The sequence below is a fragment of the Ectopseudomonas guguanensis genome, from assembly GCF_900104265.1.
In the GTDB taxonomy this organism is placed as follows: Bacteria; Pseudomonadota; Gammaproteobacteria; order Pseudomonadales; family Pseudomonadaceae; genus Aquipseudomonas; species Aquipseudomonas guguanensis.
The window spans coordinates 1-56694 of record NZ_FNJJ01000018.1 but is presented as its reverse complement, the minus strand read 5'-3'; the positions used below and the strand labels follow the sequence as shown (position 1 = coordinate 56694).

Below are 56694 nucleotides of genomic sequence, written 5' to 3'. Positions count from 1 at the left end.
CTGCTTGGTCTCGCTGATGTCGATCATCAGGCCGCGCACCACCTGCTGGTCGCCACGCTGCAGCAGGGTGACGGTATCGCGCACCCACACCACGCGGCCGTCGGCCGCCAGCAGGCGATACTCCAGCGTGTGATCTTCGCCCGCGGTGCATTGCTCCAGGCAGCGCCGCAGCGCGCGCTGTTGATCATCCGGATGCAGATGGCGCTGCCAGAAACCGGGTTCGAGCCATTTCTCCAGGGGATAACCGAGCAGCTTCTCGGCGTGCGGCGATACGTAGGTGTAGGTCAGCCCGCTGGATTCGGCCTCCCAGGTGATGGCCGAGAGGTTTTCCACCAGGTCGCGAAAGTGCTGCTCGCGGCTGCGCAGTGCCTGCTCCAGTGCTTCGCGGTTGCGCATCTCGCTTTTCAGTCGGCGATTGATGCGCAGGATGATGGCGATGATGGCCAGCAGGCCGAGCAGTGCGGGCAGGCCGTAGAGCAGTGTTTCGCGCCAGGCGCTGCGCTTGTCCAGCACGCTGCCGATCCAGGGGGCCTGTAGTGCGGCGATTTCGGCGGGGCCGAGCTCGGCGAAGACCTTGTCGAGGATGCCGACCAGTATCGCGTGGTCGCGCGGCGCGGCCATGGCCAGTTGGTAGCGATAGGGCGTTTCGCCGCTGATATACAGGCCGTCGAGCTTTAGCTGGCGCAGGCTCCAGACGCTGGATGCGAGATCGCCTACCAGCGCGTCCGCCTGGCCGGTGGCCAGCGCCTGAAGCGCCGCGGCGACGCTGGGCAGTGGCAGCAGGCTGAGGTCCGGGTGCTGCTGGCGCAGCAGTTCGTGCGGGGCGTAGTCGGCGACCACGGCGATTCTCAGGCCGTACAGGTCGTTGAGCTTTCTTGGCTGCGGCCCGCCGTTGCGAGCCAGGATGACGATGGGGAAATCCAGGTAGGGGCGGGTGAACACCAGATAGCTCTGGCGCTCGGGCGTCGACATCACGCCCGGCAACAGATGCAGCTGGCCGGCGCGGGCCTGTTCCAGCACCTGGCTCCAGCTGCTCGGCTCGACAGGTTGCAGCTTCAGGCCGAGGCGGCTTTCGATCAGCCTGACATAGTCGGCGGTCAGCCCCTGGTAACGGCCCTGGTCGTCGCGGAACTCGAACGGGGGCCAGGAGGTGTCCACACCCAGGCGCAGCTCCGTCTGGGCAGCCAGCCAGGTGCGTTCCTCCTCGCTGAGGGTCAGGGCCAGGGCCGGGGTCGTCCAGTACGCCAGGCACAACAACAAAATGGCCGGCAAGCGCGGCATAACGGCCTCGTTTCGCAACCAGTGTCCGTTGCAGTGTAGCCCTGTGAGCCACAGATGGCAGTTTGACTTCAGTCGTAGCGAGCGCCGTCAGGCGCCCGGGCATTCCTCACAGGCAGGCCTGAAGCAAAACCCCCGGCCTGGGCCGGGGGTTCTGGTATCACTCGTCGAGGAAGGAGCGCAGGTGCTCGCTTCGCGTCGGGTGGCGCAGCTTGCGCAGCGCCTTGGCTTCGATCTGGCGGATACGCTCACGGGTGACATCGAACTGTTTGCCCACTTCCTCGAGGGTGTGGTCGGTGTTCATGTCGATACCGAAGCGCATGCGCAGGACCTTGGCTTCACGGGCGGTGAGGCCGGCCAGCACTTCGCGAGTGGCCTCCTTGAGGCTTTCGACGGTGGCCACGTCGATCGGGGACTGCATGGTGCTGTCCTCGATGAAGTCGCCCAGATGCGAATCTTCGTCGTCGCCAATCGGGGTTTCCATGGAGATCGGCTCTTTGGCGATCTTCAATACCTTGCGGATCTTGTCCTCGGGCATTTCCATGCGCTCACCCAGCTCTTCCGGAGTGGGCTCGCGACCCATTTCCTGGAGCATCTGACGGGAGATGCGGTTGAGCTTGTTGATGGTCTCGATCATGTGCACCGGGATACGGATGGTGCGCGCCTGGTCGGCGATCGAGCGGGTGATCGCCTGGCGGATCCACCAGGTGGCGTAGGTCGAGAACTTGTAGCCGCGACGGTATTCGAACTTGTCCACTGCCTTCATCAGGCCGATGTTGCCTTCCTGGATCAGGTCGAGGAACTGCAGGCCGCGGTTGGTGTACTTCTTGGCGATGGAGATGACCAGACGCAGGTTGGCCTCGACCATTTCCTTCTTGGCGCGGCGAGCTTTCGCTTCACCGATGGACATGCGACGGTTGATGTCCTTGATCTCGGCCAGGCTCAGGCTGCACTCGGCTTCCAGGTCGGCCAGCTTCTGCTGGCAGCGCTGGATGTCGCCCTGCAGGTTGCCCAGGGCTTCGGCGTACTTGGCCTTGCCCTTGGCCAGGTCGGCGGCCCAGTCCATGTCGATTTCGTTGCCCGGGAACAGGCGCAGGAAGTCGGCACGCGGCATGCGCGCATCACGTACGCACAGCTGCATGATGGCGCGCTCTTGCGCACGCAGGCGGTCGAGGGCATCGCGCACCTGGGTAACCAGGGCGTCGTACTGCTTGGGCACCAGCTTGATCGGCATGAACAGCTCGGCCAGTGCGGCCAGCTCTTCGGTGGCCTGCTTGCTGCCGCGACCGTGCTTCTTCAGGGCCTTCTGGACTTTTTCCTGCTGCTCGGCCACGGCGGTGAAGCGGCGAGCCGCTTCTTCCGGGTCCGGGCCGCCATCGCCTTCTTCTTCCTCGTCGTCGCCGCTCTCGTCTTCTTCGTCGTCGTCGCTTTCTTCAGCGGCGGCGCCTTCCTTGACGGGAACGGGGGCGGCGGCTTCGTCGGGCACGCTGCCGTCATCCGGGTCGATGTAGCCACTGAGGACTTCGGCCAGGCGGCCGCCTTCGGTGGTGACGCGGTTGTACTCGGCGAGGATGCCTTCGACGGTGCCGGGGAAGTGAGCGATGGCGCTCATGACTTCGCGGATGCCTTCCTCGATGCGCTTGGCGATTTCGATTTCGCCTTCGCGGGTCAGCAGCTCCACGGTACCCATTTCGCGCATGTACATGCGCACCGGGTCGGTGGTGCGGCCGATATCGGTCTCAACGGCGGCGAGGGCGGCAGCGGCTTCTTCGGCTGCAGCCTCGTCGGTGTCGGCTTCGGCCAACAGCAGGGCGTCCGCATCCGGAGCACTCTCGAATACGTTGATCCCCATGTCGTTGATCATGCGGATGATGTCTTCCACCTGTTCCGGATCGGAAATGTCTTCCGGCAGGTGGTCATTGACCTCCGCGTACGTCAGGTAACCCTGCTCGCGACCACGGCTGATCAATTCTTTCAAACGAGATTGCTGTTGCGCTTTTACGGACATAACACCCTATCCACTGAAGGTCTTGGCGGGCTGAAAACAAGCCGAGGATTATACCTCAGTTTGGGCTTTAGGCGCCAGTTGGGGACTTGCTGCTCGGCGAGGCGGTCAGGCTGTAGTGCTCTCTGAGCAATGTCTTCTCCTCGTCTGTGAGCTCGCTGGGGCTTTTATGAAGGATGCTGCGGAGCGCCTTTTCACGCCGCCTCTGCGATTGACTGTGTGCAAGTGTAGTAATGGTGTCGAAAAACTGCTGTTCAAGGTTGTCGCCCCGGATCAGCCATTCCTTCTCTGCCAGGGCCCGCAGCAGGCGTCCCTGTTCGGTACCGTGCCAGCGGGCGATCAGTTGCAGCGAACGCAGGTTGGGCGTTTTCTGCAGGGCACCGACCAGCGCCACGAGAAGCTGCGCGTAGGTGTCATCTTCGTCGGCGAAATGGCTGACATCTTCGACCTTCTGCGCCAGTTGTGGGTGGTGCAGCAAGGTGCGCAGGGCGATCAGGTGTGGTGATTCGACGCTCACCGCGGTACGCGGGGCACGTGGCGCGAAATCGCCCTTGCCCTTCTTGTTCCACTTGCCGCTGCCGTCTTTTTTCCAGCTGCCTTTGCCGCCTTCGTGGCTGCGTTCGTAGTGTTGCTGCTGGGGCGGGGCGGGCTGCTCGTAACCGCCGACATCCGGCAGGCTGTCGTAGTAGGCGCTGTCGGGGATGTCGCCGTAATCCGGGTAGTCGCTGCTGAACGCGTGGCTGGGCGTGCTGGGCGCATGGCTGCGCGGGGCGCTGGCAACCTGGCTCATGGCTTCGCCGGAAAGACCGGTGATCTCGCTCAGGCGCTGGCGCATCAGGGCACGCAGGTTGTTGCCGGGAATCTTGTCGATCAGCGGCGCTGCCAGGGTCACCAGGTGCGCCTTGCCTTCCAGCGAGCGCGGGTCGGCCTCTTCGCAAAGCTGCTGGAAGAAGTAGTCAGCCAGCGGCTGGGCATGCTGGTTGATGCGTGCGCGGAAGGCATCGGTGCCTTCGGCGCGTACCAGGGTGTCCGGGTCTTCGCCTTCGGGCAGGAACAGAAAGCGCGCGCGGCGACCGTCCTGCAGGCTTGGCAGGGTCGACTCCAGGGCGCGCCAGGCGGCATTGCGCCCGGCGGCGTCGCCATCGAAGCAGAACAGCACGCTGGGCACGATGCGAAACAGACGCTTGAGGTGTTCTTCGCTGGTGGCCGTACCCAGGGTCGCCACGGCATTGCGCAGGCCCTGCTGGGCCAGGGCGATGACGTCCATGTAGCCTTCGACCACCATGATCTCGTCGAGATCACGGTTGTGCTTGCGCGCCTCGTACAGGCCGTAGAGTTCCTGGCCCTTGTGGAATACCGGGGTTTCCGGGGAGTTCAGGTACTTGGGCTTGTCGTCGCCCAGTACACGGCCGCCGAAGGCGATCACCCGGCCGCGGCTGTCGCGGATGGGGAACATGATGCGGTCGCGGAAGCGGTCGTAGCGCCGGCCGTTCTCGGCGTTCTCGATCAGCAGGCCGGCGTCGATCATGACTTTCTGCTGCAGGGCGTCGGTGCCCAGTTGCTTGAGCAGGTTGTCCCAGCCGGGCGGGGCGAAGCCGAGGCCGAAGTCGCGAGCGATTTCACCGGTCAGGCCGCGGCCCTTGAGGTAATCCACGGCGTACTTGCGCTGCGGATGGCTCTTCAGGGCCTGGCGATAGTGCTCGGCGGCGGCATTGAGCAGCGGGTAGAGCGGCGAGTCCACCGGTTGGCGTGGCGTGCGCCCGCGACCGCCTTCCTCGCGCGGCACGTCCATGCCGGCGCGCTTGGCCAGCTCCTCGATCGCCTGGGGAAATTCCAGCTGATCGTGGTCCATGACGAAGCCGAGGGCGTTGCCGCCGGCGCCGCAACCGAAGCAGTAGTAGAACTGCTTGTCCGGGCTGACGGTGAAGGAGGGGGTCTTTTCCTTGTGGAACGGGCAGCAGGCGCTGTAGTTCTTGCCGGTCTTCTTCAGCTGGATGCGCGAACTCACCACATCGACGATGTCGGTGCGGTTGAGCAGGTCATCGATGAAGGACTGTGGAATCAGGCCGGCCATAGACGCTCAGCATAGTCGCCCGCGTGGGCACTCAGAAAGCAGAAAACTCCGCCGTTCACCTGAGGTGAGGCGGAGTTCCTGAAAAAGCAATGCCCGACCAAGGCCGGGCATTCGGGCATCACGCGTACTGATTAGTACAGGCGGACGCTGCGACGCTGCTCGCGCTGCACTTTCTTGGCGTGACGCTTAACAGCGGCAGCGGCCTTGCGCTTACGCTCAGCGGTCGGCTTTTCGTAGAATTCGCGGCTGCGGACTTCAGCCAGTACACCGGCTTTTTCGCAGGAGCGCTTGAAACGACGCAGGGCTACGTCGAAGGGTTCGTTCTCTTTAACTTTGACGGCTGGCATCCAGGTCGTACCTATCTTTAATTACCGGGGTGAACGCGTTCCCGGCAAATGGCTCGGGTTGCGTCGGTTTTTAAGGGTTGCGGATGTTACCGCCTCGGGCCGAGGAATGCAAAGCCCTCTGATCGAAAAGCGCTGGCCGCTCCGCCGGGCGGCGCTTATCATGCGCGCCTTTGTTCCACGCGGCAAACCAAGGTTCAAGCTCCATGCTCGTACTGGGATTGGAAACTTCCTGCGATGAAACCGGCGTCGCGCTCTACGACAGCGAGCGCGGCCTGCTGGCTGACGCCCTGTTCAGCCAGATCGACCTGCACCGTGTGTATGGCGGCGTGGTGCCCGAGTTGGCCTCGCGTGATCACGTCAAGCGCATGTTGCCGCTGATTCGCCAGGTGCTGGATGAAGCCGGCAAGCAGGCCAGCGATATCGATGCACTGGCGTACACGGCCGGCCCTGGCCTGGTCGGGGCGCTGCTGGTGGGCGCCTCCTGCGCGCAGGCGCTGGCATTCGCCTGGGGCGTGCCGGCCGTCGGTGTGCACCATATGGAAGGTCACCTGCTGGCGCCGATGCTGGAAGAGCAGCCGCCGGCCTTTCCCTTCGTCGCCTTGCTGGTGTCCGGTGGCCACACCCAACTGGTGCGGGTCGATGGCATCGGCCAGTACCAGTTGCTCGGCGAGTCGCTGGACGATGCCGCCGGGGAGGCCTTCGACAAGACCGCCAAGCTGATGGGCCTGAATTACCCCGGCGGTCCGGAGATCGCCAAGCTGGCCGAGCAGGGCACGCCGGGGCGCTTCGTCTTCCCGCGACCGATGACCGATCGGCCGGGTCTGGATTTCAGTTTCAGCGGCCTGAAGACCTTCGCTCTGAATACCTGGCAGCAATGCCGCGACAACGGCGACGACCTCGACCAAGCCCGTCGCGACATCGCGCTGGCCTTCCAGCAGGCGGTGGTTGAGACTCTGACCATCAAGTGCAAGCGTGCGCTAAAGCAGAGTGGGCTCAAGAGCCTGGTGATCGCCGGCGGGGTGAGTGCCAACAAGGCGCTGCGCGAGCATCTGGAAGGTATGCTGGGCGAGATGAAGGGCAAGGTGTTCTATGCGCGTCCGCGTTTCTGCACCGACAACGGCGCGATGATCGCCTATGCCGGTTGCCAGCGTTTGCTGGCAGGGCAGCATGAAGATCTGGCGATCAAGGTGCAGGCGCGCTGGCCGATGGAGTCGCTGCCGGCGCTGTGAGCGCCCCAAGGGATTTACGCGTAGGAGCGAGCTCTGCTCGCGAACCGAAAAATTCGCGAGCAGAGCTCGCTCCTACAGTTTTTGTTATCGAATCAAAAACGCCGTTCGCGTCCGGCGAACAGATCGCGCAGGTTGCTGCGGTGGCGCCACACGATCAGCCCGGTCAGTACGCAGGCCGGCAGCAGGGCCGCCGGTTGTTGCCAGGCCAGCAGCGGTAGCGTCAGCGGCGTGGCGATCAGCGAGGCCAGCGAGCTGGTGCGGGTCAGCAGGAATACCAGCGCCCAGGCCGCCAGCGCGAGCAGGGCAGCCGGTGGATAAAGGCCGAGCAGCATGCCGGCGGCAGTGGCGACGCCCTTGCCGCCGCGAAAACGGAAGTACAGCGGGTAGAGGTGGCCGATCACCGCTGCCAGGCCGACCCAGGCCTGCTGATGCAGGCTGAGGCCGAGCAGCTTGGCGATGAGGATCGGCAGCAGGCCCTTGAGCAGGTCGCCGATCAGCGTCATGACGGCCAGTTTCTTGCCTGCCACGCGCAGCATGTTGGTGGCGCCAGGGTTGCCCGAGCCGCTGGCACGCGGGTCCGGCCCGCCAGCGAGTCGGCTGAGCAGGATGGCGAAGGACAACGAACCGAGCAGGTAGGCAAGGACTGCCAGAAGCCAGAACATGGTGGCCATTCCAGGGCATGGGGTGGCCCGATTCTAACGAGGTGCAGCGCCCTTGTCGTGGCGCGGAGAGTGCGGTGGACAGAGTATTTATCGAGGGGCTGGAAGTCGACACGGTGATCGGCGCCTACGATTGGGAGCGCGATATTCGCCAGTGCCTGCGCCTGGACCTGCAGATGGCCTGGGACAACCGCCCGGCCGCAGCCGGTGACGACCTCGAGCTGGCACTCGACTATGCCAGCGTGTCCACGCGTATCCAGGCCTTTGCCGCCGAGTCGCAGTTCATTCTGGTCGAGACCTTCGCCGAGCGTCTGGTGCAGACCCTGATGGAAGAATTCAGCATTCCCTGGATTCGCCTGAAGCTGACCAAGCCCGGCGCAGTACCGGCCGCACGTGGCGGCGTGGGTGTGGAGATCGAGCGCGGATGCCTCTGACTCGGGTCTATCTCGGCCTCGGCAGCAATATCGAGCGCGAGACTCATCTTGTCGCCGGGCTCGATGCACTGGCCGGGTTGCTCGGCGATATGCGCTGCTCGCCGGTCTTCGAAAGCCATGCGGTGGGCATCAAGAGCGGCAACTTCTTCAATCTGGTGGTGGTGGGCGAAACCGATCTGCCTTTGCCGGAGCTGGATCGCCGGCTCAAGTTCATCGAGGCCGATAACGGCCGCTACGCACCGGAGCGCAAGGGTTTGCCTCTGGATATCGATGTGCTGCTGTATGGCGAGCAGGTCGGCAACTTCAACGGCCTGATCCTGCCGCGCGCGGAAATCCTCAAAAATGCCTTTGTACTCTGGCCGCTGGCTTTGCTCGCGCCACAAGTGTGCCACCCGGTCGATGGTCGCTCGTTCGCCGAGCTGTGGGCGTCGGCGCAGATCGATCAGCAGCTATGGCCAGCCGCCTTCCAGTGGCGCGGCGCCGAGTTGACCCCGGCCGAGTTGCTGGTCTCTGCGTAGCCCGGATGCAATCCGGGGGGCTGGCCTCAGCGCGCTCTTCGTAGCCCGGATGCAATCCGGGGCATCGGCAGCACCTGTCTCCCGGATTGCATCCGGGCTACGTGGACTGTTGCAGGTGCTCGACCTGTAGGAGCGGATTCATCCGCGAAAAGGCGGGCCGCGGAGCTGTGATGATCGCGGCTGAAACGGAATGCCGCCCAGCCGCTCCTACGAGGCGTGCTGCTGTCTGTAGGCCTTGAGTGCCTGCAGGCGCTCGCGGTTGAGCGCTTCGCCCAGCTCCGCACCCTTGAAGCCCTTCTCCAGTAGCGGTTTGACCGCCACCTGCCGTGCGGCCTCGGCGGCGCCGAGCAGGTAGGCGGCCTGTGGGTACTGGCGCTGCTCCAGGCCCTTACGACCACGCGCATCCATCTCGCAGGCGGCGACGAACTCGGCGAAGCGTTGCGGGCGGCGGAACACGTCGAAGCGTTGCAGCAACTCCAGCAGCGTCGACGGGCGCAATTCCAGTGCGCGGTGGCCATGGGTATGGAATTCGCCCACCAGCAACGCCAGCTCGGCGCAGTCGCGCGGCGCCTTGCAGCGTTCGTTGATCGCCTGGATCAGGCGCAGCCCCTTGTGTTCATGGGCGATATGGCGCGGCCACTCAGCCTCCGGCGTCAGGCCCTTGCCGACATCGTGCAGCAGGCAGGCCCAGCGTACGTTGAGCGGCTGCTCGTGCTCCGCGCACTGGCGCAGCACGCCCAGCACGTGCACGCCGGTATCGATCTCAGGGTGGTGCGCCTGCGGTTGCGGCACGCCGAACAGCTTGTCCACTTCCGGTAGCAGCGCCGCCAGCGCGCCGCAATCGCGCAGCACCTGGATGAACACATCCGGGCGCGGCTCCATCAGCGCGCGGGAGATTTCCTTCCAGCTGCGCTCGGCTGTGAGGTGGCTGAGCTCGCCGGAGTCGGCCAGTTGGCGCATCAGCTCAAGCGTTTCTGGCGCGACGCTGAAATCGAGCGGGGCATAGCGCGCCGCGAAGCGGGCGACACGCAGTACGCGCAGCGGGTCCTCGGCGAAGGCCGGGGACACGTGTCGCAGGACGCGTGCCTGGAGGTCCTGCAGGCCGCCATAGGGGTCGATCACATTCCCTGCGGCGTCCTCGGCCATGGCGTTGACGCTGAGGTCGCGGCGGATCAGGTCGTCCTCCAGCGTGACGTCCGGGCTGGCATGAAAGGTGAAACCGCCATAGCCGCGGCCACTCTTGCGCTCGGTGCGCGCCAGGGCGTATTCCTCACCGGTCTGCGGGTGCAGGAACACCGGAAAATCGGCGCCCACCGGGCGATAACCGAGCTCCAGCATCTGCTCTGCGCTGGCGCCGACCACGACCCAGTCGTTCTCGGTGACGGGACGGCCGAGCAGGCGATCACGCACTGCCCCGCCGACTTTGTAAATCTGCATGTGTGTTCCTCCGCTGAGCGCAGAGGATACCGAAGATCGCGCAAGGCTGCGTCGTGCTACGGCGTCGCCAGGGAGGTAGCCCGGATGCAATCCGGGACGTTCGCGCGGATATCCCCGGATTGCATCCGGGCTACGGTGTGGCTTGCGGGATCTGATCGGTCAGCACTTGCACGGCGCGCTCCAGCAGCTCGGCACTGTCGCGCGCAGGGCTCAGACCGGTGCTGATCACGCCCTCCCAGAGGATGCGCTGGTCGAGGTCGGTCAGGCGCAGGCGCAGGGTGCCGGTCTCGTCACGCAAGCGATGGATGGCCTGGTAGGGGCCGAGCGGGTCGGGCGGCGGCGTGTCGACCTTGAACAGCAGCGGGCCGTCCTGCACGGCCAGCCAGTAATAGACGCGCAGCTGTGGCTGCTGGCTTTCGTGATAACCGCGGGTGGACAGCCCGTGGCGCAACAGGTGCGGTAACTGGCGATAGCGTTCGGGGAAGGGCGCTTCGCCCTCCAGGCTGGCCTGCGGGTCGATCAGTTCGAAGCCATGACGCCCGGCCAGCGAGGCATCGGCAGGGCTGAGGATGCGCGCCTGGGGCACATGGCTGGAGCAGGTGGCCAGGCCCAGGCATAGCAGAATGACGAGAAATAGGCGCATGCACGGCGTCTCGCGGAGTCTGCCTGCGATGCTGAGGGGCAGGGCCACGGCCGGCAACCGATCAAATGGGTGGAATGATCAGATCCAGCCGCGGGTAGTCGCCTTCTCCTTCCGCGCTGCCCCGTGGCGGCACGTGCTGCGTGGTGATCAGCTGGTCGCCCTGACACACCTCCAGGTGGATGTCGAAGCCCCATAGCCGGTGCAGGTGCTTGAGCACTTCGCCGGTGGAGTCGCCCAGTGGTTTGCGGTCGTGCTGCTGGTGGCGCAGGGTCAGCGAGCGGTCGCCGCGGCGGTCGATGTTCCAGATCTGCACGTTGGGTTCGCGATTGCCCAGGTTGTACTGCGCTGCCAGCAGCTCGCGGATGGTGCGGTAGCCGGGCTCGTCATGGATGGCCGGCACCAGCAGCTCGTCCTTCTGGTCGTCATCGAGGATGCCGAACAGCTTGAAGTCGCGAATCACCTTGGGCGAGAGGAACTGCAGGATGAAGCTCTCGTCCTTGAAGCTGGTCATGGCGAACTTGAGGGTGGTCAGCCAGTCGCTGCCGGCGATGTCGGGGAACCAGCGCTTGTCCTCTTCGGTAGGGTTTTCGCAGATACGGCGAATGTCGCGGTACATGGCGAAACCCAGGGCGTAGGGGTTGATGCCGCTGTAGTAAGGGCTGTCGAACGGCGGCTGGTAGACCACGCTGGTATGCGACTGCAGGAACTCCATCATGAAGCCGTCGGTAACCAGACCCTCGTCGTACAGGTCGTTCATCAGGGTGTAGTGCCAGAAGGTGGCCCAGCCTTCGTTCATCACCTGGGTCTGGCGCTGCGGGTAGAAGTACTGGGCGATCTTGCGCACGATGCGGATCACCTCGCGCTGCCAGGGCTCCAGCAGGGGCGCGTGTTTTTCCAGGAAGTAGAGGATGTTTTCCTGAGGTTCGGCGGGGAAGCGCTTGCTGTCCTTGCCGCCGCCCTTGTCCGCGTTTCTGGGAATGGTGCGCCACAGGTCGTTGATCTGCTTCTGCAGGTGTTCCTCGCGGTCCTTCTGCCGCCGTCGCTCCTCTTCGGCGGAGATGGGGTAGGGGCGTTTGTAGCGGTCGACACCATAGTTCATCAGCGCATGGCAGGAATCGAGCAGCTCCTCCACGGCATCGATGCCATGGCGCTCTTCGCACTGCATGATGTACTGCTTGGCGAACACCAGGTAGTCGATGATCGAGCTGGCGTCGGTCCAGGTGCGGAACAGGTAGTTGCCCTTGAAGAAGCTGTTGTGGCCGTAGCAGGCGTGGGCGATCACCAGGGCCTGCATGCAGATGGTGTTTTCCTCCATCAGGTAGGCGATGCACGGGTCGGAATTGATCACTATCTCGTAGGCCAGGCCCATCTGACCGCGCTTGTAGCCTTTTTCGGTGGCGAGGAAGTGCTTGCCGTAGGACCAGTGGTGATAGCCCAGCGGCATGCCGACCGAGGCGTAGGCATCCATCATCTGCTCGGCGGTGATCACTTCGATCTGGTTCGGGTAGGTATCCAGCGCATAGCGTTCGGCGATGCGCGCGATTTCCTTGTCGTATTGGCGGATCAGATCGAAGGTCCATTCCGAACCGGTGGAGATCGGCTCGCGCTTTCTCGTACTGGCATTCATGGCTTGGCCCTCAACTCACCAGGCGACGCTGGAACAGTTCGCGGAACACCGGGTAGATGTCCGCGGCGGACACCAGTTGCTGCTGGGCGAAGCTGTCGGCGAAGGCTTCGGCTACCTGTTCGTACTCGAACCACAGCGCCTGGTGCTCGCGTGGGGTGATCTCGACGTAGGTGAAGTACTGCACGAACGGCATGATCTGGTTGATCAATATATCCCGGCACACCGGAGAGTCGTCGTTCCAGTTGTCGCCGTCCGACGCCTGGGCGGCATAGATGTTCCATTCGTTGATCGGATAGCGCTCGGCCATGACTTCCTGCATCAGCTTCAACGCGCTGGAAACGATGGTGCCGCCTGTTTCGCGAGAGTAGAAGAATTCCTCTTCGTCCACTTCCTTGGCGCTGGTGTGGTGGCGGATGAACACCACGTCGATCTTGTCGTAGTTACGCTTGAGGAACAGGTACAGGAGGATGAAGAAACGCTTGGCGACGTCCTTGGTGGCCTGGGTCATGGAGCCGGACACGTCCATCAGGCAGAACATCACCGCCTTGGAGCTGGGGTTGGGCTGCTTGGTCAGCAGGTTGTACTTGAGGTCGAAGGTATCGAGGAAGGGCACGCGATGGATACGTGCGCTGAGCCGTTCGATTTCCTCCTGAATGGCCTGGATATCGCCGAAATTGTCCGGCTCCTCACGCCGCAGGCGTTCCAGCTCGGCCTTGGCTTCACGCAGTTTGGTGCGGCTGGAGCCGGACAGGGCGATGCGCCGCGCATGGGCCGAGCGCAGGGTGCGTACGATATTGATGCGTGAGGGGTTGCCTTCGTTGCTGATGCCCGCGCGCACGGTCTTGAAAGTGTCGGCTCCGGTGAGGTGGCGCTTGACCAGGTTGGGCAACTCCAGGTCCTCGAACATGAAGTCGAGAAATTCCTCCTGGGTGATCTGAAAAACGAACTCGTCCATGCCTTCGCCGGAGTTGCTCGCCTTGCCGCTGCCTCGCCCGCCGCCACCGCCTTGCGGGCGTGGAATGCGTTCGCCGGTAGTGAATTCCTTGTTGCCGGGGTGGACGATGGTCTGCTTGCCGCCACGGCCATGGTGCAGCACCGGCTCGTCGATATCGCGGCCGGGAATGCTGATCTGTTCGCCGTGCTCCATGTCGGTGATGGAGCGCCGGCTGACGGCTTCCTCCACCGCCTTCTTGATGTGTTCACGGTAACGCCGCAGAAAGCGCTGGCGATTCACCGTGCTCTTGTTCTTGCCATTCAGGCGCCGGTCGATCACATAACTCATACGAGCCCTCCGGGCGCTGCAGGCCACAGGCTGCAGGCTGCAAGCGCTTTCGCCTGGAGCCTGCAGCCTGTGGCCTGAGGCCGCTTATTGCGATTTACGTACCCGCAGGTACCACTCGGAAAGCAGGCGCACCTGCTTCTCGGTGTAGCCGCGCTCGACCATGCGTTTGACGAAGTCGTTGTGCTTCTGCTGATCCTCCTTGCTGCCCTTGGCGTTGAAGCTGATGACCGGGAGCAGATCCTCGGTGTTGGAGAACATCTTCTTCTCGATCACCACGCGCAGCTTCTCGTAGCTGAGCCAGGTGGGGTTCTTGCCGTTGTTGTTGGCGCGGGCGCGCAGCACGAAGTTGACGATCTCGTTGCGGAAGTCCTTCGGGTTGCTGATGCCGGCCGGCTTCTCGATTTTCTCCAGCTCCTCGTTGAGGGCCATGCGGTTGAGGATTTCACCGGTTTCCGGATCGCGGTATTCCTGATCCTGAATCCAGAAGTCGGCGTACAACACGTAGCGGTCGAAGATGTTCTGCCCGTACTCGCTGTAGGACTCCAGGTAGGCGGTCTGGATTTCCTTGCCGATGAACTCGATGTAGCGCGGCGCCAGGTATTCCTTGATGTAGCGCAGGTAGCGCTCGCGCACCTCGGCGGGGAACTGTTCCTGCTCGATCTGCTGCTCCAGCACGTAGAGCAGGTGCACCGGGTTGGCGGCCACCTCGTGCGGGTCGAAGTTGAACACCTTGGAGAGGATCTTGAAGGCGAAACGGGTCGACAGGCCGTTCATCCCTTCGTCGACGCCGGCGCTGTCGCGGTACTCCTGGATCGACTTGGCTTTCGGGTCGGTATCCTTGAGGTTCTCGCCGTCGTAGACGCGCATCTTCGAGTAGATGTTGGAGTTTTCCGGCTCCTTGAGGCGGCTCAGCACGCTGAACTGGGCGAGCATCTTCAGGGTATCCGGCGCGCAGTGCGCCTTGGCCAGCGAGCTGTTGATCAACAGCTTGTCGTAAATGCGGATTTCGTCGGTGACGCGCAGGCAGTAGGGCACCTTGACGATATAGATACGGTCGATGAAGGCTTCGTTGTTCTTGTTGTTGCGGAAGCTGTGCCATTCCGATTCGTTGGAGTGGGCCAGCAGGATGCCGCTGTAGGGAATCGCGCCAAGGCCCTCGGTGCTGTTGTAGTTGCCTTCCTGGGTTGCGGTCAGCAACGGGTGCAGCACCTTGATCGGCGCCTTGAACATCTCGACGAATTCCATCAGACCCTGGTTGGCCCGGCACAGCGCGCCCGAGTAGCTGTAGGCGTCGGCGTCGTTCTGCGGGAATTCCTCCAGTTTGCGGATATCCACCTTGCCGACCAGGGCGGAGATGTCCTGGTTGTTCTCGTCGCCCGGCTCGGTCTTGGCTACGGCGATCTGGTTAAGGATCGACGGATACAGCTTGACCACGCGGAACTGGCTGATGTCGCCGCCGAACTCCTGCAAGCGCTTGGTGGCCCAGGGCGACATGATCGAGTTGAGGTAGCGCCGTGGGATGCCGTAATCCTCTTCGAGGATGGCGCCATCTTCGGTGGCGTTGAACAGCCCCAGCGGCGATTCGAACACCGGCGAGCCCTTGATGGCGTAGAAGGGCACCTTCTCCATCAGCTGCTTGAGCTTTTCGGCCAGCGAGGATTTACCGCCACCCACCGGACCCAGCAGGTAGAGGATCTGCTTCTTCTCCTCCAGACCCTGAGCGGCGTGGCGGAAGTAGGAGACGATCTGGTCGATGCACTCTTCCATGCCATGGAAGTCGGCGAATGCCGGATAACGGCGGATCACCTTGTTGGAGAAGATGCGTGACAGGCGGGGGTCGCTGGAGGTGTCCAGCAGTTCCGGCTCGCCAATGGCCATCAGCAGGCGCTCGGCCGCAGTGGCGTAGGCGCTGCGATCCTGCTTGCACAGTTCGAGGTACTCCTGCAGCGAGTACTCCTCCTGGCGGGTCGCCTCGAAACGTTGTTGGAAGTGACTGAAAATGCTCATGACTTCACCTCGCTCGATGCTGAAAGCTGGCTCGGGGATCGGTCGTGCATGCAGGTGCTGGGTGGCGCCGGCTCCGCAGAAGCCGGGAACTATCCCCCAAAACCTAAAAGTCGTTACCGATGGCCCGATGCCGGTTGGCCGGCTCTACCTTCAGTGGGATGGCCTGAGTAACAGAATAGTTCGTTCTGCTGTGCGTCAAGGGCGAGACAACGATAACTGGATGTTACCGTGCGTCGGGAAGTGGCGGCAGGCCAGAGCGGGCGCGGCCTGCCGCGTGAAGAAATTTATTCTTCGGAACTTTGCGCCGTCTCGCCTGGGTAGGTGGCGCGCCACAGTTCGAAACCGCCGTCGAGGCTGTACACCTCGGAGAAACCCTGGCCCGCCAGATAGGCGGCGGCGCCCTGGCTGGAGTTGCCGTGGTAGCAGGATACGATCAGCGGCGCGTCGAGGTCGGCGTGGGTGATGAAATCGTGCAGGGAGTGATTGTCCAGGTGTCGTGAGCCGCTGATATGACCGTTGGCGAAGCTCTGCGGGTCGCGGATGTCGACCACCACCGCGCCGTTGCTGCGCAGCTCCTGGGCCTGTTGCGGGGAAATACGCTTGAATTCGCTCATGTTCGGGACCTTCAAGTGATTCTAAGGGCGCTCTTTGGGGCAGGTGCAGCGATGAAGTTCGCCGCTGTCGACGTCCAGCAGGGTCATCGCACCGCCCCAGACGCAGCCGGTATCCAGGGCATGTAGGCCTGGCTCGCTGCAGTTGCCTTCCAGCGCCGCCCAGTGGCCGAAGATGATCTTCTCGCCGCGCATCTTGCGCTGCGGGTGGCTGAACCAGGGGGCGAAGCCGGGCGGCGCGCTGCCAACGCCTTCCTTGCTCTTCAGATCCAGCGTGCCATCGGCGGTGCAGAAGCGCATGCGGGTGAAATAGTTGGTGATGACCCGCAGGCGGGTCACGCCGTGCAGGTCCTTGCTCCACTTGGCCGGCTCGTTACCGTACATGCCATCGAGAAACAGTGGCAGGCGGGCATCGTCGCGCAGCACTTCCTCGACTTCGGCGGCGCGCTTGAGCGCCTTGGCCAGGCTCCATTGCGGCGGGATGCCGGCATGCACCAGGGTCACCTTGCGCTCGGCATCGTGGTGCACCAGCTTCTGCATGCGCAGCCAGTCGAGCAGATCGGCGCGGTCCGGTGCGTCGAGAATTTCGCTCAGGGTGTCGCCCTTCTTCAGGCGCTCGATGTTGTGCGCGACCGCCAGCAGGTGCAGGTCATGGTTGCCCAGCACGCAGATCAGGGCGTGGCGGATGGAATAGAGAAAGCGCAGGGTTTCCAGCGACTGCGGGCCGCGGTTGACCAGATCGCCCACCAGCCACAGCTGGTCCCGTGCGGGGTCGAATGCCACCTGCTCGAGCAGGCATTTGAGCGGATCCAGGCAGCCCTGCAGGTCGCCGACGGCATAGACGGCCATCAGTGAAGGGCTCCCGGTACTGCGAGGCGGAAGGGGGCGATGATCGCGTCGAAGCGTTTGCCGTCCTCGGCGAGCATCTGGTAGCTGCCCTGCATGGTGCCGACCTGAGTGGCCATGACCGTACCGCTGCTGTAGGTATGGCTGGCGCCCGGCTCGATATGCGGTTGCTGGCCGATCACCCCCGCGCCGCGAACTTCCTGCACACGGCCGTCGCCGTCGGTGATGATCCAGTGACGCGACAGCAGCTGGGCTGGCAACTCGCCATTGTTGACGATGGTCACGGTGTAGGAGAACGCATAGCGGTTCTGCTCCGGCTGCGACTGTGCAGCCAGATAGCGGGTGGTGACGCTGACGTCGATCTGATAGCGAGGGTCGGACATGCAGGAAATCCGTTTAACGTATTGGCAGTTTAGTCCTGTGCGGACGAGGGCTGCAGGGCGAGCTGATCGGCCAGACGAACGAAGGCAGCCAGGTCCAGCTGTTCCGGTCGCAGGCTGCCGTCGACCCCGGCCGCTTCGATGGCCTCGGCGGGTAGCAGCTGCTTGAGCGTATTGCGCAGGGTCTTGCGGCGCTGGTTGAAGGCTTCGCGCACCACGCGTTCGAGCAGGCGGTGGTCCTTGGCCGGATGTGGCAGGGTTTCATGCGGCACCAGGCGCACGATGGCCGAGTCCACCTTGGGTGGCGGGTTGAAAGCGCCGGGGCCGACGTTGAACAGATGCTCCACGCGGCAGTGGTACTGCACCATGATCGACAGGCGACCCCAGTCGCCACCGCCCGGGCCGGCGGCCATGCGCTCGACCACTTCCTTCTGCAGCATGAAGTGCATGTCGCGAATCAGCGGGGCGTTGTCCAGCAGGTGGAAAATCAGCGGCGTGGAGATGTTGTAGGGCAGGTTGCCGACGACGCGCAGGCTGCGTGGCGGCGCTTCGAGGCGGGCGAAGTCGAACTTCAGTGCGTCGCCCTGATTCAGGCGAAAGCGCGGATTGTCGCCGAACTTGCCTTGCAGGATGGGGATCAGGTCGAGGTCGAGTTCGATCACGTCGAGCTGCGCACCGCTGCCGAGCAAACCCTCGGTGATGGCGCCCTGGCCGGGACCGATTTCCAGCAGGCGCTCGTCTTCCTTGGCGCGAATGGCGCGCAGGATGCGGTCGATCACTCCGGCGTCATGCAGGAAGTTCTGGCCGAAGCGCTTGCGCGCGCGGTGTTGGTATTCGGACATGTGCGGCTCCGCGCAGCGCCTCGAGGTGCAGTGCTCGAGGCTGGATGCAAAAAAGAAAGTCGCACAGTCTACCAGCGAATGGAGCCTCCGGCGCGTACCACGGTCTCAGTGGTTCATCGCTGGCGGCTGCCAGCCATCTGATAGGCGGTTTCCAGCGCCACCTGCAGGCTGCCGGTATCGACCTTGCCGGTGCCAGCGAGATCGAGAGCGGTGCCGTGATCGACCGAGGTGCGGATGATCGGCAGGCCCAGGGTCACGTTCAGCGCCGCGCCGAAGCCCTTGAACTTGAGCACGGGTAGGCCCTGGTCGTGGTACATGGCCAGCACCGCATCGGCATGTTCGAGATACTTGGGAGTGAACAGGGTGTCGGCGGGCAAGGGGCCGATCAGGTTCATGCCCTCGCTGCGCAGACGTTCCAGCGTCGGCTCGATGATCTCGATTTCCTCGCGGCCCAGATGGCCGCCTTCGCCTGCATGCGGATTGAGCCCGCAGACCAGGATGCGCGGCTGGGCGATACCGAATTTGCTTTGCAGATCGGCATGCAGGATGCGGGTGACACGCGCCAGGCGCTCGGCGGTGATGGCAGCCGCCACATCTTTCAGCGGCAGGTGCGTGGTGACCAGCGCCACGCGCAGGCCGTGAGTGGCCAGCATCATCACCACCTGTTCGGTCGCGGTCAGCTCGGCGAGAAACTCGGTGTGCCCGGAGAAGGCGATGCCCGCCTCGTTGATCACGCCTTTGTGCACCGGTGCAGTGATCATCGCGGCGAAGGTGCCCTCCAGGCAGCCTTGTCCGGCGCGGGTGAGGGTTTCCAGCACGTAGCCGGCGTTGGCCGGTTCGAGGCGGCCGGCATGCGCCGGGGCTGACAGCGGGGTATCCCAGACATACAGCGCGCCTGCGGGGGCAGGACGGTCTGGCCACTGCTTTGGGCCGACCTCCAGGAGTTCGATATCCAGCCTCAGTTGCCTTGCACGTTCAGCGAGCAACGCCCGGCTGGCGATGGCGACCAGCGGAGCAGGTTGCGCCTGTTGAGCCAACAGCAGGCAGAGATCGGGGCCGATGCCGGCGGGCTCGCCTGGGGTAAGGGCAAAGCATTGCTGGGCAGTCATGGTCGCTCTCGGGATGGCATGGGGCGCCAGTTTACGCTGCCGGGCCAGGAACGAAAAAGCCCGGCGCTAGGCCGGGCTTTCGGTTCGAAACGGCTGTTACAGCTTGGTTTCGACGTAGGCTTCGTCGCGGATCTGGCGCAGCCAGGCCTGCAGTTCCTCATCGTACTTGCGGTTGCGCAGCAGATTGGCGGCCTGTTGCTTGCGAAACTCCTCGCTGTTGTCCGTGGCGCGGCGGCCCAAGACCTGCAGCACATGCCAGCCATAGGGGCTCTTGAACGGCTTGGACAGTTCGCCGCTGGCGGTGTTGCTCATCACCTCGCGGAACTCGGGCACCAGGGCATTGGGGTCGATCCAATTGAGGTCACCGCCATTGAGTGCAGAGCCCGGGTCTTCCGAGAAGTTCTTCGCCAGCTCGGCGAAATCCTCGCCGGCGACGATGCGCTGGTACAGGCGCTCGACCAGGCGACGGGTTTCTTCTTCGCTGCGGATTTCGCTGGGCTTGATCAGGATATGGCGAACATGCACCTCGTCGCGCACCTGAGTATCGCCACCACGCTTCTCGATCAGCTTGAGGATGATGAAGCCGCCCGGTGTACGCACCGGCTCGGTAACCTCGCCCAAGTTCAGTTGGCTGATCATGCTGTCGAACGGCGGCGGCAGTTGACCGGCCTTGCGCCAGCCCATCTCGCCGCCTTCCAGGGCGTTTTCGCTGGCCGAGCGGGCAACAGCCAGCTGGGCGAAGTCCGCGCCTTGCTGCAGTTGCTGATACAGCTCCTGCGCTTGTCGGTCGGCGGCCTGGATTTCGTTGGAGGACGCACCTTCGGATACCGGAATCAGGATGTTGGCCAGGCGGAATTCTTCCGACAGCTGCATCTTGCCCAGATCGGAGGCGAGGAAGTTCTGCACTTCCTGGTCGGTCACCTGGATGCGTTCGGCCACGCGGCGCTGGCGCACGCGGCTGATGACCATCTCGCGGCGCACCTGGTCACGGGCATCGGCATAGGACAGACCGTCACGAGCCAGGGCATCGCGGAATTGCTCGAGGCTCATGCCATTGCGCTGGGCGATGGTGCCCATGGCCTGGTTCAGCTCCTCATCGGTAATGCGAATGCCGGAGCGTTCGCCGATCTGCAGCTGGATGTTCTCGATGATCAGGCGTTCGAGCACCTGCTGGCTGAGCACGTGCTCGGGCGGCAGGGCACCGCCGCGCTTGTCGATGGTCTGCTGCACTTCACGCAGGCGCGCATCGAGCTGGCTCTGCATGACCACGTCGTTGTCGACGATGGCCACGACGCGGTCGAGGGGGCGAACCTGGGCCTGAGCCGTTGCCGCCAGCAGCGCTGCGCCCAACAGCAGGGGGCGCAGGCGATCAGAAAGCTTGGTCTTCACGTTCACGGTAACCTTGAATGCCTTGGTCGAGGAAAGTTTCCACCTTGTTGCCAACAACGCCGCCGAGGCCCTTGAGGACGATCTGCAGGAAGATGCCGCGATCCGGCTCGTCGTTGCGCGATGGGTCGAGGCTGACTTCGTCGTAGTCGATCCAGTAGCGGTTGATCAGGCGCAGCTTCCAGCAGCAGCTGTCGTATTCGAAACCACCGAAGGCTTCGAGGGTACGGTTGCGGCCATAGTCGTACTGCCAGCGCGAGATCAGGCTCCACTGCGGAGCCAGCGGCCAGATGACGGAGAAGTCATGCTGGTCGATCTTGTAGTAGTTCTTGATGTAGTTGGGGCTACCCGGTGTGCCGTAGTCCGGGTTGGTGGTCCAGGTGCCGCTGTCGCGATCGTAACGCACGGTGTCGTTGCGATAGCGATAGCCCAGGTTGACGATCTTGTTCGGATTGTCTTCCGGCTGGTAGTGGAACATCGCACTGCCCGAGCGGGTGGCGTGCTGGTCTGGATCCCAGTTGAAGGTGGAGGAGAAGCGCCAGTCGCGGTTGAAGCGATACAGGTACTCCAGTGCGTAGGGCGATACGTCCGAGGTCGCGTCCTGGCGGCCGCGGTAGTCGATACCCGGCATCTGTACCTTGCGGTCTTCGAAGTAGAAGGCCTGGCCGATGCTGAAGCGCTGGCGTTCGAAACCATTGGGCTCGATCCAGCGGCTGGTCACGCCCAGCGACAGCTTGTTCTCGTCACCGATACGATCCTTGCCGCTGAAGCGGTTCTCGCGCCACAGCGAGGCGTAGCTGAAGGTCGGCTCGCCGGTATCGAAGACCGGGATGTCGGCCTGGTCTTCTTCCGGTACGTAGAGGTAGAAGGCACGTGGCTCCAGGGTCTGACGGAAGTCCTTGCCGAACAGCTGGGTGTTGCGGTCGAAGTACAGGCCGCTGTCGAGGCTGAACAGACCGACGCCGCGATTCGGGGAGCGTTTGTAGTCGACGCCGAACCACTGATTGTTCGGATCGTTGGTCGCGAGTTCGGATTTACCCTTGCCATCCAGGTTGATCTGGTACTGAGTCTGCAGGTACTTGACCTGGGGTTTGATGAAGCCCCAGCTCCAGTCCAGCGGCAGGCTGACGCCCGGTTCCAGGTGCAGGCGTTCGCCGTCGGCACGGTTCAGGCCGGTCAGGCGCTCGTCGTACCACAGGTCTTGCGGACGGCCGGTTACACCGTCCTTGTCGACGAAGAAGCCCGAGCGCAGATTGCGGTCGAAGCGTACGTATTCGGTGCCGTAGGTGAAATCCAGACCGCCCGGGTTGAAGGGCAGTTTGCCGTCCAGGGTGATCTGCGGCAGGCGGTCGTACGGGGTCACATCGGTGATGTTGGCCAACTCGTATGCATGCAGGTTCAGGCGCGCGACATAACTGTCGCCGCGGTAGGTCAGCGTACCGCGCTGGTTCACGTAGCTGGTGGTTTCGATGCCCAGATCGGTATTCAGATCCTGGAAATAGTAGGGGTCGCTGATGTCGGTGTAGTCGACCTCGGCCAGCAGGCGCGAGTTCAGGCCCTGCTTGTGCTGCCAGCTGTACATCCAGCGCTGGTCTTCGTACTCGGACTGCAGCTTGCGCTCGTCTTCCTGGTCATTGAGCCAGGCGCCGCCGACCTGACCTTCGCTGCTTTCGGTGAGGTAGCGGAACTCGCCTTCCATCAGCAGGCCGCGTTTGGCCATGTAGGTCGGATACAGCGTGGCGTCGTAGTTCGGCGCCAGGTTGAAGTAGTAGGGCGTTTGCAGCGAGAACCCATTGCTGCTCGACGTGCCGAGACTCGGCGGCAGGAAGCCGGACTGGCGACGGTCGTCGATCGGGAAATAGATGTACGGGGTGTAGAACACCGGAATGTCCTTGACCCGCAGCGTCACGTTGGTCGCGGTGCCGAAGCCGGTCGCCGGGTTCAGGGTGACGTTGTTGCCCTTCAGGTGCCAGGCATTGTCGCCCGGCTCGCAGCGGGTATAGGTGCCGTCTTTAAGGCGGATGATCGCGGTCTCTTCGCGCTTGGCGTAGAGCGCGCTGCCGCGCACGTGGGCCTGGTGCATCACGTATTCGGCGTTGTCGATGCGGGCTTCGCCGTTATCCAGTTGCAGGTCCGCGCGGTCGCCGACCACCAGCACACCCTTGTCGCGCAGGCGCACGTTGCCGACCAGCTCACCGCGGTTCTCCGTCTGATGCAGGCTGGCTTCGTCGGCCTCGACCTGCATGCCGGACTGGCGCAGAACCACGTCACCGGCGAGGGTGGCGATCTGTTTTTCCTGCTCGTAGCGCGAAGCCTTGGCCGACACGTACATCGGCGACTCGTCCAGCGGCGTGGTGTCATCCATGCCCGGGCGCAGTGGCTCAATGTAGGCGCCAGCGCAGTAGGGGCCGGCTTCGGCCAGCTGTGCGGCAGTCAACTTATCGCGCGGTACCCAGTCCAAGTGACTGTAATCTGGGCTGCGCGAGGCGAGGGCGCGACCCTTGCTCTCGGTAACCAGCACCGCAGTGGCGTCCTGCTTGGCTGCGGCCGTGCCGGTCGAGCCGCTGCTGCTGACCGCATCACGGCTGTGCACCGGGCGCGGGGGCAGGGCGCTGGCTGCCGATTTCGGCGCGCATGCCCAGCCGCCCGTTGGCGACGCCTGGCAATCATATTGCTCGGCGGCAAGGGACTGTAGGCTGAACACGGGTTGTAAGGCCAGAAAACTGCCGGTAACCAGCAGCGGGAATTTCTTGCGGAACGCGGGGTGTTTTACTGCCATCTTGTTAGTCCGGGCTTCCTGCGCGCTACCGGCCCAGGGGCCGCACGCCTCTCGATGGGCTGAAAAAGATGCTGGATAATAAAGCATGACCCGCGCAACGGCTAGCGCCGTCGGAGACCCCTTGATGTCTGAACACGATGTACGTCTGCAACAGCTGCAAACCTGGCTCGCCGGGCAACTGTCCCCTCTGTTCGCCGCACGCGGCTGGGGAACGGTGCCTGCCGCCGAACTCACTCCCGCCAGCAGCGACGCCAGTTTTCGTCGCTATTTCCGCTGGCAGGCGGGGGAGCGCAGCCTGATCCTGATGGATGCGCCTCCTCCGCAGGAGAACTGCGAGCCCTTCGTCCGTATCGCTGCACTACTGGCCAGTGCTGGCGTGCATGTGCCGCAGGTACTGGCTGCCGACCTCGCGCAGGGTTTTCTGATTCTCGATGATCTGGGCCGCCAGACCTACCTGGACGTGATCGACGAGCACAACGCCGATAAGCTGTTCGACGATGCCATCGAGGCCTTGCTCAAGCAGCAGCGCCTGCCGCTCGATGGCAACCTGCCGCATTACGACGACGCCTTGCTGCGTCGTGAATTGCAGCTGTTCCCCGAGTGGTATGTGCAGCGCCATCTGGGGCGTACCTTTACCGCCGAGCAGCAATCCGCCTGGCAACGCGTTAGCCAACTGCTGATCGACAGTGCCCTGGCGCAGCCCAAGGTCGTGGTGCACCGCGACTTCATGCCGCGCAACCTGATGCGCAGCGCACCCAACCCCGGCGTGCTGGACTTTCAGGACGCCGTCAATGGTCCGGTTACCTATGACATCACCTGCCTGTTCAAGGATGCCTTTCTCAGCTGGCCCGAGGAGCGCGTGCAAGGCTGGCTGCAGGGCTATTGGGAGCGGGCGCAGGCGGCTGGCATTCCGGTGCAGGCATCGCTTGAGGACTTCCTGCGCGCCAGCGATCTGATGGGTGTGCAGCGCCACCTCAAGGTCATCGGCATCTTCGCGCGCATCTGCCATCGCGACGGCAAGCCCAAGTATCTGGGCGATGTACCGCGCTTCTTCGCCTATATCCAGGCGGTGCTGGCGCGCCGGCCGGAGCTGACCGAGCTGGGTGAGCTGTTCGCCAGCCTGGCGACAGAAGAAGGGGCGCTTGCATGAAGGCGATGATTCTCGCCGCTGGCAAGGGCGAGCGCCTGCGTCCGCTGACCCTGCATACGCCGAAGCCGCTGGTGAAGGCGGCCGGCGTACCCTTGATCGAGTATCACGTCCGCGCCCTGGCCGCCGCCGGGTTCACCGAGCTGGTGATCAATCACGCCTGGCTGGGCCAGCAGATCGAGGATTACCTCGGCGATGGCGCGCGCTTTGGCGTGAGCATCCTCTATTCGGCCGAAGGTGAGCCGCTGGAAACCGGCGGCGGCATCTTCGAGGCGCTACCCCTGCTGGGCAATGAACCCTTCGTGGTGGTCAACGGCGATGTCTTCACCGACTACGCCTTTGCCGCGTTACGCCAACCGCTCGCCGGTCTGGCGCATCTGGTGCTGGTGGATAACCCGGCGCACCACCCCCAGGGCGACTTCGTCCTGGCCGCCGGCCAGGTGCAGGACAGCGGCACGATGGGCGAGCGGCTGACCTATAGCGGCCTTGCCGTGCTGCATCCGCGTCTGTTCGCTGCCTGTGCTCCAGGCGCCTTCAAGCTGGCGCCGTTGCTGCGCGAGGCGATGGCGGCAGGGCAGGTCAGTGGTGAGCACTACGGCGGCTGCTGGATCGATGTCGGTACGCACGAGCGTCTGGCTGAAGTCGAGCGTCTGCTGCAGGAGGCACGCTAGGTGCTTTGGCCGGCGACTCTGCTAGGCGCTGCGGCCGGACTGGCCCTGGCCAGCATCCCGGGTGCCTTGCTTGGCGGTCTGCTCGGGCAGGTGCTGGATCGTCGTTTACGCCTGCATGGCTGGGACAATCTGCGCGAACGTCTGGGCGGCCGCGCGGCTCCAGCCGACGATGATCTGCTGTTTCTCATGCTCGGTCGCCTGGCCAAGAGCGACGGCCGTGTGGTGCAGAGTCATATCCAGCAGGCGCGCTCGGAAATGCAGCGACTTGGCTTGGATGCCGCTGCTCAGCGCCGTGCTATCGAAGCCTTCGCCCGGGGCAAGACCGGGCGCGACAACCTGCGCGGGCCGCTGCAGCGCCAGCGCCAGCGCGCCGATGCGATGCTGCGGGCCTGTTGGCGCATGGCCTGGGTCGATGGGCGAGTATCGCCCAGCGAGCACGAGTTGATCCTGCTGTGGGGCAAATGGCTCGGCTGGGAGAGTGCCCGGCTCGACAGCCTGGGCGAGGAATATGCGCCGCGTCGAAGCCAGCAACCGGCACCGACGGGCGGCAGCTATCAGGAAGCGCTGCGTCTGTTGGGCGTCGCCGAGGGCAGCGAGCCCGAGCAGATCAAGCGCGCCTACCGGCGCCTGCTCAGTCGCCATCACCCGGACAAGCTGGCTGGCTCCGGCGCTTCGCCCGAACGCATTCGGGAAGCGACCGAAACCACCCGTCAGCTGCATCAGGCCTATGCGCTGATCCGCCAGCGCCTGGGCTTGCGCTAGCTGCCGGTCGCGCGGATATGCAGCTGTAGCCAGCCGCGCAGACGACGGTAGAGCTGCTCCTGCTGCACGTCCAGATTCCCCGGCAGAGCCTTCATCGACACCTGGATATAGGTGGGCAATTTGGCGCGTTTGCTCGCGTGCAGGCGTTTCAGCGCCGCAGTGCGGTCGGTGAACTGATCCTTGTAATAGAAGTCGCCGGTGGCCACCGGCAGCTGCGCCACCAATTCGTCCAGTGGTGGGGCGAAGCCTGCTGGCAACTCGGCTGCGACCATCAGCAGATTGTGCACATTGCCCGGCTTGCGCTCGCTCAGATAACGCGCAGCCCAGTAAGCGCCGCTGCCGTGGCCCAGTAGCACGATCTCCTTGGCCTGTTGCTGTTCGGTAAAGGCGACGGCCGCCTCGATGCGCGTCATCACCCGTTCGACGTGCGCCTGGCGCCGCTGCTCGGGAGTGAGTGCCGTGGCGGCGGGTGCGGCCGTGGGCTCCGGCGAATCCTCGGCAGTGCTTTGCGCCTCCGCGTCGCTGGCTTCCTCGCCAGTTGGCGCGGGTGTGTCGACGGCGGCGGTGCGCGGCGGTAGCGGGTCGCCGTCGGGATCGGGGAGGGTGATGCTCAGGCTGTGCCAGCCGGCATCGGGCAACTTGCGCCGTAGCGGGCCGACTGCGGCCGCGCCATCGGCGTTTTCCACGTCGCCAGGCAACAGGATCACCGCACCGCTGGGCTCGCCGACGTTGGCCGGCAGCCACAGGGCGAGAAAGCTCTCGGCGCCAGCCTGCAGCATCTGTTGCTCACGTTTGTCCAGGCGTTGCTCCAGCGTCTGCGCCTCGCTGACGCTGCGCTCGGGCAGTAGCGGGCGCTCGTTCGCAGCGGGGGCGTCGACGCTATCGGCCGGCGCGTCCCCGGCCGGCTTCTCGGCCCAGGCCGCGGGGCAGGACAGCAGGCAGAAACCGAGCAGTGCTAGTGAATGAAGGCGCATCGATGAGGCTCCTGATCGTCTGCTACAGAGCCTAATGCCGCGCTCCGCTTTTGTCAGGCGACTCGGGCAAGACTGGAGTAAGGTAGGGGATCGCGTCAGCGGATTCGCCGTGCATGAAGTCCCTTCTTTCCTCCCTATCCCTGTTGCTGCTGCTGGTGATCTCCAACGCCTGGGCTGAGAGTCAGCGCATGCCCTTGCGCCCGGCTTTCGATGCCGAGCAGCGTGCCTGGCTAAGGGATCATCCCGTGCTGCGTGTAGGCCTGGTGCAGCAGGCGCCCTGGGTTCAGCGCGGTCAGAATCGGCAACTGACCGGGGCCAATGTCGAGCTGATGCAGCGTTTGCTGGAGGGCATGGGCGTTGCCCCTGACTGGCGCCTGTATGCGGACCACGAGTCACTGGAGCGAGCGGCCAGCGCGGGTGAGGTGGACCTGGCGCCGGGGCTGCAGCAGACGCCAGCCGGCCTGCGCATCTGGCATTACTCCATGCCCTACCTGCGCGTGCCGCATCTGGTGGTCGGCGAGCGCAGCGGCAATGGTGCGGTGGATCTCGACCAGTTGCCGCTGGAGCAGGTGGTGGCCCTGCACTCGCCGAGTCAGGCTGCCGAATACCTGGAACGCACCCATACCAACCTGCGCCTGCGCGCCGCACCTTCGGAACGCGCCGCGTTGCAGCTGGTGCTGAACCAGGAGGTCAGTTACGCGGTGCTGGATGAGGCGAGCCTCAGCCAGCTGCTGCATGAATCACGCTTCGCCAACCTGAGTATCGTCGGCGACATCGGCCTGCCGCAGTTGCTGCGCCTGGCCACGCGCCGCGACCAGCCGCTGCTGTCCGCCATTGTCGACCAGACCCTGCAGGCACTGCCTGCGCGCGAGCTGGAGGAACTGCGCGAAACCTGGATGCCCTTGCGTTACCCGCAGTCCAGCGATTTTGTCGGCTTCTGGAAGACCCTCACGCTGTTTCTTGCGCTGCTGCTGCTGATCGGCGCCACGGCGCTCTACCGCCAGCGCCAGCAGACGCGCCTGCTCGAACGGGGTTTGCTGGGCGCACGCGGCGAGCTGGACCGCCACCAGCAGGCGGCCGAGGCGCTGCGCCTGAGCCAGTTCTCCATCGATCACAGCACGGTGGGCATTCTCTGGGTCAACTGGGACAGTCACCTGCGCTATGCCAACCGCGCCGCCGAACGCATGCTCGGCTACGCCGCCGGTGAGCTGGTGGACAAGCCTCTGAGCCTGCTGGAACCGGGCCTCGACATGGATCGCTGGCTCGCCCTGTGGAAGCAGGTGCGCGAACAGGGCGGTGGCTCGACAAGTTTCGAAATCGATTGCCTGCGCGCCGACGGTAGCCGCATGCCGGCCGACGTTTCGCTGAGCTTTCTGCGCTATCGTCAGGCCGAATATCTGGTGGTGTTTCTCAGCGACGTGACCGAGCGTCGCCGTGCGCGCGCGGCACTGGAAGAGAGCGAGGCGCGCTTCAAGGGCATCGCCGGCAACGTGCCCGGCCTGGTGTTTCGCCTGGAGCGCGCCGGGCCGGGGCAGGCGGTCAACTTCGCCTATATCAGCGAGGCCAGTCAGGAGATGGTCGGCTGGCCGGCGCATGAGCTGCAGCGTGAGGATCGCGGCATTCGCAGCCTGGTGCACCCGCAGGATCTCCCCAGCTACCTCAACAGCCAGACGCTGGCGCTGGAAGGCGAGAGCGACTGGTACTGGCAGGGGCGCATCCTCACCGCCGAGCAGGAGGTGCTGTGGGCCGACATCCGCACCACCGCGCGCCCGCTCGGCGGTGGTCGGGTGGTCTGGGACGGCATTCTCTGGGACATCACCGAGAACAAGCTGGCCGAGCTGGCGCTGGCCGACTCGCGGGCGCGCCTGCGCGAACTGTCTGCGCATCTGGAAAGCGTGCGTGAGGAGGAAAAGGCGCGTATCGCCCGCGAGGTACACGACGAACTGGGCCAGGTGCTGACGGTGCTCAAGCTGGAAACCGCCATGTGCGAGCTGGTTTGCGCCGGACAGATTCCCGAACTGGATGAGCGCCTGGCCAGCATGAAGCGTCTGATCGCCCAGCTGTTTCAACTGGTGCGCGACGTGGCCACGGCGCTGCGTCCACCGATTCTCGATGCCGGTATCGCCTCGGCCATCGAATGGCAGGTACGCCGCTTCGAGGAGCGCACGCAGATCCCCTGCCTGGTGGAGGTGCCCGAGCATTTGCCGCGTTTGCCCGATGCTCAGGCCATTGGCCTGTTCCGCATCCTCCAGGAGGCACTGACCAATGTCATGCGTCATGCCGGCGCGCACAGTGTGGTGGTGCGCCTGTGGCAGGAAGCGGGCAATCTGTGCCTGTCGGTGACCGACGATGGCAAGGGTTTCGATGCCGCCATGCGCAAGCCCGGGCAGTCCTTCGGTCTGGTCGGCATGCAGGAGCGCATGCTCATGCTCGGCGGCCAGTTGCAGATTGACAGCCGGCCGGGTGAGGGCACTACGCTGTACGCGCGCATAACCCTGGATGAGGAGGTCACGGCGTGATTCGGGTACTGGTGGCCGAAGACCACACCATCGTGCGGGAAGGCATCAAGCAACTGATCGGCATGGCCCGCGATCTCGAGGTGGCGGGCGAGGCGTGCAACGGCGAGCAACTGCTCGAGGTACTGCGCCGTACGCCTTGCGACGTGGTGCTGCTGGATATCTCCATGCCGGGCGTCAACGGTCTGGAGGCCATTCCGCGCATTCGCGCGCTGACCGAGGCGCCGGCGATTCTGGTGCTGTCGATGCACGACGAGGCGCAGATGGCGGCCCGTGCGCTCAAGGCTGGCGCTGCCGGCTACGCCACCAAGGACAGCGACCCGGCGCTGCTGATCACCGCGATTCGCAAGGTGGCCAGCGGTGGTCGCTATATCGACCCGGCTCTGGCCGATCGCATGGTTTTCGAGGTTGGCCTGACCGACTCGCGCCCGCCTCATGCACAACTGTCCGAGCGCGAGTTCTCGGTATTCGAGCGTCTCGTGCGAGGAGAGGGCGTCAACGATATTGCCCTGCACCTGGCGATCAGCAACAAGACCGTGAGCACGCACAAGGCGCGCCTGATGCAGAAGCTCGGGGCCCATTCGATGGCCGATCTGGTGCGCTACGCGATGGAGCACCGTCTGGTCTGATCGGGAGCTTTCGTAGGAGCGGCTTTAGCCGCGATGAGTTGACCACGGGAGCTTCGCGGCTGAAGCCGCTCCTACGCTTCGTCGGGCGCTCGAAAACCAAAGCAAATACTCGGATTTTGTAGGGCAATTCCTACAGCAGATTCTCCTCGCGCCTGATATCAGCTTGTCATCCCGCCCGATTTTTCACCCTGCCTCGTCGCCCTAATCTTCGGTCATCGGCCTGAGACAAGAACAAGGGTGTGGTGTGATGGCAAACGATGTACTGGTGAGCTTCCGCGGCGTGCAGAAGAGCTACGATGGCGAGACGCTGATCGTCAAAGACCTCAACCTGGATATCCGCAAGGGCGAGTTCCTGACCCTGCTCGGCCCGTCCGGCTCCGGCAAGACCACCAGCCTGATGATGCTGGCCGGTTTCGAAACCCCGACCGCCGGCGAGATCCTCCTCGACGGCCGTTCGCTGAACAAACTGCCGCCGCACAAGCGTGACATCGGCATGGTGTTCCAGAACTATGCGCTGTTCCCGCACATGACCGTGGCCGAGAACCTCGCCTTCCCGCTGAGCGTGCGCGGCATGTCGCGCACCGACATCAGCGAGCGGGTCAAGCGCGCCCTTTCGATGGTGCAGCTCGACAGCTTCCGCAATCGTTATCCGGGCCAGCTCTCCGGTGGTCAGCAGCAGCGCGTGGCACTGGCCCGTGCGCTGGTCTTCGAGCCGCAACTGGTGCTGATGGATGAACCCCTCGGCGCGCTGGACAAGCAGCTGCGCGAACACATGCAGATGGAAATCAAGCACCTGCACCAGCGCCTGGGCGTGACTGTGGTCTATGTGACCCACGACCAGGGCGAGGCGCTGACCATGTCCGACCGCGTGGCCGTGTTCCACCAGGGCGAGATCCAGCAGATCGCCCCGCCGCGCGACCTCTACGAGGCGCCGCACAACACCTTCGTCGCCCAGTTCATCGGTGAGAACAACCGCCTGGCCGGCGAGCTGGTCAGCCGCGATGGCGAAGAGTGCGTGGTGCGCCTGGCACGCGGCGAGGAAGTGCGCGCCACGGCGGTCAACGTCGGCGCCGTGGGCGAGGCGGTGAGCCTGTCGATCCGTCCTGAGCGCATCCGCCTCAACGGTCATAGCGAGGCCTGCCCGAACCGTTTCTCCGGGCGCATCGCCGAGTTCATCTACCTGGGCGATCACGTGCGCATCCGCATGGAGGTCTGCGGCAAGTCCGATTTCTACGTCAAGCAACCCGTGGCCGAGCTCGATCCGCAGCTGGCGGTTGGTGACCTGGTTCCGCTCGGCTGGTCTGTCGAGCATGTCCGCGCGCTCGACCCACTCCAAGCCGAGTGAGCGCTTCGCGCAGTGCTTCACCTTTACCCCGTAACACAGAGGAGCTGATAAGAATGACGAAATCCCTGAAGCTGGCGGCATTGGCCCTGGGCGTTAGCTGCGCCATGCCGGCACTGGCGGTGGACCTGACAGCGGTATCCTTCGGCGGCGCGAACAAGGCGGCGCAGGTCAAGGCGTTCTACGAACCCTTCGAGAAGGAAACCGGCAACAAGGTGCTGGGCGGCGAATACAACGGTGAAATGGCCAAGGTCAAAGCCATGGTCGATACCCGCAGCGTGAGCTGGGATCTGGTCGAGGTGGAGTCGCCGGAACTGGCCCGCGGTTGCGATGAAGGTCTGTTCGAGGAACTCGACCCGGCGCTGTTCGGCGATGAGTCCGACTTCATTGATGGCGCCATTCAGCCGTGCGGCGTCGGCTTCTTCGTCTGGTCCACGGTGCTGGCCTACAACGCCGACAAGCTCAGTGCGGCGCCGACCAGCTGGGCCGATTTCTGGGACGTAGCGAAATTCCCGGGCAAGCGTGGCCTGCGCAAGGGCGCCAAGTACACCCTGGAATTCGCCCTGATGGCTGACGGTGTGCCGGTCAAGGACGTGTACAAGGTGCTGGCCACCAAGGAAGGTCAGGATCGCGCGTTCAAGAAGCTTGATGAACTCAAACCCAACATCCAGTGGTGGGAAGCCGGCGCCCAGCCGCCGCAGTACCTCGCCTCTGGCGACGTGGTGATGAGCTCGGCCTACAACGGCCGTATCGCTGCGGTGCAGGGCGAGAGCAACCTGCAGGTGGTGTGGAACGGCGGCATCTATGACTTCGACTCCTGGGCCATCCCGCGTGGCGCGAAGAACGTCGAGCTGGCCAAGCAGTTCATCGCCTTCTCGGTCAAGCCCGAAGCGCAGAAGACCTATTCGGAGAACATCGCCTACGGGCCGGCCAACAAGCAGGCCATCGAGCTGCTGGCGCCGGAGCGTCTGAACCTGATGCCGACCACGCCGGAAAACATCGCCAACCAGGTGGCCATCGACGTGACCTTCTGGGCTGACTACGGCGAGCAGCTGGAGCAACGCTTCAACGCCTGGGCCGCGCGCTAAGTCGCCTATCCGGCCCTGCCTGCTGGCAGGGCCGTCTGAATTTTCTTCTTGCTTGCGGAGTTGTCCATGGCCGCCGTACTGCCTGCCACCGAGTTGCCCGGGCCGAGCCTGAAGCAGCGTCTGGCCCGTGCCGAGCGTTTCAATCGTCTGAAATCCAAGGCGCTGATCCTGCCGCTGTTGCTGTTCCTTCTGCTGACCTTCCTGTTGCCTATTGGCGCCCTGTTGCTGCGCAGCGTCGACAACCCGGAAGTGGTCGGCAGTCTGCCGCGCACCGTCGAGGCGATCAGTGCCTGGGATGGTCGTGGTTTGCCGGACGAGTCGGTGTACCAGGCCATTGCCAGCGACATCGTCGAGGCGCGCCGCAACCAGAGCCTGGGCGATCTGTCCAAGCGCCTGAACATGGAGCTGGCGGGCTTTCGCAGTCTGGTCAGCAGCACCGCACGCAAGCTGCCGTTGCGCGAGGAGCCGGCGTCCTACCAGGAGGCCTTCCTCGACCTGGACGAGCGCTGGGGCGATCCCGCCTACTGGCAGGTGATCCGCCGTAACGCCTCGCCGGTTACTCCCTATTACCTGCTGGCTGCGCTCGATCATCGTATCGACGATCTCGGTGAGCTGGCCAAGGCCACGCCGGATCAGGCCATCTATCTGGACATCTTCGCCCGCACCTTCTGGATGAGCCTGGTGATCACCGCCATTTGCCTGGTGCTGGCCTATCCGTTGGCTTATCTGCTGGCCAACCTGCCGACCCGCTCCGGCAACCTGTTGATGATTCTGGTGCTGCTGCCGTTCTGGACCTCGATTCTGGTGCGGGTGGCGGCCTGGATCGTGCTGTTGCAGTCGGGCGGATTGATCAACAGCGCGCTGATGTCGCTGGGCATCATCGAGCAGCCCCTGCAGCTGGTGTTCAACCGCAGTGGTGTTTACGTGGCCATGGTGCACATCATGCTGCCGTTCATGATCCTGCCGATCTACAGCGTGATGAAGGGCATCTCGCCCAGCTACATGCGCGCGGCGGTGTCGCTCGGCTGTCATCCGTTCGCCAGTTTCTGGCGGGTGTACTTCCCGCAGACCCTGGCCGGTGTCGGCGCCGGTTGCCTGCTGGTGTTCATCCTGTCGATTGGTTACTACATCACCCCGGCGCTGCTGGGCAGCCCGAACGACCAGATGATCAGCTACTTCGTCGCCTTCTACACCAACACCACCATCAACTGGGGCATGGCCACGGCCCTTGGCGGCCTGTTGCTGGCTGCGACCCTGGTGCTCTACGTGGTGTACAGCTGGCTGGTCGGTGCCAGCAAGCTGAGGCTTGGTTAAAAAGCGGTCTGCGTAGCAGACCATCTGATGACCCTCTCCCATTCATGGGAGAGGGTGCCCGAAGGGCGGGAGAGGGTGGCTGTTTACCAAACCCTCTCCCCCAACCCCTCTCCCGCAAGCGGGAGAGGGGAGCTTGAAAGCTCACTGGAGTAAAACCCATGCTCAGCCCCTACATGTCACCCGTCGAGCGCCTCTGGTACTACGGCCTGCGTATCATCTGCGCCCTGGTGCTGCTGTTCCTGATCCTGCCGGTGCTGGTCATCGTGCCGCTGTCGTTCAACTCCGGCACCTTCCTGGTCTACCCGCTGCAGGGCTTCTCGCTGCGCTGGTACGAAGACTTCTTCATGTCCGCCGACTGGATGCGTTCGCTGAAAAACAGCCTGATCATCGCCCCGGCCGCGACGCTGCTGGCCATGGTCTTCGGTACCCTGGCGGCCATCGGCCTGACCCGTGGCGAGTTCCGTGGCAAGGCGCTGGTGATGAGCCTGCTGATCTCGCCGATGATCGTTCCGGTGGTGATCATCGGTGTCGCCAGCTACCTGTTCTTCGCCCCGCTGGGCATGGGCAACAGTTATATCTCGCTGATCCTGGTGCATGCGGTACTGGGCGTGCCCTTCGTTATCATCACCGTGTCGGCCACGCTGCAGGGCTTCAACCACAATCTGGTGCGCGCCGCCGCCAGCCTCGGCGCCTCGCCGCTGACCACCTTCCGCCGCGTGACTTTGCCGCTGATCGCGCCGGGGGTGATCTCCGGTGCTCTGTTCGCCTTCGCCACCTCGTTCGATGAAGTGGTGGTGACCCTGTTCCTCGCCGGCCCCGAGCAGGCCACCCTGCCGCGACAGATGTTCAGCGGCATCCGCGAGAACCTGTCGCCGACCATCGCCGCCGCCGCCACACTGTTGATCGGTTTCTCCATCCTGCTGCTGCTGACCCTGGAGTGGCTGCGCGGACGTAGCGAGAAGCTGCGCACCTCGACGCCGGAATAAACCGTCGCAACTGCAAGACCAAGGCCCCGCCGGCAAACCGGCGGGGCCTTTTGCTGTGAGGCGAATTGGCGCGCCCGTCTTGGCGGCGCTGCCAGCAACCGTTTCAACCGTTACAATGCGCGCCACCGTGACCCAAGCCCTTAGAGGTGCGCCATGCAACCCTTCGCCATCGCCCCGTCGATCCTTTCCGCCGACTTCGCCCGCCTGGGCGAGGAAGTGGACAACGTACTCGCCGCCGGGGCGGACATCGTCCACTTCGATGTCATGGACAACCACTACGTGCCCAACCTGACCATCGGCCCGATGGTCTGCGCGGCGCTGCGCAAATACGGCATCACCGCGCCCATCGATGCGCACCTGATGGTCAAGCCGGTGGATCGCATCATCGGCGACTTCATCGAGGCTGGCGCCAGCTATATCACCTTCCACCCGGAAGCGTCCGAGCACATCGACCGCAGCCTGCAACTGATCAAGAGCGGTGGTGCCAAGGCCGGCCTGGTATTCAACCCGGCTACTCCGCTGGACGTACTCAAGTACGTGATGGACAAGGTCGACATGATCCTCTTGATGAGCGTCAACCCCGGCTTCGGCGGGCAGAAGTTCATCCCCGGTACCCTCGACAAGCTGCGTGAAGCCCGTGCGCTGATCGACGCCAGCGGTCGCGAGATCCGCCTGGAGATCGACGGCGGCGTCAACGTGCAGAACATCCGCGAGATCGCCGAGGCGGGCGCCGACACCTTCGTTGCCGGCTCGGCCATCTTCAATCAGCCGGACTACAAGGCGGTGATCGACGCCATGCGCGCCGAACTGGCCCAGGTGCGTGGATGAGACCGCTGCGCGCGCTGTGCGGCGGCGAGCTGCCGCGCCTGGTGATGTTCGACCTGGACGGCACGCTGATCGACTCGGTGCCCGATCTGGCTGCAGCGGTCGACCGCATGCTGGTCGAACTGGGCCGCCCGCCGGCTGGCGTGGAACAGGTTCGCGAGTGGGTCGGCAATGGCGCCCGCGTGCTGGTGCGGCGCGCCCTGGCCGGTGGCCTGGATCATTCCGCGGTGGGCGAGGCCGAGACGGAGCAGGCGCTGGCGCGCTTTCTCGATATCTACGCCGACTGTCATGACCTGACCGCGCTCTACCCGGGTGTGCACGAGCTGCTCGAAGCGCTGAGCACCGCTGCCGTCGAACTGGCGGTGGTGACCAACAAGCCGGAGCGCTTCGTCGCGCCGTTGCTGGAACAGGTCGGCCTGGGTGGCTACTTTCGCTGGATCATCGGCGGCGACACCCTGCCGCAGCAGAAGCCCGATCCGGCGGCGCTGCTGCAGGTGATGCGCCTGGCAGGCGTCGAGGCGGCGCAATCGTTATTCGTCGGCGACTCGCGCAACGACGTGCTGGCCGCCCGCGCTGCCGGCGTGCCCTGCGTCGCGGTTAGCTACGGCTACAACCATGGCCGGCCGATCATCGAGGAAGAGCCGAGCCTGGTGGTCGATAGCCTCGCCGAGTTGCTCTGACGAATCTTCAGCCGTGCCATTCGGCTTTTTTGTAGGAGCGGCTTCAGCCGCGAAACCGGCGATTGAGATCGCGGATAAATCCGCTCCTGCCAAGCTATCGCTTTGCCCCGCTTGCAGCGCTTGGCGTGTAGCTGCTACCTTGGCCGCTCTCCTTATTCCCCCGCCTGTCGAGATCGCACCGTGGTGGTTAGCTGCAAACTCTGGATGAAGGTCATCAAGGCCCTGGCCCGTTGGCGCTGGCGCGCCTGATTTCGTCCTGCCGCTGCGCGCGGCCCGTTTGCACCCGACCGTTTTCCCCGAGCCATGAGGCTGATCATGACCCATGAAGAATTCCTGCGTTTAGCCGCCGAAGGCTACAACCGCATTCCCCTGGCCTGCGAAACCCTGGTGGATTTCGACACGCCGCTGTCCATCTACCTGAAACTGGCCGACGCGCCCAACTCCTACCTGCTCGAATCCGTGCAGGGCGGCGAGAAGTGGGGCCGTTATTCGATCATCGGCCTGCCGGCGCGCACCGTGCTGCGCGTGCATGGCCATGACGTGGTGGTCAGCACCGACGGCGTCGAGGTCGAGCGCCACCAATGCGCCGACCCGCTGGAGTTCGTCGAGCAGTTCAAGGCGCGCTACAGGGTGCCGACCATTGCCGGTCTGCCGCGCTTCAACGGTGGCCTGGTCGGCTATTTCGGCTACGACAGCGTGCGCTACGTCGAGCCCAAACTGGCTGCTGGGGTCAATCCCGATGCGCTGGGTACGCCGGACATCCTGCTGATGGTCTCCGACGCGGTGGTGGTATTCGACAACCTGGCCGGCAAGATGCACGGCATCGTTCTGGCCGACCCGGTCCAGCCGGACGCCTTCGAGCAAGGCCATGCGCGTCTGCGCGAGATCCTGCACAAGCTGCGTCAGCCGATCACCCCGCGCCTGGGGGTGGACCTGTCCGCGCCGCTGGGCGAGGAACCGGCGTTCCGTTCCAGCTACAGCCAGGGCGACTACGAGGCGGCGGTCCGTTCGATCAAGGAGTACATCCTGGCCGGCGACTGCATGCAGGTGGTGATCTCCCAGCGCATGTCGATCCCGTTCAAGGCGGCACCGATCGACCTGTATCGTGCGCTCCGCTGCATCAACCCAACGCCTTATATGTACTTCTTCAACTTCGGCGACTTCCATGTGGTCGGCTCCTCGCCGGAGGTGCTGGTGCGCGTCGAGGACGGTCTGGTCACCGTGCGCCCTATCGCCGGTACGCGCCCGCGCGGCGCCAGCGAGGAGGCGGACAAGGCGCTGGAAGACGACCTGCTGTCCGACGCCAAGGAAATCGCCGAGCACCTGATGCTGATCGACCTGGGCCGTAACGACACCGGCCGCGTGTCGCAGATCGGCTCGGTCAAGCTGACCGAGAAGATGGTCATCGAGCGCTATTCCAACGTCATGCATATCGTCTCCAACGTCACCGGTCAGCTGAAACCCGAGCTGTCGGCGATGGACGCGCTGCGCGCCATCCTGCCGGCCGGCACCCTGTCCGGTGCGCCGAAGATCCGCGCCATGGAAATCATCGACGAGCTGGAGCCGGTCAAGCGCGGCGTCTACGGCGGTGCGGTCGGTTACTACGCCTGGAACGGCAACATGGACACTGCGATTGCCATTCGTACCGCGGTGATCAAGGACGGCGAACTGCACGTGCAGGCCGGCGCCGGCATCGTCGCCGACTCGGTGCCCGCCCTGGAGTGGGAAGAAACCCTGAACAAGCGCCGCGCCATGTTCCGCGCCGTTGCGCTCGCCGAACAGACTGCCGCCCAGGCCCAGGAATAACAGGAGCCGTACCATGCTTTTGATGATCGACAACTACGACTCCTTCACCTACAACGTCGTGCAGTACCTGGGCGAACTGGGCGCCGACGTGCACGTGATCCGCAATGACGAACTGAGCATCGCCGAGATCGAAGCGCTCAAGCCCGAGCGCATTGTCGTCTCGCCCGGCCCGTGCACGCCGACCGAGGCGGGCGTGTCCATCGAGGCCATCCTGCGTTTCGCCGGCAAGCTGCCGATCCTCGGCGTCTGCCTTGGCCACCAGAGCATCGGCCAGGCCTATGGCGGCGACGTGGTGCGCGCGCGCCAGGTGATGCACGGCAAGACCAGCCCGGTGTTCCATGCGGACAAGGGCGTGTTCGCCGGTCTGAACAACCCGCTCACCGTGACCCGCTATCATTCCCTGGTGGTCAAGCGCGAGACCCTGCCGGATTGCCTGGAGATCACCGCCTGGACCCAGCATGAAGACGGCTCGGTCGACGAGATCATGGGCCTGCGCCACAAGACTTTGAACATCGAGGGCGTGCAGTTCCATCCCGAGTCCATCCTCACCGAGCAGGGCCACGAACTGTTCGCCAACTTCCTCAAGCAGACCGGAGGCGTGCGCGCATGAATATCAAGGAAGCCCTCAATCGCATCGTCTCTCAGCTCGATCTGACCACCGAGGAAATGCAGGCGGTCATGCGCGAAATCATGACCGGCCAGTGCACCGATGCGCAGATCGGTGCCTTCCTCATGGGCATGCGCATGAAGAGCGAGACCATCGACGAGATCGTCGGCGCCGCCAGCGTCATGCGTGAGCTGGCCGCGCCGGTGGTGATCGATGCCGAGCGCCTGGTCGACACCTGCGGCACCGGCGGCGATGGCATGAACATCTTCAACGTCTCCACCGCAGCGGCCTTCGTCGTCGCGGCGGCCGGCGGCAAGGTGGCCAAGCACGGCAACCGCGCGGTATCCGGCAAGAGCGGCAGCGCCGATCTGCTGGAAGCCGCCGGTGTCTACCTGGGGCTCAAGCCCGAGCAGGTGGCGCGCTGCGTGGAAAGCGTCGGTGTCGGCTTCATGTTCGCCCCGTCCCATCATGGCGCGATGAAGCACGCCATCGGCCCGCGTCGCGAGCTGGGTCTGCGCACCATCTTCAATATGCTTGGCCCGATGACCAATCCGGCGGGCGCCAAACATCAGGTCATCGGCGTGTTCAGCCAGGCGCTGTGCCGGCCGATGGCCGAAGTGCTGCAGCGCCTGGGCAGCGAGCACGTGTTGGTGGTGCATGCGCAGGATGGCCTGGACGAGATCAGCCTGGCCGCGCCGACCTTCGTCGCCGAGCTCAAGGACGGTGTGGTCAGCGAGTACCGCATCCAGCCCGAGGATTTCGGCATCAAGAGCCAGAGCCTGATCGGCCTGACCGTCGACAACGCCGAGCAGTCGCTGGAACTGATCCGCGATGCCCTCGGCCGGCGCAAGACCGAGAACGGCCAGAAGGCTGCCGACATGATCGTGCTCAATGCGGGCGCTGCGCTCTATGCTGCCGATCACGCCAGCAGCCTGCGCGAAGGTATCCAGCTGGCGCATGACGCCCTGCACACCGGGCTGGCGCGCGAGAAGCTGGAGGAGCTGGTGTCCTTTACCGCGGTATTCAAACAGGAGAACGAAGGGTGAGCGTGCCAACCGTACTGGAGAAAATCGTCACCCGTAAGTTCGAGGAGGTTGCCGCGCGCCGCGCCCAGGTCAGCCTCGCCGAACTCGAGGCGGCCGCCCGCGCCACCGATGCGCCGCGCGGCTTTGCCCGCGCCCTGCTGGAACAGGCAGCGCGCAAGCAGCCAGCGGTAATCGCCGAGATCAAGAAGGCCTCGCCGAGCAAGGGCGTGCTGCGCGCCGACTTCGTCCCGGCCGATATCGCCCGCAGCTACGAGGCAGGTGGTGCCACCTGCCTGTCGGTGCTCACCGATATCGATTTCTTCCAAGGCGCCGACCAGTATCTGCAGCAGGCCCGCGCGGCCTGCGCGCTACCGGTAATCCGCAAGGATTTCATGGTCGATCCCTACCAGATCGTAGAAGCACGCGCCCTGGGGGCTGACTGTGTGCTGCTGATCGTGTCCTGTCTGGATGACGTGCGCATGGCCGAACTGGCCTCGGTGGCCAAGGACGTCGGCCTCGATGTGCTGGTCGAGGTGCATGACGGCGAGGAGCTGGAGCGCGCGCTGCAGACCCTGGATACGCCATTGGTGGGCATCAACAATCGCAACCTGCACACCTTCGAGGTCAGCCTGGAAACCACCCTCGACCTGCTGCCACGCATTCCGCGTGACCGCCTGGTGGTGACCGAGAGCGGCATTCTCAATCGCGCCGATGTCGAGCTGATGGAGATCAGCGAGGTCTACGCCTTCCTGGTCGGCGAGGCGTTCATGCGCGCGGAAAATCCGGGTAGCGAATTGCAGCGCCTGTTCTTTCCCGAGCGCGGCCGCGCTGCGGTGGTCGGCAGCGACCCCGAATAGCACGCATGAAAAAGCCGGCGATCAAGCCGGCTTTTTCTTTTGGGCTGGTTCAGCGCGTGCCGAACACCACCATGGTCTTGCCCTTGACGTGCACCAGGCCCTGTTCCTCCAGGGACTTGAGCACGCGGCCGACCATCTCCCGCGAGCAGCCGACGATGCGACCGATTTCCTGACGGGTGATCTTGATCTGCATGCCGTCCGGATGGGTCATGGCGTCCGGCTGTTTGCACAGATCGAGCAGGGTGCGGGCGACGCGGCCGGTGACATCGAGGAAGGCCAGATCGCCGACCTTGCGCGTGGTGTTGCGCAGGCGCTCGGCCATCTGGCTGCCGAGGGCGAAGAGGATGTCGGGGTCTTGCTGGGTCAGTTCGCGGAACTTGGCGTAACTGATTTCCGCCACTTCGCATTCGGTCTTGGCGCGAACCCAGGCGCTGCGTTCCTTCTCCGCGCCTTCCTTTTCGAACAGGCCCATCTCGCCGAAGAAGTCGCCGGCATTGAGGTAGGCGATGATCATTTCGCGGCCGTCGTCATCCTCGATGAGGATGGTGACCGAGCCCTTGACGATGAAGAACAGGGTTTCGCAGCGATCGCCTGCGTAGATGATGGTGCTTTTGGAGGTGTAACGACGACGATGACAATGCGCAAGAAGCTTGTCGAGGTTCTTGATTTTAGGTGTAAGGGTAATAGCTACCATGCCCGAGTCCCGAATATGAAAAGTGAAGGCCTTTGTCCAACGGCAATTTCTTATTAGTTATCCGGCCAAGTGTGCCAGCATTCCGGCGCCAGCTTAACAGACATGCGATGACTAGAAAGGTTTTTGCGACCTGGGTAACACAACCCAGGGGAACTTTAGCGTATTCGGGCCACATCGAAGCCTGGCTCGCCTGTGCTAATCTGCCGGCCTTTTCCATTCTGGGAGCCAATATCGATGAAAGCGCGTGTGCAGTGGGCCGGTGAAGCCCTGTTCCTCGGCGAGTCCGGTAGTGGCCATGCCGTGGTGATGGACGGTCCGCCCGATGCCGGCGGTCGCAACCTCGGCATTCGGCCGATGGAGATGCTGCTGATCGGCCTTGGCGGCTGCAGCAACTTCGATGTGGTCAGCATTCTGCGCAAGGGGCGCCAGCCCGTGGAAAGCTGCGAAGTGTTCCTCGACGCCGAGCGCGCCGGCGAGGAGCCCAAGGTGTTCACCAGGATCCACCTGCATTTCGTGGTCAAGGGCCGTGGGCTGAAGGAAGCCCAGGTCAAGCGGGCGGTGGAGTTGTCGGCAGAGAAGTACTGCTCGGCCTCGATCATGCTCGGCCGTGCCGGTGTGGACATCAGCCACGATTACGAAATCGTCGAACTGGGCTGAGGTTCGCTGGAGACGACGAGGGCGCCGATTGGCGCCCTCGTTCGTTTCAGATGCGGTAGGTGCTCTTGGTCATGACCTTCGACAGCAAGGTCATGCCGAACTTCACCGGCGCCGGGAAGCGTACGCCGCCCGCTGCCAGGGCGCTGTTGGCGTGCTGCTGCTCGTCGATGCGCATCTGTTCGAGGATGGCCCGTGACTTGGCGTCATGCTCGGGCAGTTGTTCCAGATGCTCATCCAGGTGCTTGCACACCTGGTCTTCGGTGGCGGCGACGAATCCCAGACTGACGCGATCACTGACCAGCCCGGCCACCGCACCCACGCCGAAGGACAGCCCGTAGAACAAGGGGTTGAGCACGCTGGGATGGCTGCCCAGCTCGCGAATGCGCTGCTCGCACCAGGCCAGGTGGTCGATCTCCTCGTCGGCGGCATGTTCCATTGCGCTGCGCACCTCCGGCAGCTTGGCCGTCAGCGCCTGGCCCTGATAAAGCGCCTGGGCACAGACTTCGCCGGTGTGGTTGATGCGCATCAGGCCGGCGACATGGCGTGATTCCTCGCTGCTCAGTTCCGTATCGTTTTGCACGATGGCCGGCGAAGGGCGGCCCGATGCGCCGCTGAAGGGCAGCAGGGTACGCAGCGCGGCATCGGCTTGCAGCAGCAGACGGTCGACGGGGGAATACTGGCGTTCGCTGGCCATGGGGCACCTCCGAAAAACACTACGCGGCTAGTCTACTGCAAAGTGAGGGGGACGTCCGCGCTCAGGGCAGTTCGCGCAGCACACGAAACCCCAGCGCATAGTCGCGATGATGCGGCTGCTTTAGGTCGCGCATGCTGCTGCGCAGGTAGGTCGGGCCGCTGTTCCAGGCGCCGCCGCGCACCACTCGCGGGCTGTTGTCGAGCAGCCCGGCGCTCTGCGTTTCGCTGCCGTCGAAGCGCTGCGTATAGCTTGAAGCCGTCCACTCCCAGACATTGCCCGCGGTGTCATGCAGGCCGAAGCCATTGGGCGGAAACTGGCCCACGGTTGCCGTCTTGTTGCGCAGCAGGCGCGAGCTGGCGCATCCGCGGCAATGCGCGCGCGGTGCCTGCTCGTTGCTGTCGAGTTCGTCGCCCCACCAGTAGTAGCTCTGGCTGCCGCCACGCGCCGCATACTCCCATTCGGCTTCGGTCGGCAGGCGATAGCGCGCGCCGGTCTCGCGCGACAGCCACTGCGTATAGGCGTGGGCATCGCGCCAGGACACGTGGATCACCGGGCGCTGCGACGAAAGGCCCCAACCCTCGTTATCGGGCATGGGCAACTTGTTCGCTTCGGCGTACTTCTGCCAGTCGGCAAAAGTGACTTCGTAGCGACCGATGGCGAAGGGCTGATCGAAAACGATGGTGCGTGGCGGGCGCTCGTTATCATTGCCGCGACCGCTGGCATCGCCCATGGCGAACTCGCCAGCCACAACAATCACCATTTCAGGGCCCTGGCCGCCGCTGGATAGCGGATCGCTGATGGCCTCGATGGCGACGGCCGCTCGGTTCACCAGCAGCGCACCCGTGGCGATGGCAATGGATACGACGGCTGTGACGCGGCGCGCGTTCAGCACTTGCACGGCGCGAAACCTGCGGCGACGATCTGCCTGTTCAGACGGTCCATGCTGTGAGCTCCGATTCTGCGAAACCGCGGATAGTAACCCTGCACGGTTGACTGGCCAAACCTCACAAGGAGCAGGTGTTGAAGAACGATATTCATGATCTGGGGCTGGTGCTGGATTCCAAGGTCAAGCTGGTGGTGATCGAGTCCTGGGACGAGATGCGCGTGCTGGAAACCCTGACCGGCCTGGCGGTCAGGCGCGGCCTTGGCCTGCACACCTGGTCGGTAACCGAGGGCTTGCAGCGCCTGGGCTTCGGCGGCGCGCCGGTCGACGAGTCGCCAACCCTGGAACCGGAAGCGGCGTTGCGCATGATCAAGGCCGATCCGCAGCCGAACCTCTACGTGATGTGCGATCTGCATCCGTTTCTCGATGACAACCCCCGGCTGGTGCGCCTGCTCAAGGAAATTGCCATGAACGAGGCAGCGCACAAGCCGACGCTGGTGCTGGTGTCGCATGCGCTCAAGCTGCCGGCCGAAGTACAGCGTTACGCGGCGCGCTTCAGTCTGGCGCTGCCGTCGGAGGATGAACTGCTGAGCATCGTGCGTGACGAGGCGACGCGCTGGAGCGAGCGTAACCGCGGCTCACGCGTGCGCACCGACAACCGCACCCTGCAGCAGGTGGTGAAGAACCTGCGCGGCCTCAGTCATGCCGAAGCGCGTGCGCTGGCGCGCAACGTCATTTGCGATGACGGGGCGATTACCCAGGAAGACATCCCCGAGCTGAACAAGACCAAGTTCCAGCTGCTGGATCTGGAGGGCGTGCTCAGCTTCGAATATGACACCGCACGTTTTGCCGATGTCGGCGGCCTGCTCAATCTCAAGCGCTGGCTGGCCGAGCGTCAGGCCGGCTTTCTCGAAGGCAAGGGCATCGATGCACCCAAGGGGGTGATGCTGGTTGGCGTGCAGGGCGGCGGCAAGAGCCTGGCGGCCAAGGCGGTCGCCGGTCTCTGGGGCCTGCCGCTGCTGCGCCTGGATTTTGCCTGTCTGTACAACAAGTTCTTCGGCGAGACCGAGCGCAACCTGCGCGAGGCGTTGCGCCTGGCCGAACAGATGGCGCCTTGCGTGCTGTGGATGGACGAAGTGGAGAAAGGCCTGGCCAGTGGCGACCATGACGGTGGCGTGAGCCAGCGTGTACTGGGCACCCTGCTGACCTGGATGGCCGAGCGCAAGGCGCCGGTGTTCGTTGTCGCCACGGCCAATGCCATCGACCGCCTGCCGCCTGAGCTGGTGCGCAAGGGGCGTTTCGACGAGCTGTTCTTCGTCGATCTGCCTAATGCCGAGGTGCGCGCCGATATCTTCCGAATACACCTGCAGCGCCGCGAACTGGAGCCCGCCGGCTTCGACCTGGCGCAGCTCGCCGCGGCCAGCGAGGGTTTTTCCGGTGCGGAGATCGAGCAGGCCGTGGTCAGCGCGCTGTACGCCGGGCAGGCGCAGCAACAGGCGGTCGATCAGGCTCTGCTGCTGCGTGCGCTGCAGAGCACGGCGCCTTTGTCTGTAGTGATGGCCGAGCGTTTGACGGCGTTGCGCCAGTGGGCCGACGGGCGCACGGTCAACGCCGGCTGACGCCGGTGAACGGACGGGTCAGGCGGCCGCTGAGTTTGCGCACCAGCCAGCGTGGCCCCAGGCGTGGGCTCAGTGCCAGCAGGCGGTTGCGCCAACCGGGAATGATGATGGCGCGGTTCTTTTCCAGCGCGCGCACGGTGATCAGCGCCACCTCCTCGGCGCTCATCATCAGCTTGCTGCCGGCAAGACGGCTGACGTCCATCTGCGCCGCGCGAAAGAAGGCGCTGTGGGTTGGCCCGGGGCAGAGCACCGACACGCGCACGCCGCGGCTTTTCAGCTCCTCGCGCAGGCCTTCGGAAAAGTGCAGCACATAGGCCTTGCTGGCGTAGTAGCTGCTCATCCAGGGGCCTGGTTGAAAGGCGGCCACCGCGGCGACGTTGAGGATCTGTCCGCCGCCTCGCTCGGCCATGCGCTGGCCAAGCGCATGGCACAGTCGGGTCAGTGCCAGCACGTTGACCTCCAGCTGTTCCAGTTCGCGACTCCAGTCCTGCTCGAGGAACGGGCCGGCGCAACCCAGGCCGGCATTGTTCACCAGCAGGTCGATCTGCCACTGACCTTCTTCCAGCTCCAGTAACAGGCCGGACAGCTGCAGCGGCTCGCTCAGATCGCACAGGCGAAACAGCACCTCGACGCCGAAGCGCTGCGCCAACTCGCAGGCGATGCTCTCTAGGGCGTCACGCCTGCGTGCTACCAGGATCAGATTGCGACCCCGGCGCGCCAGGGCTTCGGCCAGGGCCAGGCCGATGCCGCTGGAGGCGCCGGTGATCAATGCATAACTGCGCATGGTAGAGGGGTTACCGCTCCTGATATTCGGCGGCACGCTCGACGTACCCCTGGTACTGGGGCAGGGCGATGGCGGCGATGATGCCGGTCACTGGCACCAGCAGGAACAACCAGGCCAGGATCTTCACTGCGGTGCTGTTGGGGGGCGGTGGTGGGCCGTAGCGGTTGACGCCTTGGGTGCCCGGAATGATCAGCATCAGCAGGGCGAACACGCTGCCGACCACCGGGATCAGGTGCACCAGCAGCAACCAGCCGGACCAGCCGATGTCATGCAGGCGCTGCACGCCGATGAAGATACCGATCACCACCGCGGCAATACTGACGATGCCCAGCGCCAGGATGGCCAGGGTCGAGGACATCGCGGCAATGCCGGTACCGATCAACATGATCGGGATGAAACACAGCGTCATCGCCATCAGCCAGCCCAGGTAACGCACGCGACCGATCCGGCCGCTGACGCCGAGCACCTTGAGTTCGGAGTACTGCGGCAACTGCTCGGCGACATTCGCCTGGGGCGGTGCATAGGGCGATGCGGCCGTTGCGACAGCTGCTGGAGCTGGAGCGGCTTCGGCCAGTTGCGCCTGGCGCGCGAGGTATTTCTCGATGATGATGCCGCAGGCCGAGCATTCCGCTGCCTTGGCTTGTTCATGGCCGCATTTCGGGCAGGTCATGTGCGGTGCAGCGGCCTGCTTGACCTGCTCGGCCTGCACGGTTTCAGCCTCGGTCGGCACCAGGCTCAGGCTGGCGGCCTGATCCAGCTCCTTGCGTACCTTGGCTCCCGCCCTCTGCAGCGCGGTGAGGTACTGCTCCGCCTCGCCTTCGCCCAGATCACGCTTGAGCGCCACCGGCGTGCCGCTGAACAGGCTGTCTATTCGGGCAAGGTCGCTCTTGAACAGGCGGGCCAGGTTTGTCTTGACCATTTCCAACGAGGCCTCGGGCATCAGTTGGCCGTCGAACACTATCTTGTAGCGCGGTGGGTTCATGCGAGCTTCCTTGTCGGCGGGAAGTTGAGGTGAGCGAAGCGCCCGTTCGGCGCCAGGCGAGGCATAAGCCTAGAGTGCCGTAAGGCCAGTATACAAGCGGCCTGAGGCCTCGCTACCGAGGAATTTCAGGCATTGCCCATTGTGCTCCAGCGACCGACCAGTTGGCCGCGGCGTAGTAGACGTATTTCGCTGAAATCACCGAGCAGGCCTTCGCTGATCGCCGGGCGCAGAAATACCCAGTCTTGGTCGGTCAGGCGCGTGGCAGCGCTGCCGATCAGGCGTTCCTGATTGGCGCTGCGGCCGTACAGCGCATCGTAGTCCAGACCTGCCGGTGAAACGGGCTGCGCCGGCCAGCGACCGCCGTAGAGGTAATAGGCGTGCTGGCGGTTGGGGTTCCAGGTTGCGAGCAGCGGCTGCAGCGACTGCAGGTAGGGCAGGGCGCCGTCGAGCGCCTTGAGTACCGGGCTGGCGATCCACAGTGCCGGCTGATGTTCCTGCAGCAAGGGCGTGTCGAACTCCGCGGGCTTGAGCAGGGCAGAACCAATGGCGACTTCATTGAGCGCGCTGTGCTGTTGGCTGTGCAGCGGGTAGGTCAGGCTGCCGCCACCATTTAACAGCGGTTTAGTCGGCCATAGCGCGCTGAACGCCTGGGCGCTGGCGATAAACTGGCGATAGCGTGTGTCGGCTGCGGTAAATGCTTTGACCTGGCCTTGCCAGGGTGGGGTGTGGGCGACCTGCACGTCGTACCCCATCAGCCCTTGCAGCTGCAGCCCTGGTAGCTGGTGAAGCTGCTGCATAGCCTGAGCCAGGGCCTGTGGTGTGGCGAAGCCGCCGCGCTCCAGGCCGATGTCGATCTCCAGCGCGATGCGCAGCGGTCGTCCCAACGCCTTGGCCAGTTCGGCGTACTGCGCCATGCGTTGCTCGCTGTCGATCAGCCAGGTCAGCTGGCGGTCGGGAGCGAAACCCAGGTGTTGCGGCAGCTGGCGATAGAAATTCAGTGCCGCGGCCACCGGCATGGGCTTGCCCAGCAGCAGGTCGGCCTGCGGAAAGCTTTTGGCCAGGCGATTGAGTTGCGGCTGGTGAAAGACCATGAAGCGCTGGGTTTGCAGGCGCTTGGCCAGATACTCCAGCAGACCGGTGCTGGCCAGGGACTTGGCGACCAGGCGCAGTTCGAGGCGACCAGCCAACCGTGCCGCCAGCAGGTCGGCATTGGCATCGAGCCGGTCGAGGTCGAGCAGCAGGGTCGGCACGCCCTCGCCGTCGCGCTGCAGGTGCCGGTTGAGTACGGCGAAGTAGGCGTCATGCTCGCGCCCGTGATCGCCCGGTCGCAGCGCCCAGCCGCCGAGCAGTCCGAGTGCGCTCAGCCCCAGCAGGTGGCGGCGCTTCATCGCGGCCAGCGTTGTCCCAACTGCTGGCTGCGTGTCAGCGCGGCGCGGTATTCGCGGTCGAGCCGCGCTACCAGCTCCTGGACCGACGGCAGGTCGTCGATACCGCCGACGCCCTGGCCGGCCGACCAGACGGTCTTCCAGGCCTTGGCTTCTTCGTCCATCGGTTTGAGCTTCTCGCCGTAGTTGATGTCGCCCTTGTTCTGCAGCTGTTTCAGGTCGTAGCCGGCCTGCTCCAGGCTCTGGCGCATGAAACTGGCCGGCACGCCGGATACGGCGGGCGTGTGGATGATATCGGCGGCCCGTGCGTCGAGGATCATATGCTTGTAATCGGCCGAGGCATTGTTCTCGGTGGTGGCGATGAAGCGTGTGCCCATATAGGCCAGATCGGCGCCGAGCAGCTGGGCAGCGAGAATTTCGTGGCCGTGATTGAGGCAGCCGGACAGCAGCACGGTCTTGTCGAAGAACTGCCGAATCTCCGCCAGCAGGGCGAAGGGGCTCCAGGTACCGGCATGGCCGCCAGCGCCGGCTGCCACGGCAATCAGGCCATCCACACCGGCCTCGGCGGCCTTTTCCGCATGACGGCGGGTGGTCACGTCATGGAACACCAGGCCGCCATAGCTGTGCACGGCATCGACCACTTCCTTGACCGCGCCCAGGCTGGTGATGACGATGGGCACGCGATGTTCGACGCAGATGGCCAGATCCGCCTGCAGCCGCGGGTTGCTGTTGTGCACGATCAGATTGACGGCAAAGGGCGCGGCGTCAGCCGCAAGACTGGCTTCGATCTCGTCGAGCCAGGCAGCGAAGCCGGCGCTCTCACGCTGGTTTAGTGCTGGAAAGCTGCCGACGATGCCGCTGTTGCAGCAGGCACTGACCAGTGCCGGGTTGGACACCAGAAACATCGGCGCAGCTACCAGAGGCAGGCGCAGGCGTTGTTCGAGCAGGGCGGGCAGAGACATGGCGAACTCCTCAGAAAGGGCGGACGACGACCAGGATTACGATGCCCAGCAGGGCCAGCACCGGCGCTTCATTGAACCAACGATAGAACACGTGGCTGCGGCTGTTCTCGCCGCGGGCAAAGCGCTTGAGCTGGGCGCCGCACAGGTGGTGATAGATCACCAGTGCCACCACCAGGGTGAGCTTGGCGTGCATCCAGCCCTGGCTGAAGTAATATCCGGGATTGAGCGTCAGCAGCCAGATGCCCAATGCCAGCGTGGCGATCATCGACGGCATCATGATGCCGCGATACAGCTTGCGTTCCATGATGCAGAAACGTTCGTGACTGGCGGCATCGCTGCTCATGGCGTGATAGACGAACAGGCGCGGCAGATAGAACAGGCCGGCGAACCAGCAGACCATGGCGATGATGTGCAGAGCCTTGAGCCAGAGATAGAGCATTTTCGCCTCTCACGCTGAAAAATGGTCTCGATAGTAGAGGCAGGCGACGGCCTGCGTCACCTCTGCGGTTGGAGCTTGGCCGATGCGGCTTTATCATCGGCAGCTTTCCAATGGCTTTTGCAAGGGGCATGTGATGATCAAGGTCGGTATCGTCGGCGGCACGGGCTACACCGGTGTCGAACTGCTGCGTCTGCTGGCGCAACACCCGCAGGCAGAGGTGGCCGTGATCACCTCCCGTTCCGAGGCCGGCCTGCGCGTCGACGAGATGTACCCCAACCTGCGCGGCCACTATCCGGAGCTGGCTTTCAGCGTGCCGGACGTCGCCACCCTGGGCGCCTGTGACGTGGTGTTCTTCGCCACCCCGCACGGCGTCGCCCATGCCCTGGCCGGTGAGCTGCTCGCTGCCGGCACGCGAGTGATCGACCTGTCCGCCGACTTCCGCCTGCAGGACGCCGAGGAGTGGGCCAAGTGGTACGGCCAGCCGCACGGCGCGCCCGAGCTGCTGAGCGAGGCCGTGTACGGCCTGCCCGAGGTCAACCGCGAGGCGATCAAGACGGCGCGCCTGATCGCCGTCCCCGGCTGCTATCCGACCGCGGCCCAGCTCGGCCTGATCCCGTTGCTGGAAGCCGGCCTGGCCGATGCAAGCAGCCTGATCGCCGACTGCAAGAGTGGCGTCAGCGGCGCCGGCCGTGGCGCCAGCGTGGCTTCGCTGTTCTGCGAGGCGGGCGAGAGCATGAAAGCCTACTCGGTCAAGGGCCACCGTCACCTGCCGGAAATTCGCCAGGGGCTGCGCCTGGCCGCTGGTGGCGAGGTCGGCCTGACCTTCGTACCGCACCTGACGCCGATGATCCGCGGCATCCATGCGACTCTCTATGCTCGCGTGGCCGATACCTCGGTGGATTTGCAGGCGTTGTTCGAGAAACGTTATGCCGGCGAGCCCTTCGTCGACGTGATGCCGGCCGGCAGTCACCCGGAAACCCGCAGCGTGCGCGGCGGCAATGTTTGCCGCATCGCCGTGCACCGCCCGCAGGGCGGCGACCTGGTGGTGGTCCTGTCGGTGATCGACAACCTGGTCAAGGGCGCCTCCGGCCAGGCCGTGCAGAACATGAACATCCTCTTCGGTCTCGACGAACGTCTTGGTCTGTCGCACGCGGCCCTGCTGCCGTGACACCGGGCTGGGAGGTCCGCCTCAGCGATCCGCGACGGGAACGCAGGCGTCGCCTGCTGCTGGTGATGCTGGTGCTCGCCGTGCCGGCGGCCTTTGCTCTGGGCTGGCACTGGCCGCAGGCGCAGCCCCAGCAAAGGCCCGAGGACACGCAAGCGCTGCTGGCCCGGCTCGCCGAGCAGGATCAGGAGCTGGAGCTGTTGCGTCAGCGCCTTGCGGTGGTTGGCAGCAGCGACAAGGTCACCCAGCAGGCCATGGAGCAGAACAGGCGGACCATCAAGCTCTTGGAGGAACAGATCTTCAAGCAGCAACAGGACCTGGCCTTCTACAAGGGCGTGCTGGCGCCGGCCAGTCGTCGCGAGGGCATGCGCATTCGCGCCTTCGAGCTGCAAGCCACGGACCAGCCGCAGCGATTTCGCTACAAATTGCTGATGAGCCGAGTCGGCGCCAGTGACGAGGCATTGCAGGGGCGTTTGCGTATCACCGTCGAGGGGCAGCAGAACGGCAAGTCGGCGACCCTGGAGTTGGCCGCGCTGTCCGACGAAGTGAGCGAGAGCAGCATCCCGTTCTCCTTCAAGCACTTCCAGTCTTTCCCCGAGGCGGGGCGCTTCGGCGAGCTACAACTGCCTGACGGCTTCGAGCCACGTCAGGTCAAGGTTCAGGCGGAGGTCGAGGGCGACAAGCCGCTGAGCCGTACATTCGAATGGATAAAATCAGGAGCGGTAACCCCCCATGTGGAGTAAAGACAAGACCAAACCCGACCTGCAGCGTTTCAGCGGCAAGACCAGTCTGATTGCTGCGGGTGCCGAGCTGGTAGGCGACATGCGCTTTCAGGGCGCAGTGCAGGTGGATGGTCGGGTCACCGGTAATCTGCTGGCCAGCGAAGGGCTGGTACGCGTCAGTGTTGGTGGCGTGGTTGAAGGTGAGATACGTGCACCCCATATCGTGATCGACGGCGAGGTGAACGGAGACGTGTTCGCCAGTGGCCATCTGGAATTGGGGGCACGCGCCCGGGTTCGCGGCAACCTGCAGTACGGCCTGATGGAAATGGCCATGGGGGCGCAAATCGAGGGGCGCCTGTGCCACCTCAAGGACGGCGAACGTCCACTCGAGCTTCCTGCCTCGCTGGAAGTCGAGCAATAGTTGACCAATTTTCTAGGGCAAGCGGATAATGCGTGCCCAGCAGGCTGTCGTTGATGACGGCCAGGCAACGCAGGTGGTTTCATGAACCTGCCAACGCAGTGTGGCGCATGGCGCCGGGAGTTATAGCATGAGCGTCGAAACCTTCACCCCTGCCCCCTTGCACTTCACCCAGGGTGCGGCCAGCAAGGTGAAGACTCTGGTCGATGAAGAAGGCAATCCGCGTCTGAAGCTGCGCGTGTTCGTCACGGGCGGCGGTTGCTCGGGCTTTCAGTACGGCTTCACCTTCGATGAGGATGTAGCCGAAGACGACACCATCGTCGAGCGCGAGGGCGTCAGCCTGGTGGTCGACGCCATGAGCTTCCAGTATCTGGTGGGCTCCGAGGTCGACTATCAGGAGGGGCTGGAAGGATCGCGTTTCGTGATCAAGAACCCCAATGCCACCACCACCTGTGGCTGTGGGTCGTCCTTCTCGATCTGAGGTCTATGACTGGTGGCGGACGCCGCGCTCGATGCGCGGCGTTTTCGTTTTCAGGCGGGGTAAATGGCGCCGAGAACGCGCAGGCCCTTCGCGCCGGTGACGCTCGGGCGGTTGCCCGCAATGCCTTCCAGGGCGCAGTGCGCCAGCCAGGCGAAGGCCATGGCTTCGACCCAGTCCGGGTCCACGCCTTCGGCAGCGGTGCTGCTGACTTCCGTGTTCGGCAGCATCTCGCTCAGGCGCTTCATCAGGCAGGCATTGTGAGCGCCACCTCCGCAGACCAGCAGAACGTCTGTCTGCGCCTGAGCGCCGCGTAGCGCGCCGACGATGCTGCGCGCGGTGAGTTCCACGAGAGTCGCCTGAACGTCCTCACTGGCCAGTGGCTGTAAGGTTTGCAGATGGCCAAGCAGCCAATCGAGATTGAACAGCTCCCGACCAGTGCTCTTCGGGCCCTGAGTGGCGAAGAAGGGATCGCTCAGCAGGCGCGTCAGCAGCTCGTTGTCAACGCTACCGCTGGCCGCCCAGGCGCCGTCTCGGTCATAGGCAAGCCCCAGGCAATGTTGAATCCAGGCATCGAGCAGAACGTTGCCCGGGCCACTGTCGAACCCCAGGACCTCACGGCCGGGTGAAAGCAGGCTGAGGTTGCTGAAGCCACCGACATTGAGCACCGCGACGTGCCGTTGGCCATCGCCGAACAGATCGTGGTGGAAGGCCGGGACCAGAGGAGCACCCTGACCGCCAGCGGCCACATCGCGGCGACGGAAGTCCGCGACCACGCTGATGCCGGTGAGCTCGGCCAGTAGCGCCGGGTTGCCGATCTGAATGGTGAAGCCGCGCGCCGGTTCGTGGCGCACGGTCTGGCCGTGACTGCCGATGGCGCGGATCTGCTGTGCGCTCAGGTTCTGTTGCTCAAGCAACTCGTTGATGGCGGCGGCAGCCAGTTCCACCCAATGCTGTTCGGCAATGGCCGCGCGAGCCAGCTCATCATGCCCAGGGGAGCACAACGCCAGCAGATCGCTGCGCAGTCGTTCCGGCATGGGGCGGTAGAGCGTGGCGAGGAGACGGGAGCGCTGATCCTGATCGATCAGCGCGATGTCCAGTCCGTCCAGACTGGTCCCGGACATCACGCCAATATAGAGGGGCACGGCTTATTGCTGGTTGGAGGCCAGCATGGTGGCCTTTTCCTGGTCCATGCGTGCCATCAGCGGCTTGCTCAGCTGCATGAAGCGCTGCTTCTCGCTCGCGGCAATGGGGTCGGCCATCGGCAGCTTCTGGCTGAGCGGGTCGACATGTACACCGTTGACCTGGAACTCGTAATGCAGGTGCGGTCCTGTGGACAGGCCGGTGGTGCCGATGTAGCCGATGATCTGCCCCTGCTTGACGTTCGCGCCATTGCGAATGCCCTTGGCGAAACCCTGCATGTGCGCGTAGAGCGTGCGATAGCGCTGACCGTGCTGGATGATAACGGTGTTGCCGTAGCCGCCGTTGCGGCCGGCCAGAGTCACCCGGCCGTCGCCGGCCGCTTTGATCGGCGTGCCATGCGGTGCTGCATAATCGACACCCTTGTGCGCCCGGATCTTGTTCAGGATCGGATGCTTGCGGCCGGTGGAGAAACGCGAGCTGATGCGGGCGAAGTCCACCGGGGTACGGATGAACGCCTTGCGCATGCTTTCGCCATTGGCGTTGTAGTAGCTGGTGGTGCCCTGCTTGTTGGTGTAACGCACCGCGGTGTAGGTCTTGCCACGGTTGGTGAAGCGCGCCGAGAGAATGTTGCCGGTGCCGACACGCTTGCCGTTCACCACCTTCTCTTCATAGATCACTTCGAACTCGTCGCCTTCGCGAATATCCATGGCGAAGTCGATGTCGTAGCCGAAGACGTTGGCCAGGTCCATGGTCAGGCTATGCGACAGACCTGCACGCTTTGCAGAGAGGAACAGCGAGCTATTGATCACGCCGCGGCTATAGGTGGTGACCACCTCGGGTTTGACCTGATCGCGCTGGAAGTCGAAGCCGTTGTCGGTACGGCTCAGGCGAATGGTTTCCAGGTCGCTGAGCTTGCTTTGCAGATTCTTCAGCGTGCCGTCTTCGTTCAGTTCGAACTCCAGCACCTGACCCACCTTGAGACGGCTGAACTGCTTGGCGTCCTTGTGACTGTTGAGCGCCTCGTGCAAATCGTTGGCGCTCAGGCCGACTTTGGCGAATACGGTGGATAGGGTATCGCCATTGCTAACCGTGATGTTGTGGTGGTTGGGGTCGGAAGGAGGGGGAGTGTCGGCTGTTTCTAGGAGATTCTCGTCAGCGTCTTCTGCGCTGTTTTCGGCGGTGTCCGCGCTCTGCTCGATCTTGGCGAAGGGAGAGGCGGCGCCTGGCACTGGCAGTCCCGCTCGAAGGTCGTCCTTTTCCTGCAGCACCATCTCGGCGTCGTTGCCGAGATCCAGATCGAGAAAGGTTTTCTGCGCTTCGACTTCACGCGAAGGAAACACCAGCAGAGCCAGGCTCAGCAGCGCAGCTACACCGCTAGCAGCCAGGATGTGGCTCTTAGGGTAGGGCGGGGCTTTAGGAATATTTTGCGTCATGGCGTGAGGCGTTTTCTTGGAATGTGCATTAACTGTATAAAATATAACCAAAATCGGCTTGGGGCAACCCTTGACATGCCGAGCGTGTGCTCAGGGCGTTTACCCTGGGCAAAACTTGTAATTAGTTCATGATCTTGTATGGTTGGTTCCCTTTCAATTTCCAGTGGTTGCGGGTTTGTCATGAAGTCGGTCGAAGAGCAGCTGGCGCTGATCAAGCGTGGTGCGGAAGAGGTTCTGGTTGAGGCTGAGCTGGTCGAAAAGCTCAAGCGTGGTCAGCCGCTGCGGATCAAGGCAGGTTTCGATCCGACTGCGCCTGATCTGCACCTCGGCCACACCGTCCTTATTAATAAGTTGCGCCAGTTCCAGGAGCTCGGTCATCAGGTGATCTTCCTGATTGGCGACTTCACCGGCATGATCGGCGATCCCAGTGGCAAGAGCGCTACTCGTCCGCCGCTTACTCGCGAGCAGGTGCTGGATAACGCCGAGACCTATAAGCAGCAGGTGTTCAAGATCCTCGATCCGAGCAAGACCGAGGTGGCCTTCAACTCCACCTGGATGGATCAGCTCAAGCCGGCTGACTTCATCCGTCTGGCGTCACAGTACACCGTGGCGCGCATGCTCGAGCGCGACGACTTCGACAAGCGCTACACCAGCAACCAGCCGATCGCCATTCACGAATTCCTCTACCCGTTGGTGCAGGGCTATGACTCCGTTGCGCTCAAGGCTGACGTCGAGCTGGGCGGCACCGACCAGAAGTTCAACCTGCTGATGGGGCGCGAACTGCAACGCGCCTATGGGCAGGAATCGCAGTGCATCGTCACCATGCCGCTGCTGGAAGGTCTCGATGGCGTGAAGAAGATGTCCAAGTCGCTGGGTAACTATGTGGGTATCCAGGAGGCACCGGGCGTGATGTACAACAAGCTGGTGTCCATGCCGGATGCTCTGATGTGGCGTTACTTCGAACTGCTCAGCTTCCGCTCCATGGAAGAGATCGAGCAGTTCAAGCGTGATGTCGAGCAGGGCGCTAACCCGCGCGACATCAAGATCAAGCTGGCAGAGGAACTGGTTGCGCGTTTCCATGGCGAAGAGGCGGCTGCCAATGCGCACCGCTCTGCGGGCAATCGCATGAAGGATGGTGAGCTGCCGGAGGATCTGCCCGAGGTCGAGCTGGTTTCGGCTGAAGATATGCCGATCTCATCCGTCCTTAATAAGGCAGGCCTGGTCAAGAATGCTGCCGTGGCTCGCGATCTGCTCGGTTCGGGGGGCGTGCGCGTCGATGGTGAAGTGGTCGATCGCGCCTTCCTGTTCAAGGTGGGTTCGACCCATGTCTGCCAGGCTGGCAAGAAGGCCTTTGCGCGCGTCACCCTCAAGGCTGAGTAACAAAACTGCAAAATAAGCTTGACGCGCATTCTGCTGGCGGTAGAATGCGCGCCACTTCAGCGATGAAGCGCTTCAAAAACTTCTTGTTAATCAATGAGTTAAGTTAAACGAAGGGCTTGCAAGGCTGAATCTGG

At 64.0% G+C, this 56694-nt stretch carries 53 protein-coding genes (1 of these 53 only partly in view); 25 read left to right on the top strand and 28 right to left on the bottom strand.

The annotated features are described in order from the left end of the window. From BLS61_RS22110 to rpsU, 4 genes are all read right to left on the bottom strand, one after another. Positions 1-1281, bottom strand: partial view of a bifunctional diguanylate cyclase/phosphodiesterase gene (locus tag BLS61_RS22110; RefSeq protein WP_090434800.1) — the 5' end (the start) only. Its footprint begins 2454 nt before the window's first position; only the first 1281 of its 3735 coding nucleotides appear in the window; the start codon lies at positions 1279-1281; its stop codon lies off the left edge, out of view. 157 nt (positions 1282-1438) lie between these two features. Further along, entirely contained in the window at positions 1439-3286 is a 1848-nt protein-coding gene (rpoD, locus tag BLS61_RS22105) for an RNA polymerase sigma factor RpoD (protein WP_024309708.1), read from the bottom strand. Positions 3287-3353: 67 nt separating this feature from the next. Beyond that, positions 3354-5357, bottom strand: coding sequence for a DNA primase (dnaG, locus tag BLS61_RS22100; RefSeq protein ID WP_090434797.1), 2004 nt, complete (start codon positions 5355-5357; stop codon positions 3354-3356). Positions 5358-5488: 131 nt separating this feature from the next. Next, positions 5489-5704, bottom strand: a complete 216-nt coding sequence (gene rpsU, locus BLS61_RS22095; protein WP_003290642.1) for a 30S ribosomal protein S21 — start codon at positions 5702-5704, stop codon at positions 5489-5491. A 203-nt stretch (positions 5705-5907) separates the two neighbouring features. Between rpsU and tsaD the strand changes: the two genes are divergently transcribed. After that, positions 5908-6933 carry a tRNA (adenosine(37)-N6)-threonylcarbamoyltransferase complex transferase subunit TsaD gene (gene tsaD, locus BLS61_RS22090; protein ID WP_090434794.1) on the top strand — a complete coding sequence of 342 codons (1026 nt, stop codon included), beginning with the start codon at positions 5908-5910 and terminating at the stop codon, positions 6931-6933. Positions 6934-7025: 92 nt separating this feature from the next. Here the strand turns inward: tsaD and plsY are convergent, their stop codons facing one another. Then, the gene (plsY, locus tag BLS61_RS22085; RefSeq protein WP_090434791.1) at positions 7026-7595 is read right to left on the bottom strand and encodes a glycerol-3-phosphate 1-O-acyltransferase PlsY; all 570 of its coding nucleotides are present in this window, start codon (positions 7593-7595) and stop codon (positions 7026-7028) included. Between the two features lie 74 nt (positions 7596-7669). On the opposite strand from plsY, the gene folB reads away from it, so the two are divergent. Beyond that, positions 7670-8026, top strand: a complete 357-nt coding sequence (gene folB, locus BLS61_RS22080) for a dihydroneopterin aldolase (RefSeq protein WP_090434788.1) — start codon at positions 7670-7672, stop codon at positions 8024-8026. Then, entirely contained in the window at positions 8017-8544 is a 528-nt protein-coding gene (gene folK, locus BLS61_RS22075) for a 2-amino-4-hydroxy-6-hydroxymethyldihydropteridine diphosphokinase (RefSeq protein ID WP_090434784.1), read from the top strand. The genes folB and folK overlap by 10 nt, the downstream gene beginning before the upstream one ends. 207 nt (positions 8545-8751) lie before the next feature. Here folK and BLS61_RS22070 read toward each other — a convergent pair whose 3' ends face one another. From BLS61_RS22070 to BLS61_RS22015, 12 genes are all read right to left on the bottom strand, one after another. Next, positions 8752-9981 (bottom strand): multifunctional CCA addition/repair protein, encoded by a 1230-nt coding sequence (locus BLS61_RS22070; protein ID WP_090434781.1) that lies wholly within the window; start codon positions 9979-9981, stop codon positions 8752-8754. A 130-nt stretch (positions 9982-10111) separates the two neighbouring features. Further along, entirely contained in the window at positions 10112-10624 is a 513-nt protein-coding gene (locus BLS61_RS22065; RefSeq protein ID WP_090434778.1) for a hypothetical protein, read from the bottom strand. 61 nt (positions 10625-10685) lie between these two features. Beyond that, positions 10686-12251 (bottom strand): SpoVR family protein, encoded by a 1566-nt coding sequence (locus BLS61_RS22060; protein WP_090434775.1) that lies wholly within the window; start codon positions 12249-12251, stop codon positions 10686-10688. Positions 12252-12261: 10 nt separating this feature from the next. Next, positions 12262-13533: a YeaH/YhbH family protein gene (locus BLS61_RS22055; protein ID WP_090434772.1), complete on the bottom strand. Its 1272-nt coding sequence runs from the start codon at positions 13531-13533 to the stop codon at positions 12262-12264. A gap of 84 nt (positions 13534-13617) precedes the next feature. Further along, positions 13618-15540, bottom strand: a complete 1923-nt coding sequence (locus BLS61_RS22050; protein ID WP_090434769.1) for a PrkA family serine protein kinase — start codon at positions 15538-15540, stop codon at positions 13618-13620. 284 nt (positions 15541-15824) lie between these two features. Next, entirely contained in the window at positions 15825-16154 is a 330-nt protein-coding gene (gene glpE, locus BLS61_RS22045) for a thiosulfate sulfurtransferase GlpE (RefSeq protein ID WP_090434766.1), read from the bottom strand. A gap of 21 nt (positions 16155-16175) precedes the next feature. Continuing rightward, positions 16176-17000, bottom strand: a complete 825-nt coding sequence (locus BLS61_RS22040; RefSeq protein ID WP_090434763.1) for a symmetrical bis(5'-nucleosyl)-tetraphosphatase — start codon at positions 16998-17000, stop codon at positions 16176-16178. Next, positions 17000-17380 (bottom strand): Co2+/Mg2+ efflux protein ApaG, encoded by a 381-nt coding sequence (gene apaG, locus BLS61_RS22035; RefSeq protein WP_090434760.1) that lies wholly within the window; start codon positions 17378-17380, stop codon positions 17000-17002. Before apaG ends, BLS61_RS22040 begins: the two co-directional genes overlap by 1 nt. A gap of 29 nt (positions 17381-17409) precedes the next feature. Next, positions 17410-18219, bottom strand: coding sequence for a 16S rRNA (adenine(1518)-N(6)/adenine(1519)-N(6))-dimethyltransferase RsmA (rsmA, locus tag BLS61_RS22030; protein WP_090434757.1), 810 nt, complete (start codon positions 18217-18219; stop codon positions 17410-17412). A 113-nt stretch (positions 18220-18332) separates the two neighbouring features. Next, entirely contained in the window at positions 18333-19328 is a 996-nt protein-coding gene (pdxA, locus tag BLS61_RS22025; RefSeq protein ID WP_090434754.1) for a 4-hydroxythreonine-4-phosphate dehydrogenase PdxA, read from the bottom strand. 96 nt (positions 19329-19424) lie between these two features. Beyond that, the gene (gene surA / locus BLS61_RS22020) at positions 19425-20717 is read right to left on the bottom strand and encodes a peptidylprolyl isomerase SurA (protein ID WP_090434867.1); all 1293 of its coding nucleotides are present in this window, start codon (positions 20715-20717) and stop codon (positions 19425-19427) included. Beyond that, positions 20698-23493: an LPS-assembly protein LptD gene (locus BLS61_RS22015; RefSeq protein ID WP_090434751.1), complete on the bottom strand. Its 2796-nt coding sequence runs from the start codon at positions 23491-23493 to the stop codon at positions 20698-20700. Before BLS61_RS22015 ends, surA begins: the two co-directional genes overlap by 20 nt. Positions 23494-23617: 124 nt before the next feature. Between BLS61_RS22015 and BLS61_RS22010 the strand changes: the two genes are divergently transcribed. Genes BLS61_RS22010 through BLS61_RS22000 form a run of 3 tightly spaced genes read left to right on the top strand, consistent with a single transcriptional unit; the run spans position 23618 to position 26073 of the window. Continuing rightward, entirely contained in the window at positions 23618-24643 is a 1026-nt protein-coding gene (locus BLS61_RS22010; protein ID WP_090434749.1) for an aminoglycoside phosphotransferase family protein, read from the top strand. Next, positions 24640-25311 (top strand): N-acetylmuramate alpha-1-phosphate uridylyltransferase MurU, encoded by a 672-nt coding sequence (gene murU / locus BLS61_RS22005; RefSeq protein WP_090434746.1) that lies wholly within the window; start codon positions 24640-24642, stop codon positions 25309-25311. Before BLS61_RS22010 ends, murU begins: the two co-directional genes overlap by 4 nt. Next, a complete protein-coding gene (locus BLS61_RS22000) occupies positions 25312-26073 on the top strand; it encodes a DnaJ domain-containing protein (RefSeq protein ID WP_090434743.1) in 762 nt (253 codons plus the stop codon). Here the strand turns inward: BLS61_RS22000 and BLS61_RS21995 are convergent. After that, complete coding sequence (locus tag BLS61_RS21995) at positions 26070-27047, bottom strand: alpha/beta hydrolase family protein (RefSeq protein WP_090434740.1); 978 nt, start codon at positions 27045-27047, stop codon at positions 26070-26072. The genes BLS61_RS22000 and BLS61_RS21995 overlap by 4 nt on opposite strands. A gap of 113 nt (positions 27048-27160) precedes the next feature. On the opposite strand from BLS61_RS21995, the gene BLS61_RS21990 reads away from it, so the two are divergent. The 12 genes from BLS61_RS21990 (at position 27161) to trpC (ending at position 40722) form a co-directional block, all read left to right on the top strand. After that, positions 27161-29566: a PAS domain-containing sensor histidine kinase gene (locus BLS61_RS21990; RefSeq protein ID WP_090434737.1), complete on the top strand. Its 2406-nt coding sequence runs from the start codon at positions 27161-27163 to the stop codon at positions 29564-29566. After that, positions 29563-30192: a response regulator gene (locus BLS61_RS21985; RefSeq protein ID WP_003463520.1), complete on the top strand. Its 630-nt coding sequence runs from the start codon at positions 29563-29565 to the stop codon at positions 30190-30192. The genes BLS61_RS21990 and BLS61_RS21985 overlap by 4 nt, the downstream gene beginning before the upstream one ends. Positions 30193-30439: 247 nt before the next feature. After that, positions 30440-31537 (top strand): ABC transporter ATP-binding protein, encoded by a 1098-nt coding sequence (locus BLS61_RS21980; RefSeq protein WP_012019855.1) that lies wholly within the window; start codon positions 30440-30442, stop codon positions 31535-31537. 53 nt (positions 31538-31590) lie between these two features. After that, positions 31591-32622, top strand: coding sequence for an ABC transporter substrate-binding protein (locus BLS61_RS21975; protein ID WP_090434734.1), 1032 nt, complete (start codon positions 31591-31593; stop codon positions 32620-32622). A 66-nt stretch (positions 32623-32688) separates the two neighbouring features. After that, complete coding sequence (locus tag BLS61_RS21970) at positions 32689-33936, top strand: ABC transporter permease (protein ID WP_012019853.1); 1248 nt, start codon at positions 32689-32691, stop codon at positions 33934-33936. 158 nt (positions 33937-34094) lie between these two features. Continuing rightward, positions 34095-34922, top strand: coding sequence for an ABC transporter permease (locus BLS61_RS21965; RefSeq protein ID WP_012019852.1), 828 nt, complete (start codon positions 34095-34097; stop codon positions 34920-34922). A gap of 153 nt (positions 34923-35075) precedes the next feature. Next, positions 35076-35750 carry a ribulose-phosphate 3-epimerase gene (gene rpe, locus BLS61_RS21960; protein WP_090434731.1) on the top strand — a complete coding sequence of 225 codons (675 nt, stop codon included), beginning with the start codon at positions 35076-35078 and terminating at the stop codon, positions 35748-35750. Next, positions 35747-36427 carry a phosphoglycolate phosphatase gene (locus BLS61_RS21955; protein ID WP_090434728.1) on the top strand — a complete coding sequence of 227 codons (681 nt, stop codon included), beginning with the start codon at positions 35747-35749 and terminating at the stop codon, positions 36425-36427. Before rpe ends, BLS61_RS21955 begins: the two co-directional genes overlap by 4 nt. Before the next feature lie 315 nt (positions 36428-36742). After that, positions 36743-38233, top strand: coding sequence for an anthranilate synthase component I (gene trpE, locus BLS61_RS21950; RefSeq protein ID WP_090434726.1), 1491 nt, complete (start codon positions 36743-36745; stop codon positions 38231-38233). Positions 38234-38246: 13 nt separating this feature from the next. After that, positions 38247-38843, top strand: coding sequence for an aminodeoxychorismate/anthranilate synthase component II (locus BLS61_RS21945; protein ID WP_090434723.1), 597 nt, complete (start codon positions 38247-38249; stop codon positions 38841-38843). Beyond that, complete coding sequence (trpD, locus tag BLS61_RS21940; RefSeq protein ID WP_090434721.1) at positions 38840-39886, top strand: anthranilate phosphoribosyltransferase; 1047 nt, start codon at positions 38840-38842, stop codon at positions 39884-39886. Before BLS61_RS21945 ends, trpD begins: the two co-directional genes overlap by 4 nt. Next, the gene (gene trpC, locus BLS61_RS21935; RefSeq protein ID WP_090434718.1) at positions 39883-40722 is read left to right on the top strand and encodes an indole-3-glycerol phosphate synthase TrpC; all 840 of its coding nucleotides are present in this window, start codon (positions 39883-39885) and stop codon (positions 40720-40722) included. The genes trpD and trpC overlap by 4 nt, the downstream gene beginning before the upstream one ends. Positions 40723-40771: 49 nt before the next feature. Here trpC and crp read toward each other — a convergent pair whose 3' ends face one another. After that, positions 40772-41416, bottom strand: a complete 645-nt coding sequence (crp, locus tag BLS61_RS21930; protein WP_024309681.1) for a cAMP-activated global transcriptional regulator CRP — start codon at positions 41414-41416, stop codon at positions 40772-40774. 234 nt (positions 41417-41650) lie between these two features. On the opposite strand from crp, the gene BLS61_RS21925 reads away from it, so the two are divergent. Further along, positions 41651-42073 (top strand): OsmC family protein, encoded by a 423-nt coding sequence (locus tag BLS61_RS21925; protein ID WP_090434715.1) that lies wholly within the window; start codon positions 41651-41653, stop codon positions 42071-42073. Between the two features lie 46 nt (positions 42074-42119). Here the strand turns inward: BLS61_RS21925 and coq7 are convergent, their stop codons facing one another. Together coq7 and BLS61_RS21915 are read right to left on the bottom strand one after the other, a co-directional pair. Further along, positions 42120-42767 (bottom strand): 2-polyprenyl-3-methyl-6-methoxy-1,4-benzoquinone monooxygenase, encoded by a 648-nt coding sequence (coq7, locus tag BLS61_RS21920; protein WP_090434712.1) that lies wholly within the window; start codon positions 42765-42767, stop codon positions 42120-42122. Positions 42768-42828: 61 nt separating this feature from the next. Next, on the bottom strand, positions 42829-43665 hold the full coding sequence (locus BLS61_RS21915; RefSeq protein WP_090434709.1) for a formylglycine-generating enzyme family protein: 837 nt from the start codon (positions 43663-43665) through the stop codon (positions 42829-42831). A 122-nt stretch (positions 43666-43787) separates the two neighbouring features. Between BLS61_RS21915 and BLS61_RS21910 the strand changes: the two genes are divergently transcribed. After that, positions 43788-45269, top strand: coding sequence for an AAA family ATPase (locus tag BLS61_RS21910; protein ID WP_090434706.1), 1482 nt, complete (start codon positions 43788-43790; stop codon positions 45267-45269). Here BLS61_RS21910 and BLS61_RS21905 read toward each other — a convergent pair. From BLS61_RS21905 to hemJ, 5 genes are all read right to left on the bottom strand, one after another. Then, positions 45256-46053: an SDR family NAD(P)-dependent oxidoreductase gene (locus BLS61_RS21905; RefSeq protein ID WP_090434704.1), complete on the bottom strand. Its 798-nt coding sequence runs from the start codon at positions 46051-46053 to the stop codon at positions 45256-45258. The two genes, BLS61_RS21910 and BLS61_RS21905, sit on opposite strands and share 14 nt — an antisense overlap. A gap of 10 nt (positions 46054-46063) precedes the next feature. Then, positions 46064-47035, bottom strand: coding sequence for a DUF805 domain-containing protein (locus BLS61_RS21900; RefSeq protein ID WP_090434701.1), 972 nt, complete (start codon positions 47033-47035; stop codon positions 46064-46066). 125 nt (positions 47036-47160) lie between these two features. Beyond that, entirely contained in the window at positions 47161-48423 is a 1263-nt protein-coding gene (locus BLS61_RS21895) for an alanine racemase (protein ID WP_090434698.1), read from the bottom strand. Further along, positions 48420-49382, bottom strand: coding sequence for an NAD(P)H-dependent flavin oxidoreductase (locus BLS61_RS21890; RefSeq protein WP_090434695.1), 963 nt, complete (start codon positions 49380-49382; stop codon positions 48420-48422). The genes BLS61_RS21895 and BLS61_RS21890 overlap by 4 nt, the downstream gene beginning before the upstream one ends. A gap of 10 nt (positions 49383-49392) precedes the next feature. Then, entirely contained in the window at positions 49393-49821 is a 429-nt protein-coding gene (gene hemJ, locus BLS61_RS21885; protein ID WP_090434691.1) for a protoporphyrinogen oxidase HemJ, read from the bottom strand. Between the two features lie 133 nt (positions 49822-49954). Here hemJ and argC point away from each other — a divergent pair, with 133 nt between their 5' ends. The 4 genes from argC to erpA all read left to right on the top strand — a co-directional run bounded on the left by argC (position 49955) and on the right by erpA (position 52607). Further along, on the top strand, positions 49955-50989 hold the full coding sequence (argC, locus tag BLS61_RS21880; RefSeq protein ID WP_090434862.1) for an N-acetyl-gamma-glutamyl-phosphate reductase: 1035 nt from the start codon (positions 49955-49957) through the stop codon (positions 50987-50989). Next, positions 50986-51729, top strand: coding sequence for a DUF6776 family protein (locus tag BLS61_RS21875; protein WP_244157994.1), 744 nt, complete (start codon positions 50986-50988; stop codon positions 51727-51729). Before argC ends, BLS61_RS21875 begins: the two co-directional genes overlap by 4 nt. Beyond that, a complete protein-coding gene (locus BLS61_RS21870; protein ID WP_090434687.1) occupies positions 51719-52129 on the top strand; it encodes a bactofilin family protein in 411 nt (136 codons plus the stop codon). Before BLS61_RS21875 ends, BLS61_RS21870 begins: the two co-directional genes overlap by 11 nt. 127 nt (positions 52130-52256) lie before the next feature. Continuing rightward, positions 52257-52607: an iron-sulfur cluster insertion protein ErpA gene (gene erpA / locus BLS61_RS21865; protein ID WP_004373465.1), complete on the top strand. Its 351-nt coding sequence runs from the start codon at positions 52257-52259 to the stop codon at positions 52605-52607. A gap of 50 nt (positions 52608-52657) precedes the next feature. Here erpA and BLS61_RS21860 read toward each other — a convergent pair whose 3' ends face one another. Together BLS61_RS21860 and BLS61_RS21855 are read right to left on the bottom strand one after the other, a co-directional pair. Beyond that, a complete protein-coding gene (locus BLS61_RS21860; protein ID WP_090434685.1) occupies positions 52658-53749 on the bottom strand; it encodes an anhydro-N-acetylmuramic acid kinase in 1092 nt (363 codons plus the stop codon). 3 nt (positions 53750-53752) lie between these two features. Then, a complete protein-coding gene (locus BLS61_RS21855) occupies positions 53753-55180 on the bottom strand; it encodes a peptidoglycan DD-metalloendopeptidase family protein (RefSeq protein ID WP_090434682.1) in 1428 nt (475 codons plus the stop codon). A gap of 180 nt (positions 55181-55360) precedes the next feature. Between BLS61_RS21855 and tyrS the strand changes: the two genes are divergently transcribed. Then, positions 55361-56560, top strand: coding sequence for a tyrosine--tRNA ligase (tyrS, locus tag BLS61_RS21850; RefSeq protein ID WP_090434679.1), 1200 nt, complete (start codon positions 55361-55363; stop codon positions 56558-56560). Positions 56561-56694 lie beyond the last annotated feature (134 nt).

Excerpts from the sequence above, each read along its gene's own strand:
- rpoD (WP_024309708.1), bottom strand. The coding sequence starts at position 3,286 with ATGTCCGTAAAAGCGCAACAGCAATCTCGTTTGAAAGAATTGATCAGC.
- dnaG (WP_090434797.1), bottom strand. The coding sequence starts at position 5,357 with ATGGCCGGCCTGATTCCACAGTCCTTCATCGATGACCTGCTCAACCGC.
- rpsU (WP_003290642.1), bottom strand. The coding sequence starts at position 5,704 with ATGCCAGCCGTCAAAGTTAAAGAGAACGAACCCTTCGACGTAGCCCTG.
- tsaD (WP_090434794.1), top strand. The coding sequence starts at position 5,908 with ATGCTCGTACTGGGATTGGAAACTTCCTGCGATGAAACCGGCGTCGCG.
- plsY (WP_090434791.1), bottom strand. The coding sequence starts at position 7,595 with ATGTTCTGGCTTCTGGCAGTCCTTGCCTACCTGCTCGGTTCGTTGTCC.
- folK (WP_090434784.1), top strand. The coding sequence starts at position 8,017 with ATGCCTCTGACTCGGGTCTATCTCGGCCTCGGCAGCAATATCGAGCGC.
- BLS61_RS22070 (WP_090434781.1), bottom strand. The coding sequence starts at position 9,981 with ATGCAGATTTACAAAGTCGGCGGGGCAGTGCGTGATCGCCTGCTCGGC.
- BLS61_RS22065 (WP_090434778.1), bottom strand. The coding sequence starts at position 10,624 with ATGCGCCTATTTCTCGTCATTCTGCTATGCCTGGGCCTGGCCACCTGC.
- BLS61_RS22060 (WP_090434775.1), bottom strand. The coding sequence starts at position 12,251 with ATGAATGCCAGTACGAGAAAGCGCGAGCCGATCTCCACCGGTTCGGAA.
- BLS61_RS22055 (WP_090434772.1), bottom strand. The coding sequence starts at position 13,533 with ATGAGTTATGTGATCGACCGGCGCCTGAATGGCAAGAACAAGAGCACG.
- BLS61_RS22050 (WP_090434769.1), bottom strand. The coding sequence starts at position 15,540 with ATGAGCATTTTCAGTCACTTCCAACAACGTTTCGAGGCGACCCGCCAG.
- glpE (WP_090434766.1), bottom strand. The coding sequence starts at position 16,154 with ATGAGCGAATTCAAGCGTATTTCCCCGCAACAGGCCCAGGAGCTGCGC.
- BLS61_RS22040 (WP_090434763.1), bottom strand. The coding sequence starts at position 17,000 with ATGGCCGTCTATGCCGTCGGCGACCTGCAGGGCTGCCTGGATCCGCTC.
- apaG (WP_090434760.1), bottom strand. The coding sequence starts at position 17,380 with ATGTCCGACCCTCGCTATCAGATCGACGTCAGCGTCACCACCCGCTAT.
- rsmA (WP_090434757.1), bottom strand. The coding sequence starts at position 18,219 with ATGTCCGAATACCAACACCGCGCGCGCAAGCGCTTCGGCCAGAACTTC.
- pdxA (WP_090434754.1), bottom strand. The coding sequence starts at position 19,328 with ATGACTGCCCAGCAATGCTTTGCCCTTACCCCAGGCGAGCCCGCCGGC.
- BLS61_RS22015 (WP_090434751.1), bottom strand. The coding sequence starts at position 23,493 with ATGGCAGTAAAACACCCCGCGTTCCGCAAGAAATTCCCGCTGCTGGTT.
- BLS61_RS22010 (WP_090434749.1), top strand. The coding sequence starts at position 23,618 with ATGTCTGAACACGATGTACGTCTGCAACAGCTGCAAACCTGGCTCGCC.
- murU (WP_090434746.1), top strand. The coding sequence starts at position 24,640 with ATGAAGGCGATGATTCTCGCCGCTGGCAAGGGCGAGCGCCTGCGTCCG.
- BLS61_RS21995 (WP_090434740.1), bottom strand. The coding sequence starts at position 27,047 with ATGCGCCTTCATTCACTAGCACTGCTCGGTTTCTGCCTGCTGTCCTGC.
- BLS61_RS21990 (WP_090434737.1), top strand. The coding sequence starts at position 27,161 with ATGAAGTCCCTTCTTTCCTCCCTATCCCTGTTGCTGCTGCTGGTGATC.
- BLS61_RS21980 (WP_012019855.1), top strand. The coding sequence starts at position 30,440 with ATGGCAAACGATGTACTGGTGAGCTTCCGCGGCGTGCAGAAGAGCTAC.
- BLS61_RS21975 (WP_090434734.1), top strand. The coding sequence starts at position 31,591 with ATGACGAAATCCCTGAAGCTGGCGGCATTGGCCCTGGGCGTTAGCTGC.
- BLS61_RS21970 (WP_012019853.1), top strand. The coding sequence starts at position 32,689 with ATGGCCGCCGTACTGCCTGCCACCGAGTTGCCCGGGCCGAGCCTGAAG.
- BLS61_RS21965 (WP_012019852.1), top strand. The coding sequence starts at position 34,095 with ATGCTCAGCCCCTACATGTCACCCGTCGAGCGCCTCTGGTACTACGGC.
- rpe (WP_090434731.1), top strand. The coding sequence starts at position 35,076 with ATGCAACCCTTCGCCATCGCCCCGTCGATCCTTTCCGCCGACTTCGCC.
- BLS61_RS21955 (WP_090434728.1), top strand. The coding sequence starts at position 35,747 with ATGAGACCGCTGCGCGCGCTGTGCGGCGGCGAGCTGCCGCGCCTGGTG.
- trpE (WP_090434726.1), top strand. The coding sequence starts at position 36,743 with ATGACCCATGAAGAATTCCTGCGTTTAGCCGCCGAAGGCTACAACCGC.
- BLS61_RS21945 (WP_090434723.1), top strand. The coding sequence starts at position 38,247 with ATGCTTTTGATGATCGACAACTACGACTCCTTCACCTACAACGTCGTG.
- trpD (WP_090434721.1), top strand. The coding sequence starts at position 38,840 with ATGAATATCAAGGAAGCCCTCAATCGCATCGTCTCTCAGCTCGATCTG.
- crp (WP_024309681.1), bottom strand. The coding sequence starts at position 41,416 with ATGGTAGCTATTACCCTTACACCTAAAATCAAGAACCTCGACAAGCTT.
- BLS61_RS21925 (WP_090434715.1), top strand. The coding sequence starts at position 41,651 with ATGAAAGCGCGTGTGCAGTGGGCCGGTGAAGCCCTGTTCCTCGGCGAG.
- coq7 (WP_090434712.1), bottom strand. The coding sequence starts at position 42,767 with ATGGCCAGCGAACGCCAGTATTCCCCCGTCGACCGTCTGCTGCTGCAA.
- BLS61_RS21905 (WP_090434704.1), bottom strand. The coding sequence starts at position 46,053 with ATGCGCAGTTATGCATTGATCACCGGCGCCTCCAGCGGCATCGGCCTG.
- BLS61_RS21900 (WP_090434701.1), bottom strand. The coding sequence starts at position 47,035 with ATGAACCCACCGCGCTACAAGATAGTGTTCGACGGCCAACTGATGCCC.
- BLS61_RS21895 (WP_090434698.1), bottom strand. The coding sequence starts at position 48,423 with ATGAAGCGCCGCCACCTGCTGGGGCTGAGCGCACTCGGACTGCTCGGC.
- BLS61_RS21890 (WP_090434695.1), bottom strand. The coding sequence starts at position 49,382 with ATGTCTCTGCCCGCCCTGCTCGAACAACGCCTGCGCCTGCCTCTGGTA.
- hemJ (WP_090434691.1), bottom strand. The coding sequence starts at position 49,821 with ATGCTCTATCTCTGGCTCAAGGCTCTGCACATCATCGCCATGGTCTGC.
- argC (WP_090434862.1), top strand. The coding sequence starts at position 49,955 with ATGATCAAGGTCGGTATCGTCGGCGGCACGGGCTACACCGGTGTCGAA.
- BLS61_RS21870 (WP_090434687.1), top strand. The coding sequence starts at position 51,719 with ATGTGGAGTAAAGACAAGACCAAACCCGACCTGCAGCGTTTCAGCGGC.
- erpA (WP_004373465.1), top strand. The coding sequence starts at position 52,257 with ATGAGCGTCGAAACCTTCACCCCTGCCCCCTTGCACTTCACCCAGGGT.
- BLS61_RS21855 (WP_090434682.1), bottom strand. The coding sequence starts at position 55,180 with ATGACGCAAAATATTCCTAAAGCCCCGCCCTACCCTAAGAGCCACATC.
- tyrS (WP_090434679.1), top strand. The coding sequence starts at position 55,361 with ATGAAGTCGGTCGAAGAGCAGCTGGCGCTGATCAAGCGTGGTGCGGAA.